This is a genomic window from Novosphingobium sp. PhB57 (genome assembly GCF_004342985.1).
Lineage (GTDB): Bacteria > Pseudomonadota > Alphaproteobacteria > Sphingomonadales > Sphingomonadaceae > Novosphingobium.
On the sequence record NZ_SMBO01000004.1, the window covers coordinates 288,358 to 346,028 of the forward strand.

Here is a 57,671-nt window from a genome sequence, read left to right on the forward strand (position 1 = left end):
AGGCCCACGCCGACGTCCTTGCCGCCCATGACCATGTGATGCCGGAAATAGTCCGCCGCGCCTTCGACGACGCCGAAGAACTCGTCGTAGCCATGCTGGAGCGGGCCGTGTTCGGGCGGCTCGCCCAAGTGCCACTTGCCGATCAGCTTGGTGTGATAGCCCCGGTCGCGCAGGACCGAGGCGATCGTCGGACGGTCCAGCGGCACACCGATACGCGGCGGCGCGCCGGGGCCCAGCGGTTCCTCGATACCGATGGCGAAGCGCTGGGCGTAGCAGCCGGTCAGCAGCGCCGTGCGCGTGGGCGAGCAGATCGGCGTGCTGGCATAGCCCTGCGTCAAACGCACCCCGTCACGGCCGAGACTGTCGATGGCCGGTGTGCGGATCGCATGCGATCCGGTGGCGGAAAGGTCCGCATAGCCGAGGTCGTCAGCCATGATGTAGACGATGTTCGGCAGGCGTCCCGAAGGAGCGGCCGGGCGGGCAAGCGCCCTTCCCGGCCCGGCAAGCGCGACGAGTGCGGTCGTCGCGCCCAGCCATCCCAGCACCCGGCGGCGATCGGCAGGCATCCTCGTTTCCTCGGCCATATTCTCAGAAGCTCGCCGAGAGACGCAGGCCATAAGTGCGCGGCGCGGTATAGCGCGCCACGGCGAAGCCGATGGGCGAAGACTGCGGCGTGGCGATCCGGCGCTTGTTCTCGATATTCTGGACATAGGCCCCGATCGAGAAGCCGCCGTCCGCCATGCGCAGGGTCAGGTTGGCGTCGGTCAGCCAGTAGGGCCGGATCTTCTCGAAATCGAGGTACTCGAAGGCGCCGTACTGCGAGGAACGCCAGGACGTGTTGACGCTGCCGACCAGTTCGTACTTGTCACCCAGCGGCACGATCTGTTCCGCGCCCAGGTTGATCGTCCACTTGGGCGAATAGAGCAGCGGACGGCCCGAACAGTCGAACGCCAGGATCGGGGTGCTTCCGTCGCTGAGGAAGTTGCCCGTGGCGGTATAGGGGCAGTTGATATTGTTGCGCGGCGATGCGGTCGTCAGCGTCAGCTCCTTGTACTCGGTGTCGAGGTACTGGACCTTGGCGGAAAGCGTGGTGCTGCGCATCGGCTTGACCATGAGATCGACGTCGAAGCCCTTGATGTCGGCACGGCCGGCATTGTCGATGGTGTTTATCAGCACGGAGTCCGGCGAAACCGTGAAGTAGTTGATCTGCTGGTCCTTGTACTTCCAGTAGAAGGCTTCGAGGTTGAGCTGGACACGGTCGTTCAGGAAGCGGTTCTTCGATCCGATCGTATAGGCCGTGATGAATTCGGGATCGTAGCTCGGATTGCCTTCGGAGAGCTGGAAGCCGCCGGCACGGTAGCCGCTTTCCACCGAAGCATAGAGCAGCGATTCCGGCGCAATGTCGAATTCGGCACCCGCCTTCCAGGTCACGCGGCTGAACTTGCCGGAATCGACCACAGGATAATAAGTCTTCTGGATGATCCCGGCCCCGTTCAGCAGCGGATAGAACTGCCCGTTCGCATCGTCGGTGCTGCCGGGCGCGATATAGCCGTTTTCGATCAGCCAGTTCACCGTCTCGCCCGTCGTGGTGAAATTGGGGAAGTGAGGGAGATTGCCCGGCACCGCGCAGCCCTGCGCGAACGATCCCGGCGGCGTGACGGGCGGCAGCCCGCCGCAATAGGCGATGAAGTTGTTGATGATGCCGTTGATCGACTTCTTGTCGTGCGTATAGCGCAGGCCGCCGATCAGCCGGAACTGGTCGGTGAGATGGGCGGTGAGCTGGCCGAAGGTGGCCCAGCTGGTCGTCTTGTGGGTATAGCGCTGGATAGGCAGCACGAATTCCTGGTTGTATTCGCCGACGTTGCGGATCTTCTCGTCGAAATAGAAGCCGCCCACGACGTAGTCGAACATCCCCACTTTGCCCGCAAGGCGCGCTTCGAGACTGGCCTGGCGGTCCTGCTCGTCGTTATAGGCAGTGTTGAAGGCGGGTCCGTAGAAGTAGGTCGTGAAGTCCGTCTTGCGATAGGCTGGCAGCACCGTCAGCGTGCCGATCCCGGTTTCCAGCGTGACTTCGGCATTGAGCCCCCAATAGGTGGCGTCGATCATCTGCTGGCGGTTAAGCGCGTTCAGGAAGCCGAAGCCGGGCGCGCCGAGCTGGGTCTGGCGATAGGCATTGGCCGCATCCGTGTTGAAGCCCTCGGACGATCCCAGCCCCGTCGCGGGCGCGAAAGTGAAGCCGTTGGGGCCGGGCGTGAAGGCGCCGATATAACTCGATCCCGCGCCCACGCCGCCGACATGGGTATAATCGCCGCCGAAGCGGATGCTGAGCTTGTCGGTAGGCTCGAACAGCAATTGCGCGCGGATGCCGCTGCGGTTGGCATCGTCGCTGCCGTCGCGATTGTAGCCGTCGTGGTACTGGTGGGTGGCGGCGACGCGCAAGGCGGCGTTGTCGCCCAGGCCAAGGTTGAAGAACCCTTCCGCGCCCACGGCATCGTAATTGCCCACCGAAAGCGTGAAGCCGCCGGAATTGCGGCCGAGTTCGGGACGGTTGGGAATGATGTTGACCGCGCCGCCGGTGGCGTTGCGCCCATAGAGAATGCCCTGCGGCCCTTTCAGCACTTCGACGCGCGCCAGGTCGTAGAAGGCCGAGCCGAAGGCACCGGCCGCCCGGCCCAGCACCACGCCATCGTAGCTGGGGGTAACGGCGGGATCGTTGTAGCTGTTGTTGGTGATATTGCCGACGCCGCGCAGGAAGATCGAGGTGTTGGAGCCGCCGCCATTGGTCACGGTCAGCGCGGGAACCGCCTTGTTCAGGGCGTCGGCCTGGGTGATGCCCTGCCGGATCAGGTTCTCGCCGCCCACGGCATCGATGGCGATGCCCGCGCTCTGGAGCGTTTCCGAGCGGCGCTGCGCAGTGACGATGATGTCCCCGATCCCCGCGTTGTCCTGCGCCGGCGGGCTCGCGGCGGGTGCCGCCTCCTGCGCCGCGGCCGGCGCGGCGGCTGCGGAAACGGCGAGCGCCAGGACGGCCAGACTCGATGAATGGATAAGTCGATTGCGCATGGCGCTCCTCCCGTTGTGTTTGTTCTTGGCCACAGGGCTAGCCAAGCCATCGCTCCCGGTCACACCGATTGTATCGATGGTCAGGCATCCACAGTTCGGATTTGTCTGGCGGAGCGGGCGCGCTACCTCTCGTCTTCATGATACGGGAGAGCATCAGCAGCATCGCCACGGCACTGGTCGTGGGCGGAGGGATCGGCGGCATGGCCACGGCCATCAGCCTTGCGGAACGCGGCGTCAGGGTGGACCTGATCGACCTCGATCCGGAATGGCGGGTCTATGGCGCGGGCATAACCATAACCGGGCCGACCTTGCGGGCCTATCGGCGGCTCGGCCTGCTGGAGGAGATCAAGAAAGCCGGCGCCATCACGAACAAGACCCGCCTGTTCCGCCATGACGGCACGCATCTCCACGATCTCGACGAACCCGTGATCGAGGAAGGTCTGCCCGCAACCGGCGGCATCATGCGCCCGGTGCTGCACCGGATCATGCAGCGCCGGGTGCAGGACGTTGCCATCCCCGTCCGCCTGGGGCTGACCGTTACCACGCTCGAAACCGACGAAACCGGCGTGGACGTAACCTTCTCGGACGATAGCACGGGCCGCTACGACCTCGTTGTCGGGGCCGACAGCGTCTATTCCACCGTGCGCGAGATCGCTTTTCCCCACATGGCCCCGGCGCAGCCGACCGGCCAGGGCTGCTGGCGCATCTCGATCCGCAAGCCCCCCGGTCTGGAAGCGGGGGAATTCTTCCTGGGCCACGACAACCCCTGCGGCATCACCGCCTGCAGCCCGGACAGTGTCTATATGTGGATGCTCACGCCTCACGAACCGCGCGAAACCTTCATGGACGAAGAGGAACTCTATACGACCCTGAAGGGGCTGCTCGCGGACTTCGGCGGCAATGCCGGATGGATCCGCGACAACATGACGCGGGGGGACTGGATCAACTACCGCCCGCTCTCCGCCGCACTCCAGCCCCGGTCCTGGAGCAACGGGCGGATCGTGCTGGTGGGCGATGCGGTTCACGCCACCACCCCCCATCTGGCCTCCGGCGCCGGGATGGCGGTGGAAAGCGGCGTCGTCCTGGCCGAGGAGCTGGCCCGGGCAGACACGGTCGCAGAAGGTCTGGCTGCCTACGAGGAGCGCCGCTTCGAGCGGTGCCGCGATGTGATCGAAAGCAGCGTGGGCATCGGCAGGTTGCAACTGGAGCACGGCTCGCCGGACCGGCACAAGGCCTTGCTGGAAGGCGCTCTGGCCCGGCTCAACGAGCCGTTTTGACCGCGCGCGCGAGGGATGGGGGCGCTTCGGCGCCACCCTTTCGCACAGGCACGCCCAGCCAAGCCCGGTCGCCGTGGGTCAGGCCGGGATCGGCGGCAACTTCATGGTTGCCAGCATCGCGTCCTCCAGCAGGGCGGGAAATTCGTCGCTTTCGAGGACGAAAGGGCCGGGCCGGTTGATCAGGGTATTGTTGAGCACCCCGTACATCACCTGAAAGGCGAAGCGCACCCGTTCCAGGCTCACGTGCTCCGCGTCGATCGCCGGCAGCGCCAGCAGGCGCTCGATATAGGCGCTCGCCAGGTTCTGGGCATTTCGGCGAAACGGCTCCCACGCCTGTTCGGCGTCGAGGCTGACCTTGAAGGCAGACCTGAAGAAGGTCGACTGGCGCAGATAGCGGTCGACTTGCGCCTTCACCAGCCTGGGCAGGATCTCTTCGAAAGGCGCCTCGCGCACGATGCCTTCCAGAAGCGGGCCGGATTCCGCGGCGGCGAAGACCATGACCGCCTTGAACAGCGTGATCTTGTCCGGGAACCGCGAATAGAAAGCCCCCGTCGAGCAGCTTGCCGCCGCGCAGATATCGATGATGCTGACATCATCGAAGGGCTGGTTGCGCGCGATGGCAAGCGCCTCGCGAATGAGGCGATCGCGCAAGGCGCGGCTGCGCGATTGCACGGCGGGCGTCACCCCTACTTTCGCCAGGTCATCCTCGATCTCGATCGCCACCGCCGCCTCCGTCATGGACAGAGGCATTGCCGATAGCGCGCCGCTTGTCCACGTTTCGATAAACAGAATGAGATTCGCATTCTGGTTGACTCGCTCTGCAGGGCGATGTTAGGCGAAGGCCAACAAGCCCGATCAGGGCTGGATCCCAGAGTGGAGAGGAGTTTCATGAATTTCGCGTCGCGCATCCCCATGCTCAACCGCCGCGGCCTGCTGCAGGCGGCCATGACCACCGCTGCCGGCGGCCTGCTGGCCGGTTCCGCCTCTTCGCTGCTTGCCCAGCCGGCCAGCACCGCCAAGGCCTCGGCAAAGGGTGCGAAGCTGGTGCTGCTCGGCACCAAGGGCGGTCCCCGCGTGGGCGGCACCCGCTCCAACCCGGCCAATGCCCTGGTGGTGGACGGCAAGGTCTACGTCATCGACACCGGCATGGGCGTGACCGCGCAAATCGTGAAAGCCGGGCTCGGCCTTGCCGATATCCGCGCGATCTTCATCTCGCACATGCATTCGGACCACCAGCTCGAATTCGGCAATCTCGTCTACAACATGTGGGCCGCAGGCGCGCTGCGCAGCCCGGTCGACGCCTATGGCCCGGTGGGCATAGAGGCGATGGCGGCGGACTTCTGGCGCCTCAATCACATGGACATCGCCACCCGCATGTCGGACGAGGGCCGCGTCGATCCCGCCACGCTGCTGCGCGCGCATGATTTCGCGCCGAAGCAGGGGCCGGTCATGTCGGACGGCGGCGTGAAGGTCTCCGCCTTCACCACCCCCCATCCCCCGCTCGACAACCTGGCCTATCGCTTCGAAACGCCTTACGGCAGTGTCGTCTATTCGGGCGACACCGCCTACAATCCCGCCCTTGCCGATTTCGCCAAGGGCGCCGACGTGCTGGTTCACGAAGTGCTCTACGTCCCCGGCGTGGACGAACTGGTGAAGCGGGCCAACGGCACTCCCACTTTCCGCAACCACCTGATCGAGAGCCACACCACCGCCGAACAGGTCGGCCGGATCGCCGCCCGCGCCGGAGTCGGGAAGCTGGTGCTCAGCCACTTCGTGCCCGGCGACATGGAGTGGATCACGGACGACATGTGGCGCAGCGAAGTGGCCAGGCACTTCAAGGGCGAGATCGTGGTCGGCCGCGATCTCATGGAAATCCCCCTCGGATAAGCCGCGAGAGGACGATCATGCGCAACCGGACTTTTCCGCTGCGCGATCGGGGCCTCACCGGATGCGTGACGATCGGACTGCTCTTGCCGGGCTGCGCTTTCGCAGCCACGGGCGATGACGTGCAGCCGGTTCCCGCGCAGACGGTGGTCGCCGCGTCGCCGCAGCCCGTCATTCCCGCCGGCACCCCGGCACGCGATCCGCTGAAGTCGCCCTATCCGGCCGAAGCGGACGGACAGGGGCCGCGTACCGGACCCAACTACATGATGCTGCGCGGGGCGGAAGACTGGCGCTTTCTGCGAAGCCAGAAGGCGAAGCGGGAATGGGCCTCTCCGCTCAAGTTCATTCCGCTGGCGGCGGACGGCGACGTCTCGCTGACCCTGAACGGCGACCAGCGCGCCAGCGTCAGCCTTTCCACCCGGCCCCTGCTTTCCGACACGACCAACCGCGTGGAAGTGCTCTCGCGCACGACCCTGGGCGCCGATCTCAGGATCGGCCCCGCGGTACGCTTCTACGGCGAACTGGCGTCGGGCCGGATCTTCGGGAAGAACGAGAACCGGCACATAGCGATCCAGCAGAACGACCTGATCGTCCAGCAGCTCTTCGCCGAAGTGCGCGCGCCGGTCGGCGCGGGCACGGCACGGGTGACGGTGGGCCGGCAGGAGTTCTTCGACGGCCCCCGCTTCATCATCAGCCCGCGCGAGAATCCCAACATCCGCGTCTCGATGAACGGCGCCCGCCTGTCGATGGACTGGCGGCGGTTCCGCTTCAGCGCCTTCCACTTCGTGCCGACCGAGCAGGGCACCGGCCTGCTGGACGACAAGATCGGCAACGGCGAGACCCTGAGCGGTATCTACTCCAGCTTCGTGGTTGCCGGCGGCGCGCCCAAGGGCCGCACGGCGGTCTACCTCGATCCCTTCTACTATCACTTCGAGGACGACGACCGCACCCTAGGCCGCCTTTCAGGCAAGGACCGGCGCGAGACCTACGGCGCGCGGCTCTGGGGCCACCTCGGCCTGGTCGCCTTCGACTGGACGGCGATGAAGCAGGACGGCCGTTTCGGCGCCCGCGCGGTCGATGCCTGGGCCGTGAGCACCAACCAGTCGGTCGCGCTGGCCAAGGGCGCTTCGTCGCCCCGGCTCGGTTTCCATGCCGATTATGCCTCGGGCGGCGGCACTTTCGACAGTTCGGGCAAAGTCGGCTCGTTCAACTTCCTCTATAACGCCACGATCATTTTCAGCGACGACAACTACCTGGGCGCGGTCAACCTGATGGGCGTGGCGCCGACGCTGGTAGTGCCGGTGACGAAGACATTCTCGCTGACCGGCGAAACCGGGTTCTACTGGCGCCCGGACCAGAACGACGCCGTCTATCGCGGCAACTCGCAAGTCTACGCCGGCACGCAGAACGTGGCGGGCAAGCATGTCGCCAATGTGGCCCGCCTCAAGGCGAACTGGGCGCTGAACCCGCATGTCGCACTCACCGGCTTCGTAAATTACGTAGACGCCGGAAAGGTCTTACGCCGCGCGGGTTATGGCGATAACCTGTTCGTCCAGACAATGATGACCCTGCGGTTCTGACGCGGTGGCCGGTTCCGCTTTCCCGATGGTCGCATCTGCCGGGACGGGGGCCTGCCCCCCGTGGCGCGGCCGGGCGGCGGGAGACGGTGTGCGGGTGGTGCGGTCCAAGGGACGCGAACGGCAAGTGGTCCTCTACTGCGCCATGGCCCTGTTCGTCAGCGGCTATGCGTTTCAGGCCCTGAGCTTCTCGATGCCCGGACTGGTGCATGACTGGCAGCTCGAAAGCGCGCTGATCGGCCCGCTGCTGTCCTCCGCGATCTTCGGACTGCTCCTGGGCTACATCTTCGTGGCGCCGCTGGCCGATCGCGTGGGCGAAAGGCCGGTGCTCTGCGGGGCCATGCTGGGCCTGGCACTGGCAACGATGGTCTGCGTGGTCGCGCCGGGGTTCGAAGTGCTGTTCCTCGGCCGGGTATTGACCGGCATCGCCATCGGCGCCGCCCTGCCCAGCGCGGTTTCCATCGCCAGCCAGCATGGGCGCATGCGCTGGCGCGGCGCGCAAGTGGTGGGCATCTACGTCGCCTTCTCGCTCGGCTTCCTGGCGGCGGGGCTGGTGAGCGGCTGGGTCGTCCCCCGCTCCGGCTGGCGCGCGCCCTGGGGAGCGACCGTGCCCCTGGCCCTGCTCATCGCCGCGATGCTCAGCGCAGCGCTGCCCGTCGAGGAGGTCAAGCCTCGGAGCGCCAGCCCCCTCGCCGCCCTCTTCGCGCCGCGCCTGCGCGCCGGAACGGTGCTGTTCTGGATCATGTTCTCGATCGGGCTGGGCCTGTTCTACGCGCTCCAGTCCTGGCTTCCGCTGCTGACCGCGCGCGAGGGGCTGTCCTATTCCAGCGCCGTCGCGGCAACCAGCATGTTCACGCTGGGCACCGCGCTGGGCGCCTTGCCGATGATCTGGTGGGCGGACCGCATGGGCCCGTTCCGCGCCCTCGTGGCGATGAGCGCGGTGGGGCTGACCGGCATCGTCTTCCTCGGCACTTTCGCGGCCAGGGGCGGCGCGCCGTTCCATGCCGCCGCCATGCTGGCCGGGGTCGGCATCGGCGGCGGGCAGAAGGGGATGATCGCAGCCGCCTCGCTGTTCTATCCCCCCGCCGCGCGCGCAACCGGCCTGGGCTGGGCACTGGGCCTGGGACGGATCGGCGCGGCCTGCGGGCCGCTGCTGATCGGCTACCTGACGATGCGCGATGTCGAAAGCGGCACCGCGCTGCTGTGCCTCGCGCTGCCGGTGCCCCTGGTCATGATGGCCGCGGGGTGCCTGGAACGAACCTACGGCCGGATCGACCGCGCCGTTCACCATCCGCCGTCGCTTTAGGGCGTAAACGCGCAAGACCGGACATGACGATGACCAGAGATCCCCAATCCATCCTGTCGCCCCAGACTATCCTGTCCAAGGGAACGATGCGACCCCTGCAAATCGCGGCAGTGACGCTCTGCGTGCTGCTCAACGCGCTTGACGGGTTCGACGTGCTGGCCATCAGCTTCGCCTCGCCGGGCATCGCCTCGGAATGGGGGATCGACCGGGCCGCCCTCGGCCTGGTGCTGTCGATGGAACTGATCGGCATGGCGGTGGGCTCCGTGGCGCTGGGCAACCTGGCCGACCGGATCGGACGGCGGCCGACGGTGCTGGCCTGCCTCGTCATCATGGCGGGCGGCATGGCCATGGCGACGACGGCCAGTTCGGTGGTGAACCTCTCGATCATCCGGCTCGTCACCGGGCTGGGGATCGGCGGCATGCTGGCCTGCACCAATGCCCTGGTGGCAGAGTTCTCCAACGACCGCCATCGCAACCTGGCCGTGGCGATCATGGCGGCAGGCTATCCGATGGGCGCCATCGTCGGCGGCTCGATCGCCACCGGCCTGCTGGCAACCGGCCACTGGCGCGACGTTTTCATGTTCGGCGCGGTGGTAACGGCAGTGTTCCTGCCGATCGCCTGGTTCCTCCTGCCGGAATCGATCGGCTTCCTGCTGCAGAAGCGCGGCCCCGGCGCGCTGGAGCGGATCAACGCCACCTTGCGCCGCCTCGGCCACGAAACCGTCGACGCGCTTCCGCCTGCGCCCCTCACCGCCGCCAGAGCGTCCATCGCAGAGCTTTTCGCGCCCGGCCTCGCGCGCAGCACCGTCCTGCTGACGCTCGGCTACTTCTGCCACATCATGACCTTCTACTTCATCCTGAAGTGGATCCCCAAGATCGTCGTGGACATGGGCTATGCCGCATCCAAGGCGGGCGACGTATTGGTCTGGGCGAATGTCGGCGGCCTGGCCGGAGCCACGCTGCTGAGCCTGCTGACTTACCGGATCGCGGTGCGCAAGCTGGTGATCGTGGCCATGCTGGCCTCCACCGTACTGGTTTCGCTGTTCGGCCAGGGACAGGAGACCCTCGCCGGACTGGCGCTGATCGCCGGAGCGGCGGGCTTCTGCACCAATGCCGGCGTGGTCGGCCTCTACGCCCTCTTCGCCAAGGTCTTCCCCACACAAGTGCGCGCGGGCGGCACCGGCTTCGTCATCGGCATCGGCCGGGGCGGTGCCGCGCTCGGCCCGATCGTCGCGGGCTTCCTGTTCAATGCCGGGTTCGGCCTGTCGATCGTCGCCGTGCTGATGGGCATGGGCTCGCTCGTCGCGGCAGGAGCATTGCTCATGCTGCGCGAGCGGGACGACCAGCCCTCGGGCGAGCCGTCCGCTCAGGCCTGAGAGGCCTCCAAGCCCTCACCGAACCGATGCGAGGTCCGCCGTGCAGTCCGCCAGGTCCTGACCGGCGAGCCGCACCGCATTGCACCGAACCGGCACGCCGCCCGGCAGCGACACGCGGTATCCCGGCAGGCGTGGGTCTTCCCAGAGATAGTCGGTCGAGATGTACTGCGCGCCGCTCGCCAGGGCCGCGCGCAGACGCGCCAGCGTTCCCGCGCGCGCTTCCCATGTATCGGCATCGGCGCGGGTCCGCACCATGAACCCCGCCTTCACGTCGCGCGCGATGCGGTCGGCCTCGGCGATGGGATCGTTGAGGGTGAGATAGGCGGCGGCCGGGGAGTTCTCATCGGTGTTCACGAAGAAGACCCGCCCTTCCAGCGACTTGCGCTTGCCGCGGTAGATCGCGACTTTGGCCTCGTGCTCGTCGAGCGCGAAGAAGATCTTGCCCCGCGCCGCGGCAAGGCTGGGCCAGTTTCCGGCCAGCACGCCCTCGCGCAGGGTCGGATAGCGGCCCTGTACGTCGTCAGGCAGGATCAGTTTCCCGCGCGGGATGACCGAGAGAATCTCGCGGTCCAGCGCGTCGAAGGCCTTCTCGTCGAAGCGCAGCGCCGCCTTGCCGTGCTCGGGATCGGCGTCTTCCTTGGCGTTGAACATCAGCATGATCGGCGCATGATCGGGATGGGCGTCGGACCAGTCGCGGATCTCCGCCAGGCAGGTGACGAGCCGTTCGCAGCTGCTGGCCGCATCGCTGAAGGCCATGTGCAGCACCTTGAAGCCCGGCTTCAGCAGTTCCGCGTCGGCAGCGCCCTTGGCGTAGTAGCCGCCCGCGGGATCGTAGTTGACGTCGATCTCCAACTGGCGCGCGCCATGGTCGAGCTGCTCGGACAAGGGGCGGTGGGAATAGTCGAGCGCCATTTCCAGTTTCTCGCTTTGCGCCGCGATCCGGGCGCGGACGGCATCGCTCATCGCCTGCTTGTAGCTATTGTGCGTGCCAACGGCCTGGATATCGTTCATCTTCGGCGCATGTGCAGGAACCGGGGCAGGCTGGGCGGCAATCGCGGCGGCGGCAAGGACGAGGACGGACAGGGTCATGAAGGCTCCGAAAAAATGCCGGTCTGGCGCAAGGCCCCTTCCCGCCTTCGGTTACAGGCATTTGACGAAGCGCGCAGATCGGCGCGACAAGGCACTGAAATTGCTAATTGCGACAAGGGTGCATCCGCGCACCGGCCCGCTGCGTATATCATGCGAATTCGCCCGGAAGCCCGGGCAGCCAATTGCGCCGTCGGCCGTTGATCGGGGAAGGCTTGAGGTCAGGACGGACGGATGAGAGAAACAGCCGTGGCAGACGAGCGGGCAAGACTGGTTTCGGCCATGGACCTGGCCGCCGCCGGCGATCCTGCGGGTTTGCGCCGGGTCTACGACATGACGTGCGCGAAGCTTTTCGGCATTTGCCTGCGCATCTGCGGAGACCGGGAGGCGGCGGAAGACGTGCTTCAGGACGTCTACGTCAAGGTCTGGCGCCGCGCCTCGGCCTTCGATCCGGCGAAAGCCAGCCCGATCACCTGGCTCGCCGCCATTGCGCGCAATGCCGCGATCGACTGGCGCCGCTCCGACCGGCGCTTCGACACGGCGCCCGAGGGTGTCGTGGAAGCCATTGCCGATGAAAGCCCGCTGGCGGATGCGGTGATCGAGGGAGACGACGAGCACCGGCGCTTGCGGCTCTGCCTGGAAGGGCTGCAACCGCAGCAGGCGCAGGCGATCCGCCGCGCGTTCCTGGAAGGGCTGACGTATCAGGAACTGGCGGAATGCACGGATACGCCGCTGGGGACGATCAAGAGCTGGATCAGACGGGGAATGCAGAAATTGAAGGATTGCCTGGGCGATGGTTGAGATGCCCGAAGATCAGGATCGCGACGGCCTGGCGGCCGAACTTGCGCTCGGCCTGCTTGACGGCGCTGATCGCGCCGCCGCCTTGCGCCTCTGCCTGAGCGACCCGGCCTTCGCGCGGCGGGTGGAACAGTGGCAGCTCCGGCTTTCGCCCATGCTGACCGCAGTTCCCGCCGCCGAGCCTTCATCCAGGGTGTGGAACGCCATTGCGGCGCGGATCGGCGCGCCGGTCGCCGCGGCTCCGCGCGGGCTGCGTGCCTGGCGGGCCGCCGCGCTGGGCGCGGGCGCCCTCGCCGCCAGCCTGGCGCTGTTCGTGGCGATGCGACCGGCGCCCACCGTTCCCGACGGCAGCATGGCGGTGTCGCAGATGTCCGGCGCGGAAGGCGGCGCGATCATGGCCGTCGCGTTCGATCCCCGCCGCGGGGTCCTGCGCTTCGACGCCGGTTCTCCCACCGGCACCGGCAAGAGTCCGGAACTATGGGTTATCCCGAAGGACGGCGTACCGCGCTCGCTGGGGCTCATTCAGGCCGGAAGCGCCGAAATGCCGGTCGCCGATCCCATGCGGCCCTTCCTGAAATCCGGGGCTACGCTGGCCATCACCATGGAGGATCCGGCCACCGCACCGCATCAGGCGCCCAGCGCCGCGCCGGTCATGACCGGAAAAATCTCGGAAATCTGATCGCCTCTGCATCCGGGCCGTGCGCCGTACCGTATCTGGAGCGCATCCCAGGAAACGGAATGCGAAACGGAAGAGAGGATGTCAGACATGCACGCCCTACCCCGCACGCTTGCAACCGCATTCACCGCCGCCCTGTTGCTTTCCGGCGCCGCTTCGGTCGGCGCCAAGGCACCCGCCGACAAGGCGATGGCCGGCAAGTCGATGGCCGGCAAGTCGATGGCCAGCAATCCGATGGTCGGCGGCGCTGCCATGTATTCGACCAAGGACATCGTCGACAATGCGATGAATTCCAAGGATCACACCACGCTCGTCTCCGCCGTCAAGGCAGCCGGGCTGGTGGACACTCTCAAGGGACCGGGGCCCTTCACCGTCTTCGCACCCACCAATGCCGCCTTCGCCAAGCTGCCCGCGGGAACCGTGGACATGCTGATGAAGCCCGAGAACAAGGCGATGCTCACCAAGGTCCTGACCTATCACGTCGTGGCCGGACGGATGACCGCCGCCGACATCGCCGCCAATGCGATGGCGCACGGCGGCAAGGCCATGCTGACCACGGTTGAGGGCGAGAAGCTCACCGCCTGGAAGGACAAGGCCGGCGCCTGGTGGCTCACCGATGCCAAGGGCGGCAAGTCCAGGATCACCATCGCCAATGTCATGCAGTCCAACGGCGTGATCCATGTCGTCGACACCGTCCTGATGCCCTGACACCGGTTTTCCCGCATGGGGCCGACTGACAAGAGTCGCTGCCTCATGACCCTCTCCCGGTCCCATGGCCGGGAGAACCACACCGCCGCAGTCCTTCGGGTCGCACGATCGACATAGCGGCGCAGTTTCAGGCCCGTGACCGAGGTTATTCCCCATAACTTCCGGTCGCGGGCCTGAGCTGTAAGCGGGCCCTGCAAAAGAGACCGGTGGCCGCGACGGCAACAAGGGCCACCTCCAATATTTAAGTGATGTTGCAACATATCATTGACGCGCGGAAGCCGCACTGACAGAAGCCCCTCCGTCAGGAGCGTTTGCGCGCTTCCGCCGCAACGTCACTACCGGGGGTCATCATGTTTCGTTTCGCCAAGGACGGCCGCCTGCTGGCCGGAACCCTGCCGCTCGCCTTCGCGATGGCGCCCTTCCCCGTCTCTGCGGAAGCGGCCGAGGAGGAGCAGCGCCGGGAAGAAGAGGTTTCGGGCGAAGAGCGCAGCGGCGCCATTACCGTCACCGGCGTGCGCCAGGCCTATCGCGGCGATTTCGCCTTGTCCGAAATCCCGCAGTCGATTGCCGAAATCGATGCCGAGACCCTGCAACGCAACACCATCCAGCGGCTCAGCGACGCGCTGGACCTCAACGCATCGGTCGCCCGCCAGAACACGCTCGGCGGGCTGTGGGACGCTTTCGCCATTCGCGGCTTCACCGGCGACGAGAACATGCCCAGCGGTTATCTCGTCAACGGCTTCAACGGCGGGCGCGGCTTCGGCGGCCCGCGCGACGTGGCCGGGATCGAACGCGTGGAAGTGCTCAAGGGCCCGGCGGCTGCCCTCATCGGGCGCGGAGAGCCGGGCGGCACCATCAACCTGGTGACCAAGCAGGCCGAACTGGGCCGCTCTTACGGCACTGCCTCGGTGCAATACGGCAGCTTCGACCGGCTGCGCGGCGAGGCGGACGTCAATCTGGCGCTGACCGGCGGCCTCACCGCGCGGCTGATCGGCTATGCCGAGGACGGCGACACCTTCCGCGACCATGTCCACCAGAAACGCTGGGGCTTCCTGCCGTCCATCGGCCTCTCGCTGGGCGAGCGCACCCGCCTGACCTATGATTTCGAGAAGAGCCGGGTGGAAGTGCCCTTCGATCGCGGTATCGTGGTTCTGGACGGCAATTTCCACACCGTTCCACGCTCCCGTTTTCTGGGCGAGCCTGGAGACGGAGACACGATCGCACGCGCCACCGGTCATCAACTGCGCCTTCAGCACGAGCTTGGCGGCGGCTGGAGCCTGCTTGTCGGCGGCAGCATCCGCAAGACCCTGCTGACCGGCTTTTCCTCCGATGCGGAAACGGTGGCTTCGCGCCAGGCGGTCTACAGCGATGGTCGCTCGCTGTCGCGCCAACGACGCTCGCGTTACTACGATGCGGACCATTCCGTCGTCCGCGCCGAACTCGCCGGCCTGTTCGATACGGGCAGCCTGCGCCACCGCGTCCTCATCGGGGCCGACTACGACTCCTTCACGTACGACCAGGTGTTCCGCCGCTTTCGCCCGCCGCTCCTGGCGTCGAACCCCGGCGCAGCGGCAGGCTATGTGATCGACATTCTCGATCCCGTCTACGGACAGTATCCCCTGCCCGCCACCGCCGTCATCACTGACAGGGTCGACCGGCAACGCGCTGGTGGCGCTTATGTCCAGGACCAGATCGAACTGACCGATCGCCTGCAGGTTCGTCTGGGCGGGCGCTACGACAGCGTGACGCTGGAAACCGACAACCGCCTGACCGCCACCCGGAGCAAACGGACCAAGGGTCGGTTCAGCCCCCAGGCCGGACTTGTCTACAAGCTGAGCGCGCCGGTCACGTTCTATGCCGCTTACGGCCAGGGTTTCCGCGCCAATGTCGGGACCGACGCGGCCGGGCTGATCTTCGATCCCGAGACCAGCGAGTCCCTGGAAGCGGGCGTGAAGCTCTCGCTGCTGGGCGGCAAGCTGAATGGAACCCTGGCCGTGTTCCAGCTCGAAAAGTCCAACGTGCTCGCCAGCGACGCCAACAACCCCGGCTTCTCGGTCGCGATCGGCAAGGCCCGCAGCCGCGGCGTGGAACTGGACCTTGCCGGACGGCTCCCCGGCGGTTTCGACCTTCTGCTGAGCTATGCCTATATCGATGCGGAGGCCCGTTCGAGCGTTCTCGACCCCGCCTATTCCTTCCAGGTCAATCCCGGCGATCCGCTGGCGAACATCCCGGACCACAACGTCAACATGCAGATCGCGCGCACATTCGCCATCGGTTCGCGCGAAGCGACACTGGGCGGCGGCGTGCAGCATGTCAGCCGGCGGCGCGGCGAAACCGGCACCGATTTCACGCTGCCCGCGCATACGCTGGCCCGCGTGTTCGGCGAACTGGAATTGACGGAAACAGTCGCGCTGTTCGGCAGCGTGACCAATCTCTTCGACGCGGACTGGTACGCCAACAGCTATACCCCGCTCTGGGTGCAGCCGGGCGCCCCTCGCACCGCCACCGTCGGCCTGCGCGCCCGCTTCTGAAATCCTCCGGGAGACCCTCCTCATGCTGAAGACTTCCCTCGCCTTCGCAGCGCTCTCCATGCTTGCCTCGCCCGCATTCGCGCAGCCTTCCGCGCAGGCGAGCCACGCGCCGCCCCATGTCCTGCCCCCGGCACTCGCCTGGTCGGGCGCCAGCGAGAAACTGGTCGCCCGCGAAGACGACCCCTGGATCACCCCGGCCGAAGTGTCCGACTTCGCAGCCACGCCGCGCTACGCGGAAGTGCGCGCCTGGCTCGAACGCCTTGCCCAGGCGTCGCCGCTCATTGCACTGGAGACATTCGGCAAGACCGGCGAAGGGCGCGACATGCTGCTGGTCCGCGCGAGCAAGGGCCCTGCAGCCGATGGCAAGTCCAAACCCGTCGTCCTGGTCCAGGCCGGGATCCACGCGGGCGAGATCGACGGCAAGGACGCCGGCCTGATGCTGCTGCGCGATATCGCCCTGCGCGGCAAGGACCGCCTGCTGGACGAGGTGGACCTGATCTTCGTTCCGATCCTCAACATCGACGGCCACGAGCGCATGAGCGCCTGGAACTTCCTCCATGTGCGCGGGCCGGACGAAAAGGGCACCGAGGGCAATGCGCGCGGCATCAATCTCAACCGCGACTATGCCAAGGCCGATGCGCCTGAAACCCGCGCGATGATCGCCCTGCTGCGGCGGCTCGATCCGATCCTTTACATCGACTGCCACGTCAGCGGCGGCTTCGACATGCAGTACGACATCACGTTCACTTATGCCGGGTGGGGCCGCTATGCGCGCCACCGCGCGACCGCGGACTGGCTGGAGCAGCGCTTCGGCCCCGGCGTCACCGCAGCGCTTGCCAAGGCGGGCCACACCCCCACGATCTACCCCAGCCCGATCGACACGCGCCGCCCGGAGAGCGGCATCCGCCAGAGCCCGGAAGGGCCGCGCTACTCGACGGGTTATGGAGACTTCATCGGCGTGCCCACGGTGCTGGTCGAGAACCACATGCTCAAGCCCTATCGCCAGCGGGTGCTCGGCACTTACGTCCTGCTGGAAAGGGCGATGATGCTGGCGGCGCAGGATGCCCCCGCCATTGCCGCGGCGAAAGCGGCGGACCGTGCCGCCCGCCCGGAAACCCTGCTGACCCGCTGGCAACCGGCGAAGGAGCCGGTGGGCTGGGTCGAGGGGTTCAAGGGCATCGCCTTCGAAAGCTATGCCTCGCCCGCTTCGGGACGAATGGAGCAGCGCTGGACCGCCCGGCCGAAGAGCCTGCGCATGCCGATCGTCGGCCAGGAACCGGTGGAAACCGTAACCCTGCCCAAGGCCTGGCTGGTGCCGGCCGCGCAAGCCGAAGTGATCGACCGCCTACGCCTTCACGGGATCCGCATGGAAATTCTCGAACAGGCCCGCGCGCTGGAACTGGACCGGGTGCGCCTGAAAGATCCCGCCCTCCAGGCCCCGCACGACGGCCGGGTGCCGCTGCAGGCGAGGTTCGAGCATGCCCGGGCAACAGAGACCGTGCCCGCCGGCACCATCCGCGTACCGTCCGACCAGCCGCTCGGGCTTCTGGCCGCGGCCCTGCTGGAGCCGGAGAGCCAGGACTCGTTCCTGGCCTGGGGCTTCTTCCCCGAGGTGCTTTCCCCGCCGGCGGGAAGCGAGGACTTCGTGCTGGCGCCGATCGCCGATGCGCTGCTGGCCCGCGATGCGCAAATCCGCACCGCTTTCGAAGCGCGGGTGGCAAGCGATGCTCACTTCGCGCAGGACCCCGAAGCGCGGCTGGAATGGCTGATGGAGCGAACGTCGGCGCCCAACCGGGAAACCGGGGTCTATCCGATCCGCCGGGAGACCTGATGCAGCGCCGGGGCCGACGGGTTTGGAGCGCGGACGCGCCCGCCCTTCGGCCCTGCTCACTGATAGCGCAGGGTTTTCTCGAAGCCTTCGTTGGCCTTGGTCATCTTCGCCAGCTTCCTCAGGTGACCGCGCACGTTCCGTTCGAACCGCGTGTCGTCGTAGATGCCCGTCACCTTGTACTCGTCCTGAGCGATCAGTTCCTTGATTCGCTGGGCGAAGGCGGCCTGCTCGTTCGTGCAGTCGGCAGACTTCAACGCGCGGCAGACCCATTCCTCGGCCGCCGCCTTGTCGTAATCGTCCTGCGCTTCATACCCGCGCCGATCCGCCGCGGCCTGATCCAGCCGGGAAGCCTCGAACCGGCGCTCCAGCCATTTGCGGACCTGTTCCCCATCCCATGCCTTCGACGGATCGCTCATCTCTATCTCCAATTCCCGCCGCCCTAGCCAGGTTCGGGGCGAAAGGACAGAACCCAAGGTCGGTCCTGACGGGATCGCAGCCGGTCGGGCACGGAACCATCGGCGGCCCCGCTCGCTATTTTCTCAGAAGGAGACTGTTGAATGCTAGGCAAGATCATCGGAGGAATCGCGGGCAAACGGATCGCCCGCAATGTGGTGGGTGTCGATGAAACCGGCGGCGCGATTGCCGGGGTCGTGGCCGCAACCGTGCTGCGCCGCTTCGGCCTCGCCGGGATCGCCGCCGCGGCCGTGGGCGCCTATGCGGATCGGAAACTCAGCGAAAAGCGGCGGGACAGCAATCTGCCCTGACATCCTCGCGCCCGCGTTTTCATCGGTGGCGCGCCGGCAGTCCCAGCGCGCCGAACGATGAGAAAAGGGCAAGTCCCGAAACTCCAATTGCACGGCCCATCCGGCCTTGCGCCGGTTGCGGCCATGGCCTCGGCTTCCGATATGGTCGGTCCGGCCGAGCGCGGTTTCTTCCGGCGCCGGCCCCGCCTAAAGGAGTGCAGCAATGGCCTATCCCGATACCCAGCTTTTCATCGACGGGGCGTGGCGCGATGCCGCCGGTGGCCGGACGCTGGCGGTGCAGAACCCCGCAACCGGACAGGAAATTGGCCGCGTTGCCCATGCCGACCGCGCCGACCTGGACCTCGCGCTCGCCTCGGCTGAGCGCGGGTTCGAAGTCTGGCGCGATTTCACGCCTGCCAGGCGCAGCACGATCATGCGCAAGGCCGCCGCGCTCCTGCGCGAGCGTGCCTCCGACATTGCCGGGGTGATGACGCTGGAGCAGGGCAAGCCGCTGGCGGAAGCCAAGGGCGAGACCATGGCAGCGGCCGACATCATCGAATGGTTCGCCGAAGAAGGCTTCCGCGTCTACGGCCGCCTCGTGCCGCACCGCAGCGACCTGTCGGTCCGCCAGATGGTGATCAAGGACCCGGTCGGCCCCGTCGCCGCGTTCACGCCCTGGAATTTCCCGATCAACCAGGTCGTCAGGAAAATCGGCGCGGGCCTTGCCGCCGGATGCTCGATGATCGTCAAGGCGCCGGAGGAAACTCCCGCGAGCCCGGCCGCGCTCATTCGCGCGTTCCAGGATGCCGGTCTTCCCGAAGGCGTGCTCAACCTGGTCTATGGCGACCCTGCCGAGATCTCGGAATACCTGATCGCCAGCCCGGTGATCCGCAAGATCACCTTCACCGGATCCACGCCCGTCGGCAAGCTGCTCGCCAGCCTTGCCGGCAAGCACATGAAACGGGTGTCGATGGAACTCGGCGGCCATGCGCCCGTGATCGTCTGCGAGGATGCGGACGTCGACCTCGCCGTGCGCAGCGCCGGGCGCGCCAAGTTCCGTAATGCCGGGCAGGTCTGCATCTCGCCGACACGCTTCCTGGTCCACAACAGCGTGAAGGAGCAGTTCGCGCAGGCCATGGCCGAGCTGGCCAAGGGCATCTCCGTAGGTGACGGCCTGGACGCGGAAACCCAGATGGGCCCGCTCGCCAACGACCGCCGCCTGACGGCCATGGCCGAGTTCCAGCAGGACGCCGTGGCACGCGGCGCGCGCCTGCTTGCCGGCGGCGAGCGGATCGGCGAAGTCGGCAACTTCTGGCAGCCCACTGTGCTGGCCGATGTCCCGCTCGATGCCCGCCTGTTCAACGACGAGCCCTTTGGTCCGGTCGCCGGGATTCACGGCTTCGACAAGCTGGAAGAAGCGATCGCCGAAGCGAACCGCCTCTCCTTCGGGCTGGCCGGCTATGCCTTCACGCGGTCGCTCGCCAATGCCGACCTGCTGACGCGGCGGGTCGAAGTCGGGATGCTCTGGGTGAACACGCCCGCGGCGTCCTCGGCGGAACTGCCCTTCGGCGGCATCAAGGATTCAGGCTACGGCACCGAAGGCGGCCCCGAAGCACTGGACAACTACCTCAACACGCGCGCCGTCGTGGTGGCGAACGTCTAAGCACCGGCTTCGCGCCCGGCATGACCGACAGAAAATCGCGAGAGCGCCCGCCGGCGCTTTCGCGATTGTCGCGTCAGGCCCATTTCGCCGTCACCGGGCAAGCGCAGCCACTACCGCGCGGGAGCACCGTCAGCCGACAGCGCGGCAAGTTCGCGCCGATAGGTTTCGAGCATTCCCCTATAGCGAATGCACTCTCGTGCGCCGAAATACACAGCGTATAATAAGATATTGAACGCCGCTTAATTCTGCGATAGCTATCGGGACAAGCAGCAGATCGAGGAATGCCGCATGTCCCGTTTTCCCGTTCGGACGGGCCGCAAAGCGCTTTGCGGTCTTGCGGCCTCCGCAAGGTCGCTGGCCGTCTCTGCCTCGGCCGGCCAGGCGCAACGAGCGGGCGAGGGCCTGGAAGGCTTTCCCGAGCACCGTCAATTGACCTTCGCGAGAGGACAGCGATGAACAGCCCCCAAGATTCCGCGATCCCGCAACATGCGCTCGCCTCTCCCGAAGCCGAGGCGGGCGAATGGCCGCTGCGATCCTGGGGCCTTGCCCTGCTGGGGGCAGTGGTGGGCCTGGCGATCTACTGGATCGTCCGCCCGGACAAGCATCACGGCGATTTCGACCTGATGCAGACCCGCATGGCCTTGGCCACGTTCCTGGGCATCGGGTCGTTGATCTTCGGTTTCCTCGTGGAGCGCACGCGTATCCACTGGAGCGCCGCCTGTGCCGCGATCGGCGGAGCGGTGGTCGCGCTGACGATCTATTGGAACGGCCCTTTCGGCAGTCAACATGGCGAAGAGCCCTGGCGGATCGTCTGCGCCGTGCTGGCCGTGGTGATCGCGGCGCCCCTCTTCCAGGCCTGGCGGGACGCGCGCCTGATGCCGGGCTCGTCAGCGGATGGGCAGCGGGGACGCCCCCGGTCGATCACCATTCCCTATCCGGAAGCGCATGGCCACGCCTGGACCAATGTGGTGCTGTGGTGCGCGGCATGGGTCTTCGTCGGCGTGGTCTGGGCGATGGTGCTGCTGCTGTCCGAACTGTTCCGCCTGATCGGCATCAGCCTGCTCAAGGACCTGCTGGCAAAGGATTGGGCAGCGCTCCTGCTCACGGGCGCCGCGCTCGGCGCCGGGATCGGCCTCCTGCGCGAGCGTGACGGCATCCTGCGCCTGCTGCAGCGCGTGGTGACGACGATCCTGTCCGTGCTGGCGCCGGTGCTCGCGCTTGGCCTGGTCGTTTTCCTGGCGGCGATCCCCTTCACCGGCCTCGCGCCGCTGTGGGACGCGACCCGTTCGACCAGCCCGATCCTGCTCGGCTGCGTGATCGGCGCACTCTCCCTGGCCAATGCCGTGATCGGGGACGAGGCACCACACGAGGCGCGCAGTCCCCTGCTGCGCGGCAGCGTGGCCGCGCTCGGCATTGCCATGCTGCCGCTCGGCGCGATTGCCGCGATCTCCACCGGCCTGCGCATCCAGCAATATGGCCTGACGCCGGACCGGCTCTGGGCCGTGGTCTTCACGGCCATCGCCTGCGCTTATGGCCTGGCCTATCTCGTCGTCCTCGTGCGCTGGCGCATCCGCGCGGCACCCCACTTGCGCACGGCCAACTTGCGCCTGGCGGCCGGGCTCTGCCTTGTGGCGCTGGTACTCTCCACGCCGCTGATCAATTTCGGCGCCCTGTCCACGCGCGACCAACTCGCCCGGCTGCAGAGCGGACGGACACCGCTGGCCAGGTTCGACTGGCGCGCCATGCGCTTCGACTTCGGCCGCGCCGGTGAAGCTGCCACCCGCCGCCTCGCCGAAACCGGCCGCACGCCGGAAATCCGCGCCGCCGCGAAGAAGGCGCGGGATGCCAAGAACCGCTGGTCGCTCGACCCGGTCTCGATCGAACCTCGGCAGACGCCCATCGACCCCGCGCGCCTGCTGGTGCTGCCACGCGGCACGGTGCTGCCCAAGGCGCTTGACGACCAGCTCCAGGGCTACAATGCCTGCGGATTCTCCGGCGCCTGTACCGTTCTCTTCGAGAAGGACAGCGACGAGGCCGTGATCGTCACCAACGACCGGAGCTTCCTCTGGAAGGGCGAGAACGGCACATGGAACCCCGCACCGGGGCGGCCCAACATCACCGGCCAGGAGGCCGTCGAGCGCCTCGAAACCGCGCTCAGGGCCGGACGCGTCGAGATCCGCAAAGTCACGCGCCGCCAGGTCTTCGTGGATGGCCAGCCGGTCGGCAGCGAGTTCGAGTGACGCCCTGAACCCGGATCAGCTGCCGGTCTTGCGCAGCCCCCGCCAGGCCTCGCGCACTTTTGCGATGCCGAAGCGCACGACCTGGGCGGGTTCTATGTGCGGCATCGTCGGCAGCTCGTCGGGATCGACGATGGCGTGGAGGATGGCCGGCCCCGGCGCCGCCAGGAACTGCGCCATCGTGGCGTCGAGCCGCGCCGGGTCGCTGACGGTGAAGCCCTGCGCGCCGCAGGCCCGCGCGAACAGGGCGAAATCGACGTTGGGGAAAGTGGTTCCTTTCGCGGCCGGGAGCGCGGCCGCCTCCATTTCGAGATGGACGAGGCCCCACTGGGCATTGTCGTAGACCACGATCTTCACCGGCAAGTCGTGCTCTACGCTGGTCATGAACTCCCCGAGCAGCATGGTCATGCCGCCGTCGCCGACATGGGCGATCACCTGCCGCCCGCGATCGAGCAATTGCGCCCCGTTGGCGAGGCCCAGCCCGGTGCCGACCGCTGCATTGTTGAACGAGCCGGTGCCGCGCTGCCGCCCGCTCTGGCGCCACCAGTTCGCGGCCCATAGCGTAACCTCCCCGGTATCGGTGACGATGATCGCATCGTCCGCGGCGTGGTCGCTCACGGCGCGTGCCACCGCCGGGGGATGCAACTTGCCCGGCGTCCGGGCCGTGTCAGCACGCTTGTCGAGCATGGCGTTCCAGTCCGCCCGCGCGGCCTGCGCCTTGGCCAGGAACGCCGTGTCCGTTCGCGCGGGAAGCTGCTCCAGCAGCATCGTCAGCGCGGGGCGAACCGATCCGACGATGCCGAGCGCCACCGGAGCCCGGCGCCCCAGCGCAAGCGCGCGTTCGTCGATCTGGATCACATGGCCGTGGCCGGGCAGGAACTCGGAATAAGGATAGTCCGTGCCCAGCATGATCAGCAGGTCGGCCGCGTTGATGGCGTCCACACCGGCGCGGGAGCCGATCAGCCCCACGCCGCCGATCCAGTGCGGGTGATCGAACGGCAGGATGTCCTTGCCGCGGAAGGTGTGCATGAGCGGCGCCTTCAGCCGTTCCGAGAGCTGCTCCAGCTCGGCCGCAGCGCCGTGACAGCCGTTGCCGCAGAACACCGCGACGGTCTTCGCCTCGCCGATCAGGCGCGCGGCTTCGGCAATGTCGGCAGGTGCCGGCGCGATCTGGGGGAGGGGGCGCAGGGTGGCCAGGCTCTGCACCGGTCCCGGCACGGCCGCGGAGAAGACATCCGGCGGCACGTTGATATGCGCCACGCCGCGCTCGGCATAAGCCGCCGCGATCGCCTCGCGGATCACCGCCGGCGCCTGTTCCGCGGCGGATATGACCTGGCTGTAGACCGACACGTCCCGGAACAGCAGCGCCGGATCGTCTTCCTGCAGATAATCCGTGCCGCGCTTCTCCGCCGGCACGCCGCCGGTGATCGCCAGCACCGGCGCATGGTCCTTGCGCGCCTCGTACAGTCCGGCGACGAGGTGATTGCCGCCGGGACCGGTGGTGCCGCAGCACACGCCGAGCCGCCCGGTCAGCTTGGCCTGCCCGGCGGCCGAAAGCGCACCGCCTTCCTCATGCCGCACGCCGATCCATTCCACCCGGTCATCGGCATCGAGTGCGTGAGTGAACGGATTGAGGGCATCGCCGACCACCCCGAACACATGTTCCACGCCAAGCTGTGCAAGCGTATCGACCAGAAGTTCGGCAACGGTTTTCGACATGATGGCTCCTCGAATGACCAAACCTTCCCAACGCATCGCCGCCCCATGCGCTCCTCGAAAAGTGCCCACCCGGCCGGATAGGGCGCACCGGCCCGAACCGATGGGACAATGGAAATCTTCGGCATGGCTTCAATTGCATTGGTGCGGGCAAGTGGCGTAGGCTTCCGCCGCAACAAAGCGGGAGCCGCCATGATCGACCGTCGCCATTTCCTTGCCACCGCGTCCGCGGGGGCCGCACTCGCCGCCGCCGGTCCGGCATTTGCCCGCATATCCGAGCCCAAGGGTGCCGCGGCCGGTTCGGCCGATCCCGCCCTGGCCGCCTTCATGGACAAGTATTTCGAAGCCCAGGTCGATGCCTCGCCGGAAACCGCGACGCAGCTGGGGCTGGACACCGGGGCCCGCGCCGCGCTGAAGTCCCGCCTCACCGTGCCTACGCTGGAGCAGGAAGAGAAGGACCGCGCCCGCGTCCGCGCGGCACGCGCCGAACTGGGCACTCTGAACCGCGCCTCGATGACGGCGCAGGACGCCATCTATTACGACACCGTCGCGGCGAACCTCGATGCCATCATCAAGACTTACGCCATTCCCTATGGGCAGGGCGGATGGCCGCAGGTCTACCGCGTCAGCCAGGGCGGCGGCGCTTATCTCAACACCGGCGACTTCCTCGACAACCAGCACACCATCAAGACTGCGGCCGATGCCGAAGCCTATGTGTCCCGCGTCGGAGACTTCGCGGACGTCCTTGCCGCCGAAACCGACCGGATGAGCGAAGACTTCGGCCGGGGCGTGATCCCGCCCGACTTCATCCTGAAGAAGACCATCGGATTGCAGGCGGGCATGCTGGGCACGAAGCCCGGAGAATCCACGCTCGTCCAGTCGATCGTGCGGCGCACGCACGAACAGTCGATCCCCGGCGAATGGGGCGCGCGAGTGGAGAAGCTGGTTGCCGAGCGGGTCTATCCCGCCCTTCAGCGCCAGAATGACGCCCTGAAGGCCGCCCTACCCAAGGCCGGCCACGAGGCTTCGGTATCGCGCCTGCCCCAAGGCGCGCAGTATTACGCCAATAGCCTGAACTACATCACCACCACCCGCATGACTGCCGACGAAATCCATCGCATCGGCCTGGAGCAGGTGGCGGACCTGACCGCGCGTTCGGACGAGATGCTGAAGAAGCAGGGCATGTCGCAAGGCACGGTGGGCGAACGCATGGCCTCGCTGATCGCCAACCCGGCCAATGTCTATCCCAACACCGACGCCGCCAAAGTCGAACTCGTCGCCCATCTCAACGAGCAGATGGCGGCGATGCAGGCCCTGCTGCCCAAGGCTTTCGGCCGCCTGCCCAAGTCCGGCGTGCAGATCAAGCGCGTGCCGCCGGAGATCCAGGAAGGCGCCTCGCAGGGGTACTACAATTCGCCCAGTCTCGACGGCACGCGGCCGGGGATCTACTGGATCAACCTGACCGACACGGCCAACTGGCCCAAGTTCGGCCTGCCCACCCTCACTTATCACGAAGCCATTCCGGGCCATCACCTGCAGATCGCCCTGCAGCAGGAAAGCCCCGCCGCGCCCAAGCTGATGAACCTCATGTTCTTCTCCAGCTACGCCGAAGGCTGGGGCCTCTATGCCGAACAACTGGCGGACGAACTGGGCGCCTACGACAACGACGCCCTCGGCCGCGTCGGCTTCTACCAGAGCCTGCTGTTCCGCGCGGTGCGACTGGTGGTCGATACCGGCATCCATTCCAAGGGCTGGAGCCGTGAACAGGCCATCCGTTACTTCATCGACAATACCGGCCGCGCCGAAGGCGGGGCGACCTCGGAAGTGGAGCGCTATTGCTCGTGGCCGGGACAGGCCTGTGCCTACAAGGTCGGGCACAACGAATGGGTCCGCCTGCGGGAAAAGGCGCGCACGGCGCTCGGCAGCCGCTTCGACATTCGCGGCTTCCACGACACCGCCCTGGCCGGCGGCGGCATGCCGCTGACGGTCCTGGAACGCGTGGTCGATAACTGGGTATCGGCGCAGAAGGCCGCCGGCTGAACCCCGGGACCAGAGCGGGCGGCGTAAGCTGCCTTCGCTGCCTGCCCGCAAGCAAATTGGAAAAGCGGCCTGGATGCACATCCAGGCCGCTTTTTCATGGACGGGGCCGGCTGGCTGGGATCAGTCCTTCCAGGTCCGGCCCTTGAGGCGCGCCGTCGTTACCGGGCCGAGATGCTCGGCATCCTCACCCAGCGCGAAGCCGTAATCGCCGGGAGCGAGCACCCAGCTGCCCTCGCGCCAGTCGGCGAGCAGACGCGGGTCGATGGTCATGGCCACTGCCTTGCTCTGCCCCGCAGCCAGTTCCACGCGCTGGAAGCCGACCAGACGCTGCACCGGCTTGCCCGCGCGGGATACCAGGTAGAGCTGCGCCACCGTGGCGCCGGCGCGCTTGCCGGTGTTCGTGACACGGGCCGTCGCCTTCGCGCCGTCAGTCTTCAGCGCGTCAGCCGCAAACCGGGTGTAGCTGAGGCCGTAGCCGAAGGGGAACAGCGCCTTCTGGCCCTTGCCCGCGTTCCAGCGATAGCCGAGGTTCGCGCCTTCGATATTGTAGTCCGCCACCAGCCTCTGCCCGTGCACGTCGGGCGCTCCGGCAAAGTCCGGCTCGACCGTATCGAAGCCCTCGATCGTGGCGCGCGGCAACTGGTCGATGCCGGTGGGGAACGTGATCGGCAGCTTGCCCGAAGGATTGGCCTGGCCGAACAGCACCGCGGCAATCGCTTCCGCGCCCCTGGCCCCGGGGTACCAGGCTTCCAGCACCGCGGCCGTCTTGTCCAGCCAGGGCATCAGCACCGGCCCGCCGGTTTCCAGCACGACGATGGTGTTGGGATTGGCCGCGGCGACAGCGGCGATCAGGGCATCCTGGCCGTTGGGCAGCGACAGGTCGGGCTGGTCGAAGCCCTCGCTGGACCACTGCGTGGCGAACACGATGGCGATGTCCGCCGCCTTGGCCTGAGTCACGGCTTCGGAGATGTAACGGCCGCTGCGATAGTTCACCTGGGCCTGAGGCGCGGCGGCGCGGATGGCCTTGATCGGCACCGACCGATGATAGGCTTCGAACAGGAAGGGCGAGAAATCGTCCTCGCCCCCTTGCGGCACGTTCACGGCGGCGCCGCCTTCGCCCTGCACCTGGCTGGAGCCCGCGCCGGACAGAACGCCGCTGTTCGCATAACCGCCGATCACGGCGATGCGCTTGGCCGAAGCCGCCAGCGGCAGCACGCCGCGCGCATTGCGCAGCAGCACGATACCCTGCCGCGCCACCGCCTCGGCAACGTCGCCGTGCGCCTTGAAATCGATCGCACCGCCCGGCTTCACGGGATTTTCGACCAGGCCGTTGTCGTAGACGGCCCAGAGGATCCGCCGGTTCATGTCATCCAGCCGCCGGGCATAGGCCGGGTCCGCCTTCGCCGCAGCGCCCAGCTTCGCGGCGAAGAACACGTCCTTGTCCAGCTCCGAACCGGACTGCTGGTCCAGTCCGTTCAGCGCCGTGCCGAGCGAAGGCACCGCGCCCCAGTCCGACATGACGAAGCCCTTGTAGCCCCAGGCCTGCTTGAGAACCTTGTTGAGCAGCCAGTCGTTGTCGCAGGCCGAATGGCCGTTGACCTTGTTGTAAGCGCACATCACCGCGCCGGGATTGCCGATCTCGATGCCGATCTTGAACGCCAGAAGGTCGCTTTCGTGGGCATTCGCCGGAGAGATGACGCTGTCGACTTCCTTGCGCGCGGTTTCCTGCCCGTTGAGCGCGAAGTGCTTGATGGTCGCGATGATGTGGTTCGATTGCACGCCGCGAATGGCATGGCCGGCCAAAGTGCCGGCCAGGAGAGGATCCTCGCCGAAATATTCGAAATTGCGGCCGTTGCGCGGATCGCGCATCAGGTTCACGCCGCCCGCCAGCAGCACGTTGAAGCCCTTGGCGCGGGCCTCCGCGCCGATCATCCAGCCGCCCTGCTCGGTCAGTTCGGGGTTCCAGGTGGCCGCCTGCGCCAGGCCCGAAGGCAGCGCCGTGGCGCCGTCCTTGCGAAGGCCGAACACATAGGACACACCCAGGCTGGCGTCGGTTTCCAGAAGCGCCGGGACGCCGAGCCGGGGGATGCCGGTGATATAGCCCGCGCCGGGAACGGCTTCGGCCGGCGGCTCGGGCGAAGTCGGCGTCAGCTTGATGGGCATGATGCCCACCGTGAGCACGGTCTTCTCTTCCGGCGTCATCGCCTCAAGCGTCCGTTCCGCGCGCGCGGAAGCCGCCGCGCCGCGATCCTGCGCGGCAGCCGGCATGGCCGTGGACGCGGCAACCGCGCCGGCGAGAAGAAACGAATGGCGAAGGGTCATGTCGGCGATCCTGATTTCAAGCGGCGGTGGTCGGCCCGGATGGCAGGACGAACGCCGCCATGGCGTGTCTCGAAACCATCGGTGAAGGCGGACAAGCGCGCCGAAAGACCAGCCGATCGCGACATCACGAACCCCCTCCCCTGTTTTCGTCCATCTGGACGAAAAGTGATGCGGGCGAACGCCAGCCGCGTCAAGCGCCTTGTTGCGCCGCGCCGCCGGTCAAAGGATCAGCTCGGAGATTTCCTTGTCGCGGGACCGTGAACCGAGCCCGTCAGAAGCCTGACCACGGCCTCGGCATGAGCTTCCACGGCCTCGTCCGTCATGAAGTCGTAACCCATCGCGAGCTGCGCCTCCTTCTGCAGCATGAAAGGCAGCTGGATCATGCCGACCATCGCGTAGAGCAGCGAGGGCAGCGGCATGTCCGGCACCAGGCCGCGGTCCACCAGTTGCGTCAGATTTCCGGTCGTGGCGGCCTGGTTGGCGCTGACGAACTCCCGCACCATCCACTCCAGCCTTTCGCCGCCCGCAATCGTTTCGGAAACGGTGATGCGGGCATGCTCCGGATGCTCGGCACTGTAGCGGGTGTAGAGGTGGACCAGCTTGCGGAACCGCTGTTCGAAATCGAGTTCTGCCTCGGCCTCCACCGGGTCGATGACCTGACGCTGGAGCAGGGCGAACATGTCGCGCACGGCCTCGCGCCAGAGTTCGTCCTTGCTGCCGAAGTGGTAGGTGATCATCGAATGGGTCGTGCCGGCGGCCCGCGCGATGTCGCGCACATTGGCCGCGGCAAACCCGTGCGCGGCGAAAACCTGGCGCGCGCAATGCAGGATGCGCGACCGCGTGGCCTCGGCCCGCGCCTGCGACAGCCGCCGGCGCCCGCCCGAAGCTTCGCCCTGTTTCGCCGCCCGTTCCGAAGCGGTGGGCGCGTCCGATGGCTGCTTGTGAATGATGCTCTCCATGCCTTGCCCGATCAGCCGGGGCCCGTGATCGCCCGGGAGGATGCACGAGAGGCCCGACATGCGAAACCCCGCCGCGATGGGCGGCGGGGTCAATCCGGCCGTGACGATGGCAATCCCGATTGCTCGGCGGTCCCTGCGAATGCGCGGGAAGGACAGCCAGCCCCGGACGGATCCTGCCTTACATGGCCTCGCCGATAGCTTCCAGCGATCTGCGCTTCGTTTCCGGGAAGAAGGCCAGCACGACCACGAACTGCAGCGCCATCATCGCGCCGAACAGCCAGAACGGCAGGGCGCGGGCATGCGCGGCAGCGAGCGGGAAGCCGAAGGCGATCACCGCATCCATGAACCAGTGGACCGAGGAGCCGAGGCTCTGACCGCGTGCGCGCACGTCGGTAGGGAAGATCTCGCTGATATAGACCCAGATCACCGCGCCCTGAGAGAAAGCGAAGAAGGCGATGAAGCCGATCAGCAAATAGAGCAGCCAGCCCTGATGGGTGTCACTGCCGAAAATCGTCGCCACCCCTGCCAGCGCGGCTGTCAATCCCACGGAACCGATCAACAGCAGGGTCTTGCGGCCGATCCGGTCGATCACGGTGAGCGCCAGCCCGGTGAAGAGCAGGTTGCAGGCGCCGATGACGATGGCCTGCCGGTCCGCCGAAACACCCGTGAAGCCGGCGGCAGCGAAGATGTCGTTGAGGTAATAGAGGATCGCGTTGATGCCGGAGAGCTGGTTGAACGCGGCAATGGCGATCGCCAGCAGCATCGGCCGGTGGTGTCGCTTCCAGCTGAGCCGCGGGGCGTGGCTTTGCTCCTCCGCCCGGCGCCAGACGGCCATCTCGCCCGCCACATCCGCATTGCCCAGCTTGCCGAGCACGGCGGCGGCCTCCGCCTCGCGGCCCTTGGCGAAGAGCCAGCGCGGGCTGTCGGGGATGGTTCGCATCATCACCAGCAACAGCACGGCCGGAAGCGCGGTGACGCCGAACTTGACGTGCCAGTCGAGCGCGCCGAGATGAAGGCCCGATACGAAATAGTTGCTGAGATAAGCCACCAGAATGCCCAGCACGACATTGAGCTGGAACGCGCCCACCATCATACCGCGCCGCTCGGCCGGGGCGATCTCGGCAATGTAGACCGGCGCCAGTACCGACGACGCGCCCACCGCAAAGCCCGCCAGCACCCGCATGATGAGCAGCATCGGCCAGTTCACCGCCAGCAGGCAACCGATCCCGGACACCAGGTAAAGCAGCGCGATCACCGACAACGACGCGCGCGCACCGTAGCGGTCCCCCGGAATGCCTGCGAGCAGCGCGCCCGCAAGCGTGCCCCAGAGCGCGCTGGAGACGGTTACCCCGACGCCGGTGGCGTCGAGGCCGAAGGCGACGCGAATGCCTTCGGTGGTGCCCGCGATCACCGCCGTGTCGAACCCGAACAGGAGCCCGGCCAGCGCGCCGACCAGCACACCTCGGAAAAGCGTCGCATTCATCAGGATGTGTCCTTTCCAACCAAACTCACGATTTGGAGCCGAATTTTCCCGCTGAAGTCGAACGCACGTCAATACGCCCCAGCTTCAGCCCATCAGCCACCTCGGGAAAAATCCACGACACCTAAGGAGATGGCAAATGCTGCGGGGATAGCCCGGTGATCGCGGATCTGGCGCTGCCCTGGTTCTCGCTCACGATGCTCTCTCCCGGCCAAAGACCAACCGCTTCCGCCTCGTCAGGAATTGCTACGAAGAGGCAGCGCCTAAGTCCATCGTGAATGATGCAGCGATCCGCGATGCGTGCAAAATTCGATTGGCATGGACAAGTTCCTGCGGATCCGGCTTGCCCTCCGCAATCCCGGGCAAAGGCTTCCCACGCTTGAGCGTTTCAGGCGCAGCGCGGCCGAACAAGGCAGAATGCGAAGGACACAAGATCATCTGTGCAAACAAGAAACCCGTCCGATCATTGAACCGGACGGGTTAGTGGCTGCAGGCGCGGAAGGTTGAATGGCGCCTGCAAGTCCTCAGAAGCGGAAGCGCGTGCCCAATCCGAAATAGCGGCCCTCGTATCGGATATCCCGCGGGTAGGTCTGGGTCTGGTTGAAGTACCGGTAGTTGTTGAAAGGCTTGCCCAGGATGTTGCTGACGTCCGCCGTGATGGTGATGGCCGGAATGACGGTGTAGGAAAGGGAGTAATCCAACCGTGCGATCGGCTTGGTGCCTTCGCCTACGTAGAGATTTCCATTGGCATCCGGCGAATAGAAATTGGTGAATTTCGAGCGATAGTTGTAAGAAAGGCGGGTCGAGAGCTTACCCCGCTCGTAGAACAATACGGCGTTGTAGCTCCACTTCGACACGCCGGGGATGGCCACCATCTTGGTGTCTTGCCCAAGAGCGTTGGGAAGCTGGTTCTTGCCGTCCAGATAAGTTGCGTTCGCTTGAACGCCAAACCCGGAAAGCCAGCCCGGCAGGAAGTCGAAGAAGCTGTGGAACCCGGCCTCGATGCCCTTGATACGTCCGGAACCCGCGTTTTCAGGGCGCACGACCTGGATCAGACCATAGACCGGATCCTGTACATCGCGGGTATAGTCGCTGATGAAGCCGTCGAGATCGCGATAGAATACCGAGATCCCTGCCGCCGCCCGGGGTGAGAAGTAGTATTCGATCGTACCGTCGTAATTGCGCGAGGTCAGCGGCGCGAGATCGCGGTTGCCGGCGCGCCCGAAAGCGTCATAGCGCCCCGGCGTGCCCCCGGTGTTCTGCGCGCGCGTGATGTTCACCGCCGGATTGAGCTGGCCGAAAGTCGGCCGGGTCCGCGTTTCGGTATAGGCCAGTCGAACCTGAAGCTTGTCCGTGGGACGAATGCGCATGCTGACGTTGGGCAGGACGTCGACGTAGTTCTGCCGGTTCTGTTCCGGGGTCTGAACTCCGTCCACCAGTGACGTGCCCGAATAGACGCCGTCGGTGTTGACGATGCGCACGCCGACAAGGCCGCCGACATCCACTCCGCCGATGTCGAAAGCATATTTGCCCTGGGCATAGGCGGCATATGTCTTTTCGCTGGCCTCCCACGATGCCAATGGGTCGATCGGCACGTCGGTGCTGGACCAACGCGCGACGTTGTCGGCAAGCCCGGCATCGTTCGGATTGAGAGCCGAGAGTTGCTGCAACCCGGCAAGGGCGATCGCTCGCAGGCCATCGATGTTGCTGCGGATGGCCGACCGTTCAGGGGCAAGCCATTGCGTGAAGCCCTGCACGCCGCCCCGGAAGCTGTCGTCCACCAGCGACATGGCGCCCAGGCCGAGTTCGTTCATGCCGATGCCTAGGTCCATGAGGTAGGCATAGCGCGAACCTGAGCGGACCGAGGAATTGCGCGTGGTCACGCGGCTGCCGACCTGCAACTGCGGAAGAAACGGAATGTCGGTTTCGAGCGAAATGTCGCCCCGCCACTGGATGCCGTTTCCTTTGCCGACATATGTGCGGTCGAAGAACCCGCGGAACTGGTAATGGCTGGGGTCGGTCGCATCGAAGCCAGGCAGCGAGAAGGCAGCCGATCCCTTCACGTCGAACGCCGCATCCACCGTCGGGGCCGATGTCAGGGCGGAATCGAGGCTCCATTCGGTCTGCTTGAAGGTACTGTCGGTATAAGCGAAGTCGGTCGAGATCGTCGCCTTGCCGGTCGTCCAGATCGCGCCGATCGCGCCCTGGTAGGTGTTGGTGTCGCCATTGACGGTCGAACGATAGATGTCCGGGCGCCAGCCTCCGGTCTTGGTCAGACTTGCGACCTTGTTCGGTTCGTCGGGATCGAGCACGACATTGCTGAGCTGCGCGCCGGCAAAGCGGAGCGATGTCGCGAAGAAGTCGTTGGCGTCGCGGCCGCGATAGGCCTGCCACAGGCCATCGACGTAGATTTCGAGATTGGGCGCCGGCTTCCACTGAAGCGAGGCATTGATCGACGGACGCTTGCGGATGCCGCTGTTGTAGAAGACGCCGACGGCCTCGGGAAACACGAAGTCGCGGCCGACCGATTCCGGTTCGACCGTGTTGGCGACATCTGGCGCCAATACGTCGGCACTGTTCCACCGGGCAGCATTACGGAACTGTTGCTGCGTATAGGCGAAGTTGATGAGCGCACCGATCTCGCCGATACCGGTCTGCCAGCGGTCGGTGATCTGGAGATTGGCATTGGCCGGATCGTACTTCTTCGACTGGTCGTTGTAAGTACCGCGAACGGCGCCTGCGATTTCGAACCCCTTGAAGTCGAACGGGCGCCAGGTGCGGACGTTGATGAGACCGGCCAGCCCGGGCTCGACCAGATCGGCCGTGCCGGATTTGAAGACTTCAAGCGCGCGCAACGCGCCCGGAGGGAAATCCCAGAGCGCCACCCCGCGAGATTCCGCCGTGAATATGTCGCGTCCATTGAAAGTCGTGGCGACATCGGGCAGGCCGCGGACAAGAACCTGATTGGCTTCATCGCCGGACCGGCTGACCTGGACGCCCGATATCCGCGCAAGCGATTCCGCTGCGTTGTTATCCGGCAGCTTGCCGATGTCTTCCGCAACGATGGCATCGACGATCGCATCGGATTCCCGCTTGATCTGCGCGGCATTGTACAGGCTGGCCCGGAAGCCTGTGACGATGATGTCCTCAGCCGAGACAGGATCCGAAGCCGCAGTATCGGCCCTATCCTGCTGCGAAGACATCTGATCCGTTTGATTGGGCTCATCGCGTGCGATGTCCTGACCGTACGCAGGCGCCGCGAAGGCGGCACAGGCGCACGATAGATACAGTCCGACTTTAAGCATCTGGCATCTCCCCCGTTTCCCCAATTCCGCTGACCCGACGACCCACTAAAGGTCCGTATGATCGGGAATATCTGTTTATTTGAGTTTCATTTATCGCTCTCAAATCGATTCGACAATCAAAAATTAGTCTGAGTATATCGCCTGCGTCAGATAATGTCGCAAAGCCGTGCGCTGACAGGCCATCGAAGTGGCGAGAAAGGCGGCGGCTCCGGCCCGGCGGCTGTTGGATTAAATCTTTGAAGGGTAGCGGCCCGGTGCTGATGACCGGAATGTCGCCACCCTCTGGAATGTCCCGCCGCCGGACGCACCAACCGTGACAGGCTGCGGACTGCCTGATGAACTTGCTGCTGCGGGGAGATCAGGCGCTTGGCGATTGATCGGGACCAGCGAGCCAGCCTGACCGTGAAACAACGCCGGGGCGGAGTCCCATCGCGCGCTCCAGCGTGGATTGACCTGCGAGGTTTCGAATTTTACGTTACTCTGAATAATGTAAAAGGACTCGATATGAGACGAGTGACAATCGTGACGGGCGCTGCTTCCGGCATCGGCCTGGGTGTTTCGCAGTGGTTTGCCGCCAAGGGGCACCGGGTGGCGATGATGGACCGCAATGGGGATGAGGTGCGGGCAGCCTCGGACACGCTCAATGCGCGGGGCTTCGACACGCGTCCCTTCACCGTCGATGTGGCGGATCGCGATCAGGTGAAAGCGGCTGTCGCCGAAACGCGCCAGGTGTTCGGCCCGATCGAACTGCTGATCGCCAATGCCGGCATCTCGGAATACAAGCCCTTCGTCGAAATGACCGTGGCAGAATGGCAGCGCATGCTGGACGTCAACCTCACCGGCATGTTCCACTGCATCCAGCTGGCCATCCCCGACATGATCGCGGCCAAGTGGGGGCGGATCGTCACGATCTCGTCCATGAGCGCGCAAGTCGGCGCGCCCAGCATGGCGCATTACTCGGCATCGAAAGGCGGCGTCACGTCGCTGACCAAGGCGGTGGCACGCGAATTCGCGGAACTGGGCATTACGGCCAACACGATCCCGCCGGCGATCGTCTATACCGGGCTGAGCCGCCGTACCGAGGTCGACGGCAGCAACCCGCGCATCGATGCGATGGTGCAGGGCGTCCCCCTGAAGCGGATCGGCATGCCCGAAGACATTGCCTCTGCCTGCGACTGGCTATGTTCGGACCATGCCGGATACGTGACCGGGCAGGAGATCAACGTGAACGGCGGCATGTACTCCTGAGCCGGCCGATGACGGGCAGCCTAGTCCAGATGGATAGCGATCGGCCGCGTGAACGCGCGCACGACCAGCGTGTCCAGCAACTTGACCACGTTGCCAACGGGATAGTCCTCGTCCTGGCGCAGCCACCAGCGCAATATGTCGAATATGGCGTTGGTGACGAGTTCGGTAACGAGATCGGCCGGCAAAGCCGGGTTGGCGCGGGGCCTGCTCTCCGCGATCTCGTTGGCGATGCGCGAGAATTCCGCGCGCATCTTCTCGTTCGCGCCGGCTGTCAGCAGGGTCGACCAGAGTTTGCGATGATCGTTCACGTAGCGGCACAAGTCATCGAGCGAGCTGGTGGCCTTGCGCTCGAACGCGGGCTGCGAATGGCGCAGCAGATGGCGCACCTGTTCGGTCGCGACATCGGCCAGCAGGTCTTCCTTGCTGGCGAATTGCCGGAAGAACACCGGGTAGCTGACTTTCGCCTGCGCCGTGATCTCCTTGATGGTGATGAGATCGAGGGGCTTGGTGTCTATGAGTTCGAGCAGCGCTGTCTTCAGCGCTTCGCGAGAGCGCGTCACGCGGGCGTCGTGCGGTCTGCTGATGCGTTCGCGGGCGCGGTCTGGAATCGACACTCGAACAATCCTCTGTTGCACGCTGACGGTAATACGCGGCGCGCCGAAACGGCAAGGCGGCCTGCTCATTCATCGACGCGGTGGTATCGGCGTCATCATCGAATGGCCCGCCGCGTCAAGGCATTTGCCGGCCTTCATGTGCCTAAAATCATTCGAAGCGGCGCCGATGGGCGGCGGTCCTGCCCCCTGCGGACCGAGACCCTGGCCCTATCTGACGGGAGAGCATCATGAACACGACGGAGCGCGACTACTACACCGACCGCACGGTCCTGCTGGATCCTTACGACTGGTTCGAGGAAATGCGCGCCAAGGGGCCGGTATGCCGCATGGCCAACCGCGACCTTGTCCTCGTCACCGGCTTTGCGGAAGCGGTCGAGCTGCTCAACAACGCGGCCGACTGGTCGAACGCGATCAGCGTCAGCGGCCCGCTTCTGCCGCTGCCGTTCGAACCCGACGCCGAGGACATCTCCGGGCAGATCGAGGAGCACCGCGGCGACATCCCGCTTGCCGATCTCCTCGTGGCCAAGGACGGCACGCCGCATGCCCAATCGCGGGCCTTGATCTCCGCCCTCTTCACGCCTTCGCGCCTCAAGGCCAACCAGGCCTACGTCACCGCGCTCGCCGAACGCATGGTTCGCGGCGTCGTCGCGCAGGGCGGATGCGAGTTGATCGGCGAGATCGCCAGCCCCTTCGTCACTTTCGTGGTATCGGATATCCTCGGCGTGCCGGAAGCCGACCGGGACGATTTTCGCCGCATCATCGACCTTGCCCCGCCGCCCGGAAACATGGAGGCCGCGCCGCCTCCGGGCAAGGAAGCGGAATGGGCTGCAAGGCCGCGCGAGACCGAAGAAGTCAATCCGCTCGAATATATGGCCGCCTATTTCTACCGCTACATTTCCGAGCGCCGGGCCCAGCCGCCCCGGGACGACGTCCTTTCCGAGTTCGCCCACTCCCGCTATCCGGACGGCACCCAGCCCGACATCCCCGAACTGATCCGTCTCGCCACCTTCCTGTTCGGAGCGGGGCAGGACACCAGCGCCAAGCTGATCGGCAATGCCATGCGCTATCTCGTCGACGTGCCGGGCCTGCAGCAGCAACTCCGCGACGATCATAGCCTGATCCCGGCGTTTCTCGAGGAGGTGCTGAGGCTCGAAGGCTCGACGAAAGTGGTCAAGCGCCTTGCCAGGCGTGCCATGCGGGTCGGCGACATGGAGATCGAACCGGGGACCAAGGTGGTGATCGCCATTTCCGCCGCCAATCGCGATCCACGCCGGTGGGAGGAACCTCACGCGTTCAGGCTCGGGCGGCCGGGCATCAAACAGCACCTCGCCTTCGGCCGCGGCGCCCATACTTGCGCCGGGGCGCCGCTGGCGCGCTATGAGGTCCGCATCATCTTCGAGAAGTTCCTCGAACACACGCGCTGGATATCGCTGTCGGAAGATCGCCACGGCACCGCCGAGAACCGCATCCTGGATTTCGAGCCCACTTATAGCATGCGAGGCCTCGCGAACCTCCATGTCGAACTGGAACCCACGGTTTGAGTTCGTCCGGTTGAATCATGGGAATCAACCGGCCCGCTCATCCTTCCAGCTGATAAGTCATGGGCACAAGGAACTGCCGTCCGGCGCGCGGGAGGCCTTTGGGGGGACGCGGATAGGGGACTGCGTCGCGCACTTGTTTCAGTGCGAGGCCGTCCAGGGGCGGATGGCCGCTGGAGCCAACAAGCTCGGCCGTTTCGAGGCGGCCGTTCTCGTCGATCAGCAGGCGCACCAAGGCCGTGCCCTCCCAGCCCTTGCGGGCCAGACTCCCCGGATAACCCTTGTGGCGGCCGATCCATGCAAAGACCCGGCGCGCATAGGAATCCTCGCCCCGGCTACCCGCAGACGGCGGCGCGGCACGGTTCTGCGCGGCTGCCTTGCCCTCGCCGGATGACGACCCCGCCGTCAATCCACTCCCAGGGTTCGAAGACGGCGGCCGAGATGCCGCGAGAAGCGGAACGGCAGGCGCCGGAGCCATGTCGACCGACAGGCGCAGTGGGGAAACCGGGGCGACCACCTGTACCAGAGGCCTGACCGTCGGCGCGGGCACATCGGTCGCATTCGCCACGGCAAGGGACTTGCGAGGCGGATCCGGCGCGGGCTCGGCCTGCGGCGTCTCGTCCGGCCGGGACAGGTCCACGGAGCGGAACGACACGACGCCCCTGTGCCCGGCTTCGCCCACTTGTCTGGAGGGACCGAAAGCCATCCACGCCAGTCCGAGAACCGTCACATGGACGGCGCAAGTCAGAGCAAGCGACGAGATTCGAAACGAATTCATTGCGCGTCGCTTATGTTTATTGCTATCGTGTCGCAATAGCATATCGGGAAACTGCGATGAAATTGCGCTGGCTGGATACCTTGGCCCTTTCCGTGAATGGCGCTTACGCGCTGCTTTGCCTCGGGTTCGTCGGCAAGTTGCTGTCGCTGCATGCGCGCGGCAATTCTCCAGAGCATGCTCTGGTGGCGGGTTTCGCGCTGCTGGCGCTGCTCTGGCTCGGCAATGTTGCTCGCATCTTGTGCCCGCTTCGCCGCCGCATCGTGTTTCAGGCCCTCGTGAACGGCGCCGCGCTGGTTTTCGGCCTGTTCGGCCTGCTGCTCGGCTTTGCCGATCCATTCGCGTGGACCGCGCCGGTTGCGATCCTGCCGCCCGCGCTCACTTATCTCGTAGCCAGACGCGCTCACGCTAAAGCGTCCTGAGAAAGGCAGCGAGCGCGGCCTGCTCGTCTCGCGTCAGACCGAGCTTCGAAACCAGCGGGTCTGGTATCGGCGCGGGTGCCTCGCCCATTCGCCTCGCCCGATCCCGTCCGCCCCCGCCGTCATAGAGCTCAACGACATTCTCGAGCGTGGGGAACAGACCATTGTGCATATAAGGCGCGCTGCGGCTTACGCCCAGCAGGGAGGGTGTGCGGAACCGACCGACATCCGCCGGATCGCGCGTAACCTCGTAGCGCCCCAGATCCTCGCGAGACCGCCCGTAGAAACTGATGCCGAGATTGTGGAACTGCCCGTCACTCAGCAGCGGTCCGTTGTGGCAGGCAGCACACCCCGCCCTCGTTCGAAACAGATGCAGGCCCGCGAGTTCCTGATCGGTCAGCACCGAGACGCCCCGCTCCATTACCCGGCTCCAACGCGAACGCGGGGGCCGCAAGGCCCGCTCGAACGCCGCGATCGCGGCAGCGGCGTCCTGCAAGGTCACGCGGCGATGGCCATTCAATTCACGAAACGCGGCGCGGTAGTCCTTGTCGCGGTTGATGCGCGGTTCGATCAGGCGCGCACTGCCCGCCATCTCCTTGCCGTCGAGCAGAGGGTGGAGCGCCTGCTCTTCCAGCGTTGCCGCGCGGCCGTCCCAGAACAAGGGCGTCATCCAGGCCGCGGCATAGAGCGACTGGGCATTGCGCCGCCCCCGCTGCCGGTCATGCCCGAACGCGGTGCGCAGCCCGTCCGCCAGGCCCAGTTCCGGGCTGTGACACGAGGCGCAGGCGATCTGGCCGGAACGCGACAGCGCCGGATCGTCGAACATGCGCCTGCCGATCTCCGCCAGCGCCTGTTCGCGCAGAGAGGCTTCGGGGAGCCGGGGAAGCGGGCCGAACTCGGTGAAGCGAGCCCCCTCCCCCAGGCGCGGGCGCGGCCATGTTGCCGGACCGCCCGCATAGAGCGCCCGCAGTGCCCCCACTGCCGGAACTCCCTCCCCGCCCGCCTGCTGCGCGCGGCCCACGACACTCCCCCCGACCGCGAGGATCGCGAGCGTCAGAACGAAACGCGGCAGCAGGCGGAAACCGGACATCGAGACGATCAGAACCGGTAGTTGAGGCCGACCCAGAACGAGCGTCCATATTGGTAGGGCTGCGCGGTCGCCGTGCTGTTCGGCGAGGGAATCCGGTCGAACAGGTTCGCCACGCGCACGTCCGCAGTCAGTACGCCATAGCTGGAGCGGACGAGTTCGGCCTGCGCATTGAGGTTCACGTCGATCGAGCGCGGATACTTCACATAGTCGTAGACATCGTAACTGGCGCCATCGATGGTCTCGTTCCTGCCGGTATCCTCGATACGCTTGAACTTGTCCGTATAACGCAGATTGACGTTGGTGGTGATCCGGTCGTCCAGCCAGAGCGCGGTCCAGGTCATGTTGGCCATGAACGGCACCGCCATGTCGGGCCGCTGGTTGAGGGCGATGACCTCGGAATAGCTCAGGACCTGCCCCTGGAACGATACCATCAGGTTCGCCAGGTCGTCGTCCACCTCCACCATGTAGTCGTCGTTGGTGGATGTGGTCTTCGAGAAGTTGGTATTGAAGGCGACCGAGTGCTTGCCGAAGCTGCGCGTCCATTCGAAGGACGCGCCCCGGTACTTGCTGTAGCCGTCGTTAGTGAGGACGTACTGGGTATAGGTCGAGATTTTACCGTTATCGAGAGTCTTGCTCACCTTCTCGCCCGCCGAGCGGGTGAACTCGTCATGCCCCTCGCGGTAGATGCCCTTGATCCTCAGGCTGCCGCCCAGCAGGCGTGCCGACAGTGCGGCCGAAAGTTCATCCGAATAGGGCGTCTTCTTCTTGCCGTCCGAATAGCTGGCCGTATGGCTGGTGCTGGACAGATACCAGTCCTCGTCGGAATAGGTGGTGATCCCACTGCTCGTGACGCCGGTGCGCGTATAGATGTAGTTGTCCGGGTACTTCTCGCGCAGCGCATAACCCAGCATGGAGCGTCCGTAATAGCGGTTGGCGCCCAGCGTCACGCTCCAGCCGTCCCACGGCAGCGCATACGTCGCGGAAAGGCGCGGGGAAAAGTTGCTATTGCCGAGGAAGCTCTCGTAATCGTAGCGCAGCCCGCCGCGCAGCGTGAAATCGCCGATCTCGGCCGTGTATTCCGCCCATCCCGACACGCTGTCCAGGTTCACGCGGGCGCGATAGGCCTGATAGAGCGAAGCGGTCGTCAGCGCATATTCACCGGTGGTGCAAGTCAGGCTGTCAGGCTGTGCGCAGGCGATGGTCGCCGCGTCCGATTGGTCCGTCGTGCCCCGATAGGAATAATTGTCCTCCAGGCGGCTGCGCATCGCCTCGATCCGCTGGTAGTCGAAGCCGGCGGCAAGACGGCCCGGCCCCAGCGGCATCGACCAGCGCCCGGTCAACGCATAGTTGTTCTGCCATTGCCGGATATCGCCGAAGCTGCCGATCGCGCAGTTGGTGGAGGTGGAACATCCGCTGCCCACTTCGGTCCACGAAGAAATGCTGTAGAGCGTGCCGGGCGCGTCGCGGCTCGTATCGCTGTGCGAGAAGCTGGCGGAAAGCGACCAGTTGGTCTCGCCCGATTTGGCCAGTTCAAGCCGGCTGGTCACGCCGCCCCCGTGTGACACCATCTGCGAATCGATGGAGTTGTTCACCTCCGCCTCGCTCTCGTAAGGCGTGTAGGAGAACTGCCCGGTCAGCTTCAGGTCGCCGGCAAGATCCGCATCCGCCTTGGCGAGGAAGTTGTCGCTGGTGCTCGACTGGCCGTAAGGCTTGCTGCCGTAGGCTTCCGCCTTGGTATACGTGACCCGCGACTGCGATCGGTTGTAGCCCAGGAGCAGGCCGATGGCGCTGCTGACCGGAAGGTCGACGGTCGCACCATAGCGCCACTTCTCGAACGAGGGCTTTGCGGGAAGCTCTCCGTCCAGGCTTTCGCGCGATCCCTCGGAGACCTTGAAATGGGTCATCGCGTCCGAACTGTAGGACACTGTGCTGGTAAAGCCGAATTCGCGCTTCGGTGCGCGGGTCTTGATGTCTAGCGCGCCGCCGGTGAAACGGCCGTACTCTGCCGAGACGTTGGAATCACGAAGCGTGATCTCGCCGATCAGATTGGTGTCGACCCAGAGCGCCTGCGCGGACGCGCCCACGGGTTCGGCAAAGTTCGCGGCCTTGCTCTCCGTGATATCCACCCGCGCATTGGCATCGATGCCGTCGAGCGTAATGAGGTTCTCGTAGTAGCGCCCGCCAGAGATCGAGATGTCGGACGGACGGATATCCTGGATATCCTCGCGGGTTGCCATGTACTCGTCGCGCCGGAACTGCACGGTGGGCAACGCTTTCAGAAGCTGGTTGGCATCGCCGGAGCCCGGCGCGCGGGCGCGAATTTCCTTCTCGGTGATCCGCGTCGTCCCGGCCTCCGCGCCGGTGCCCATGACATAGCTTTCATCGGCCCGCTCTCCGTCCGCGACGACTGCCGGCAACTGCTGCTCGACCGTGCCGGAGGCGGACTGGTCCTGCGCCTGCACCGGAATGGCAGGCACGACCATAGCCGTCGCGAGCAACGCTCGCGCGAGTGTAATATGCATTGGGCGACCCCTGTTGTTTTGTTGGGGCGGCCTCTAGCCAGACAGGTCAGCTATTGCAACCGATTCTCATTAGCATATTTTGCTGCATGTCTGGAGAGCGTGGGGACCGCGCGGTGACGGGGCGACAATCTCGCGCCCCTGGTCTCGGTGAGCATCCATACGGGGAAAGCTGCAGGCCCTGCCCTAAACTGACGCCAGCTTCTCGCGCAGGATTCGGGCAATGGCGGCATCGATCATCGCGCGCTTGCTGCCGAAGATCTGGCTATCCTTGCGCGTGCAGAGCGAAATCCTCAGCGTGAACAGGGGATCGTCGATCCGTTGCACGCGCATATTCCCGTCCTGCGCGCCGATGTAGGCCAGCGGCAGCAGGGCGTGGCCCATTCCGGAGAGTGCCAGATCCTTGATAAGCCGGGTGCAGTCCGCCTCGAACGCGATCCGGGGCTGCACGCGCGTTCGCATCGCGGCATCGTCTATGGCCGGGCGCATGCCCATATGGTGGGAAGGCACGATCAGGGGGAACGCGAAGGCCGCATCCGGGCTCAGAAGCGTGTCCGGCGCCTGCGACCCGAGTTCGGAGGCCGCGCTTGCGCCGAACAGGCAGAACGGCAGATCGGCCAGCGGATCGACCACCAATTGCTCGCTCTGGGAGGGCTGCTCCAGCACGGCCAGGTCGATCATCCCGCGCCGAAGCCAATCCTCCAGGCTGCCCGTCGGCCCTTCGCTCAGTCGGAAACGGACTCTCGGGAAAGTCGCGTGAAGTTCCTCGGCCAGCGGCCGCGCAATCAGATCGGCGATGCCCGGCGTCAGGCCGAGCGCCACGTTGCCGTCGATCGGCGAAGGGAGCGCGCGCATGTTCTGGATGGCCAGCTCCAGTTCGCGCAGCGGCCCGGCAACGGCGGTTCGCAGCTGCGCGCCCTCGCTCGTCAGGCGCATGCCGCGCGGCGTTCTGGCGAACAGCGCGACGCCCAGTTCCTCCTCAAGCAAGCGCATCTGCCTGCTCAGGGCCGATTGCGCGATATTGAGAACCCCTGCCGCGCGGGTCAGCGAGGCATCTTCGGCGACCCGCACGAAGTAGCTCAGGCGGCGCATTTCCATATGACGACCTATCTCATTCTGCGATGACAGGAGCACGTAAATTGAAATGGATGCATGGGTACAGCCATTTTATGTCCCCATGAAACAACACGAGGGGGAGCGGCCTGCCATGGCATTTACCGAGAAGTACGGCCCTTGGGCGCTGATCGCCGGTGCATCCGAAGGAACCGGCGCGGCTTTCGCCCGCGAACTGGCGGCGCGCGGTCTCAACCTGGTGCTGATCGCCCGAAGGCGCGCCCCGCTTGAGGCGCTTGCCCATGAATTGGCGGCGACGCACGGCATCGAATGCACCGCCGAAACGATCGATCTGGCTTCCGACAGTGCCGCCGAACAGCTCAAGACTGTCAGCGCAGGACGGGAAATCGGCCTGTTCGTCAGCAATGCCGGTGCCGATCCCAACAGTTCCAGCTTTCTCTCGAACGATCCGCAGGCCTGGCTCGATCTCGTGAAGCGCAATGTCGTGACGACGATGCTGGCCTGCCATCATTTCGCGGGGGCGATGAAGACCCGAAAGCGCGGAGGGATCATCCTGGTCGGCTCCGGGGCCTGCTACGGCGGCGCACGGGGGCTTGGCGTCTATTCCGGCACGAAAGCGTTCGACTTGTGCTTCGGGGAGGGCCTCTGGGCCGAATTGCGCGGGCACGGCGTCGATGTGCTGAACCTCTTGCTCGGCCGCACCGATACGCCGGAACTGCGGCGCCTGCTGGAGAGCCGCGGCGCGCCCATCCCCGCCGACCTCGCCTCGCCCGAAGAGGTCGCGCGGGTGGGGCTTGAGCGCTTGCCCTATGGACCCGTCCATAACTGGGGGCTGGCCGATGACGAGCAGGGCTACGCGCCCCAATCGGCGGCAGCGCGGCGCGAGCGCATCCTTATGATCGAGAAGGCCATGGCGGACATGGCCGGGAGCACACGAAATTGAGGTATTCGGCATGACGGGGCGAGATGATATCCAGGCCCGCGACATTCAGGCCCTTCTGGACAAGCAGGCGATCACCGAACAGATCCATCGCTATTGCCGGGCCGTCGACCGGCTCGACATTCCGCTCGGGCATTCGGTCTGGCACGAGGATGCGACGGCCGAATACGGCGGCGGCTATTACAGCGGGCGCGGGCGGGATGTGATCGACAGGATCTGCGCCGATCATCGCAAACTGCTACGCCATTCGCACCAGATCGCGAACATCCTGATCGAACTGCGCGGCGACACCGCCGGCAGCGAGTCCTACGTCACCGCCACGCTTCAGGGCCTGCGCGGAGAGACGCCGTTCCAGATCACGACCTGCTCCCGTTACGTCGACCGCTGGTCGCGCCGCGATGGTCGCTGGGCGCTGGATCACCGCATGGCCATTCGCGATTTCGACGAGATGCGCGACATAAGCGGCCTCTCCGCCGACCCGCTGTCCCGGCGCGATGCAAAGGATCCTTCCTACGCGGTGCTCCGCGCGCAACCCTGATCCGAAAGGCCCCGTCCCATGCGAGCCGCTTACATTCAGAACGGCCTGGTCCGCCTTGGCGACATGCCCGACCCCGTCCCCGGCAAAGGCCAGGCCCTGGTGCGAACGCATAGCTGCGGAATGTGTGCGTCCGACGCGCACTTCCTCCACGCCGGCGAGACGATCATCGCCCTGTCCCGGTCGCATGGCGGGCCTTACGCCGGTCTCGATTTCGCGCGGCCCTTCGTGCCCGGGCACGAATATGTCGGCGAAGTCATCGATTACGGTCCCGGCAGTGCGTGCAAGGTGAAGCCCGGGCGCAAGGCCACCTCCATCCCGATCATGCGGCAGTCGGGCGCCCATGCCATCGTCGGCTTCAGCCACGACTGCCCGGGCGGTTTTGGAGAATACATGCTCCTTGATGAGGACATGATGCTGGAAGTGCCGTCGGATCTGGACGACGATCTTGCGGCCCTCACCGAACCGCTCGCGGTGGGGTTGGAGCATGCGCGGCGCGGGCGGCCGACGAAGGACGATGTCGTCCTGGTGCTGGGCTGCGGGGCGATCGGCCTGGGCGTCATCGCCGGGCTGGAGCTTCTGGCCATCGCGCCGGTCGTTGCCGCCGACTTCCATCAGGATCGCCGCGACCTTGCCATCGCCATGGGCGCGGAAATCGCCGTCGATCCGCGCGAGATCTCTCCCTATGCGCCGCTGCCGGATCTTGGCGGCCGGCGCGTGAACCTGGTCTACGAGAACGTGGGCATGCCGGGCATGCTGCAGCAGATCATCTCTTCGGTCGGGTTCGATGCGCGCATCGTCATGGGCGGCTACTGCATGGAGCCGGAACAGCTGCTGGTCTTCGCGGCCCAGAACAAGCGGCTCAACATCCAGTTCGCAGGGGGTGAGGAGCCGCAGGACATGCAGCTTGCCCTGCGCGCGATCGCCGATGGACGCATCGATGTGCGTCCCTGGCTTGGAGAACGGATCGGCATCGCCGGAGTGGCGCAGGCCATGGCGGACATGTCCGGCCCATCGGCACCGATCCGCACCATCGTCGATCCGCGCCTTACGCAGGGTTGACGGGCCACAGTCGCAGCCGCCCCGCGTGGGCCCGCGGCACCCCCGCCAGATCATCCAATGAACAGATTTTCGTCATTATTAATGATGGAACTGGATCGGTGCAAAATTACAGCCGGTCTGACATCCAATATATTCGGGATCTCTATGGCACTGAACGAATTTATTGAGTTAGATAGGTGGTCTTCAACGACCGCAATCGAAGTCATATTGGATCATATCCATCTTCGGTGGTCCTGATAGGATTGAAGGCCATGAATGTGATTAACAACAATCGCTTGCGCCGTTCCTTAATGATCTTTGCCATGATGGGCTCTATTCTTCCTGTCGCCTCTGCCCATGCGGCAACACAGGGCGCGCTGGGAACGACATCCACCGGCACCGTCACCATCAACGCCACCATCGCCGGGCTGGTGCAGATCTCGAACCTGACCGACATCACATTCAGCGCGCTGACGGGTGCCGCCGACGCGCAGCAGACCGAAAACGTCTGCGTGTGGAGCAATACTTCCAGCAAGAGCTATACGATCAGGGCCACCGGCAATGGCACGACTGGCGCCTTCACACTCGCCAGCGGCACTAACGCGCCCGTGCCCTACTCCGTCGCCTGGGCCAATTCAGCAAGCGCGACTTCGGGCACCGGGCTGACGACCAATGTCACGTCCGCCGCCTTCACCAGCACGGCGGTCACCCCGCTCTGCGCCGCCGGCGCCAGCCCGACCGCGAAACTCTTCGTGACCATCCTTGCCACCGACCAGAACTCCATGATCGCGAATGCGGCTTACACCGGCGTACTGACCCTGCTGGTGACGCCGCAGTAAGGCGCGCTCACCAGGGCCTGCCGCTTCGGCACATCGGGTCCCGCCCGATGCGGAAGCGGCAGCGGCCTCTCCAAGGGAAGGACCGTTCATGGCTTCGTCGATGGGGCGGGCGGCAGGCTGCGCTCTTGCGCTGACCGGCCTGCTCCTGCCTGTCTCCCAGGTGCAGGCGCAGCAATTCCAGATCAATGCGCTGAGCGATGTCTCCTTCGGCACGCTTTCGTCCCTGACGGCGAGCCCGGCGATTTCGCAGACGGTGTGCGTCTATGCCAGCCTGTCGCGATATACGATCAGGGCCACCGGATCGGGCGCGAGCAATGCCTTCACGCTGGCGAATACCGCCAATGGCGCGGCCCTGCTGGCCTATACCGTGCAATGGTCTTTTTCCGGCGGGCAGACGAGCGGCATGGCCATGACATCCGGCCAGCCCCTCACCTCGCCCAACGGGATCAACATTCTCTGTTCGCTGGGCGGCCTGCTGGCGAGCAGCGCCAGTCTCATCGTCTCCCTGCCCGCCGCCAGTCTGAGTGCCGCCCAGGCCGGAACCTATACCGGAACGCTGACGCTCATGGTGTCGCCGAACTGACCGGCGGGGCATGGCGCGGGCACGCTTCCTCGTCGCTCTGGGCGGCATGGCCATCACCGGCGCGGGAGCGATCGCAAGCCCGGCCGCGGCCGCCCCCGCCCTCAAGGTGGACGCGCCGCCCGGCTTCGAGGACCTGACAGGTCCGCAGCAGGTGGTGCTCGATGTCTACATGGGCGGCGTGCGGATAGGCGAGGCCGTGGCGGTGGTGCAGCCCGGCCATTTCCGCTTCGTGGACGCGCAGAAGCTGGTGGAGAGCCTGCCCGACATCAGCGACCGCCCCCGGCTGACGGCCGCCCTTGGCGCGCCCGACCTTGATCCCCATCCCGAGGCGATCTGCCCGGTGGAGAGTTCCAGCCCCTGTCCCCGGCCCAAGCCGGACGTCGTTGCCATCGTCTTCGATCCCGCGCGCTACCGGGTGGATATCATCGTCGCCCCGCGCTTCCTCTCGGTTCAGGCGGCGGTGCGGATGCAGAACCTGCCGCCTCCCGCCGACACGCCCGCGCTGGTCAACTTCATATCGGGAACGATCACCGGCGCGCGCGGGCAAGCGGCCGAGTATTACCTTCAGGACACCGCCGTCATCGGGATCGGCACGGGCCGCATCCGCGCCAGCTTCCAGCAGGCGAGCTATTCCGGGTTCCAGACCGACACGCTGGCCGGCGAACTCGACCGTCCCGGACTGCGCTATACCGCGGGCGCCTTCTGGATTCCGGGAGACACCCTGCTGGACCGCGTCAAGATGGTCGGCCTCGGCCTCGCCACGCAGTTCAACACCAGGCTGGATCGCGACCAATTGATGGGCAGCCCGCTGATCCTGTTCCTCGATCAGCGCGCGCGGGTGGATATTCTGGTGAACGGGCGCATCATGGCATCGCAGATGTACGATGCGGGGAACCAGGCCCTCGATACGTCCGCACTTCCGGAAGGCTCTTACACGGTGATCCTGCGGATTACCTCGGCTTCGGGTGCGACGCGCGACGAGCAGCGCTTCTTCTCGCGCAGCAGCACCTTGCCGATGACGGGGCATGACGCGTTCTTCCTTTATGCGGGCGCGCTGGTGCGCAACAACCGGGGCCTGATCGGAGACATCACCCATACGCCGCTGTTCCAGGGAGGCTGGGCGCGGCGCATCTCGCCCGCTCTGGCCGTCAACCTGGGCGTGATTGGCACTGACAAGCGCCAATGGGGCGCCGCGGGCGCCACGGTGCTCCAGGGCGACTGGCAACTGGACGCTTCGGTCCATGTCTCGAACAGCGGCGGCCTGGGGCTCTACGGCCACATTTCGCGCACAAGCGCGGGGCGGCTCAGTCTCGACCTCGACGCCCGCCATATCGCGAACCCGGGCGGAGGGCCGCTGCTGGCGACCACTGACCTGGTCCTGCCGGCACCGGGCGGCCTTGAATATGCCCCTTATTCGGGCGCCTACACCCAGTTCAGCGGCGCGGTGGGCTATCGCATCGGGCAGGGGCGACTGTCCCTTGTCGGCACCTACCGCCGGCAGGAGGCCAGCCGCGACTATTCGCTGGGCCCGGCCCTCTATCTCCCGCTGAAGCGCTGGCGCTCGGCATCGCTCGATTTCAACGGGAACTACACCTTCACGAGCCTGGGGCGGCAGGCCTACGTCGGGTTGAACCTGATCGTCACCCGCCCCCGCACCAGCTACACGGTGACCGGCGCCGGCCAGGTCGGTCCGGGCAACGAGGGGCTGCGCGACGGGCTACAGGGCGGCATCAACGTCTCGCGCCGGTTCGACGACGTGGCGGGTGCGGAAGTCCAGGCCGACGGCGGCGTGCAGCACGCCAACGGCCTTACTTATGCCCAGGCGCAAGTCCAGGCGCGCAGCGATGTGGGCGGGGGCAACGTCAATCTGGTCCAGCCTTTCTCCGGCGGCGCAACCCAGTACGCCGCATCGCTGAACACGGCGCTGGTCGTGGGCCAGGGCGGCGTCCGCTTCAACGAAGGCAGGAACGGCGATGCCATGGTGGTCGTCCACATCGACGACGGCGATGCCGACGCCTTCTTCGAGGTGCTGGTGGACAACCGGGTGATGGGAACCGCGCGCGGCGGCAAGGACCTCACCGTGACCCTGCCCTCCTACCGTGCCTATGCCGTGCGCGTTCGTGCCAAGGGCCAGGTTCTCAGCGATTACGACGCGAAGGCGCGGCAAGTGAGCCTCTACCCCGGCAATGTCGTTCAACTCGTCTGGCGCGCAAGGCCGGTCGCGGCGGTGTTCGGGCGACTGGTGCGCGCCGACGGCCAGCCGATCGTCCAGGCCGAGATCGCCGCCGGCGGCGACCTGGCCCAAAGCGACGAGCGGGGCCATTTCCTTATCCAGACCAGCCGGGGCGCGACCCTGATCGTCCGCAGCCGCGACGGCTCGGTTTGCAAGGTCGCCCTGGACGCCCTCGATCCCGTCGACGGCTATGCCGCCGTGGGCGACCTCATCTGCCAGCCGGTCGCGCGGCTGGCCGCCGATTCCGATTCTCCGCCCAGCCAAACCAAGGTCGAACCATGATGATGCCTGCTCCCAGCCTTTCGCAATCGCAGTTGCTGCGCCGCATCGCGATCCGGGCCGCCCTGCCCCTCGCCGCCATGGCCGGCGCGGTTCCCGCAGAGGCGGGCATCGCCTTGAGCAAGGTGATCGTGGACCTGCCCGCCGACACCCCGCCGCGCGACGACATAGAAGTGAGCAACGACAGCAACGAGCGCCAATATGTCCTGGCCGAGCCTGCCGTGATCCAGGCTCCGGGCACGCCCCAGGAAAAGCGCGTGGATTCCGCCGACCCCGCCGTGACGGGCCTGCTGGTCACGCCGCAGAAACTGGTGCTGGAACCCGGCGAGCGCAAGCTGGTGCGGGTAGCGCTGGTGGCGCCGCGCGGCAGCGACGAGCGGGTCTATCGCCTGGCGATCAAGCCGGTGGCGGGATCGATATCGGCAGAACAGAGCGCCCTGAAGGTCTTCATCGGCTACGACGTGCTGATTATCGTCCGCCCGGCAGTGGCCACCGGCAAAGTCACGGCCACGCGAACGGCCAGGGCGATCACGTTCCACAATGGCTCGAATGCCAGCGTGGAAATGTCCGAAGGCAGGCAATGCGACGCGGCGGGCAGGAACTGCGCATCCCTGCCAGCCATGCGCCTCTACGCGAACGCCGACTGGACCGTCCCCAGAGAGCGCGACACCCCGGTGGAATACCGGCTCCAGACCGGCAAATCGCCGACGACCGACAAGTTCTGAACCACCGCTGCCGTTCTGCCCGCGGCGGCGGCTGTCGGCCTTTGCGGATACGGAAATGGCGGCCCCGAGGGACCGCCATTCCTTGCGCTTCGTCCGGTTGGCTCAGAAGCGAACCTTGGCGCCCATCGTGAAGTAGCGGCCGATGGTGTCGTAGTGGATCGCGCCGTACGTGGTCAGCGGCGGATCGCGGTCGAACAGGTTGTTGACGTTGGCGAAGATCGTGAACTTGTCGACGTTCACTTGCGCGCCAAGATCCACGTAGACGCGGGCCGAGATGTCGTTGTTGGCGATGTCCAGCGCATGGTTGAACTTGCCGCCGCCGACATAGCGCACGCGGGTGTCGAGCGAGAAGGTATCGCTCGTATACGTGACGATGCCGCTGGCGCGCCAGTGCGGCGTGCCGAAGCTGACGTTGTCGCCCACGTCACCCGCGCGGTCCACGGTGGTGGTGCCATCGTTGATCAGCACCTTGGGCACGTAAGTCGCCAGGCCGCGCAGGCGCAGGTTGCCGCCCAGGTTGGAGGCGATCGTGCTCATCGGGAACTGGTACGTGGCCTCGATGTCCACGCCCTTGGTCTTGTACTCCGCCAGATTGATGTAGGTCGTGTAGATCGTGGTCGGCGCACCGGAGCTGTCGCGCACGATCTGGCCGCAGAGCGAGGTGTTGCCGTTGTTGCATCCCGTGACGATGTCCTGCGCGCCCAGCGAGGTGATCGCATCGCGCAGCTTGATGTCGTAGTAATCGACCGAGAGGTTGAAGCCGCGCAGGAAGGTGGGCGTGAACACCGCGCCCAGGGTCAGCGTGCTGCCGATCTCGGGCTTCAGGTTCGCATTGCCGCCGCCGAAGCGAGTGACCGAATAGGTGTTGCCGTTCTCCGCCACGGTCGAGAAGCTGGTCGTGGTGGTGGTGAACAGTTCGCTGAGGCTGCCCGAACGGATGTCGCGCGAACGCGAGACGCGCAGCAGCAGGTTGTCGAAGATCCGGTCGGTCAGGCCCAGCTTCCACGACCAGATGCCGCCGCTGGTGCTGTAGTGGCTGTAGCGGGCGGCGCCGTTGACGTCGATCTTGCTGAAGGGCTTGTCGAGCAGCGGCACGGCCACTTCGCCGAAGGCTTCCTGCACATTGAACCCGCCATTGAGCGGCGAGAAGTTGAAGCGGCTGAAGCCCTTGGCGGCCGAGACGGCGTCAAGGCCGCTGGTCACCTGTTCCTCCCAGCGTGCCTCGGCGCCGACCGCGATCGAGACCGGGCCTGCCCAGGTCGAGAACGGATCGCCGCGCAGGCTGGCGCCGGTCGTGTCCAGCTTGGTGGTGTAGACGGCGCGCGCATCGTTGCCGAACACATAGTCGACCGCCGCCTGGCTGGCAGTGCCGGTGCCCAGGATGTTGAGCGGGGCGCAGGCGGTGGTGGGATCGGTCAGCGCCACGCGGCAGACGATGTTGCCGCTGGAATCGGTCACCGCGTCCAGCGCATTGGTCAGGTTCGCGCCGGTGATCTGGTTGTGGTAGCTCTGCATGTTGCGCATTTCGCCGTGGCTGTAATAGGCGCTGTAACGCCACTTGCCGTCGGCGAAGCTGCCGTCCACGCCGATCGCGCCTTCCACGTTCTGGCGGTAGTAGTCGAAGGTGCGGTAGCCATAATCCTCGAACACGCGGCCGACCTTCAGGCTGGTTTCGCCCGCGGCGGCAAGCTGGCTGCGGATCGTGTCCGACACGTAGGGATTGCTGGCCGAGATCGTGTACGTACCGCTTTCCGCGTAGAACGGATAGCTGGCCCAGATGCGGCTGTAGCTGCCGTCTGCCCAGAACGTCGCGTCGCCCACTTCGAAGCTGGCGCGGGCGTAGGAATTCACGCGCTGGTAGGGGTTGGTGAGGGCGTATTCGTCATTGGTGGCAACGCCTTCGCCGCCGACCATGGTGGTGCCGCTGATCTGGCTGCCATACTGGAAGGCGCGCAAGCTGCCGTCCGCATTGAAGGTCTGGCCCTTGAGCGTGCCCGAAGTGATCAGGCCGCCAAGGCTGGTGTTGGAGGCGTTGACGTCGCGCACCAGGACATAGTCGTGATCGCCGCCCACGGGCGAAAACAGGTTCGAGCTGCCGACGTTCTTGCGCGAATTGCGGTCGAGGATGCCTTCGTCGTTCTGGTATTCGGCGCCGAACATGAAGTGGCCGCGGCCGTCCGCGAACTTGGTGCCGAAGGTGCCGTCGAAGCTGTAGCGATAGCCGTCGCCGCGCGTGGAAATGCCGTTCTGCGCGCCGATGGTCAGGCCCTCAAGCTCGTCGTCGAGGATGATGTTGACCACGCCGCCGATGGCGCCCGAACCCCATGCCGCCGACGCGCCGCCGGTGACGACGTCCACGCGCTTCACCAGGCCCTGCGGGATGGTGTTGAGGTCGGCCGCGCCGGTGAAGCGGCGGTTGTTGAGCAAGGTCAGCGTGCGGGTCACGCCCAGGCCGCGAAGGTCCATGGCAGAAGCGCTGGAATTGGTGTTGGCCACCGTGCTGGCAGGCGTCTGCGTGGCGCGAAACTGCGGAAGGTCGTTCAGCACTTGCGCCAGGCTGGGCCGGGCGCCCAGGCGCAGCTCGGTTTCGCCGACGACCGTGGTCGGCGTCGGCGCGTCGAAGCCCTTGCGGTCGATGCGCGATCCCGAGACGACGATGTCGGGGCCGCTCTCTTCGGCGGCGCCGACGGGCGCGGTATCCTGCGCCATCGCCGGCTGGGCAAAGGCCATGGTCAGGCCGAGGGCGGCGGTGCCGCCGCTCAGCAACTGGCGAAACTTCCGGTTGGTATCACGCATTTTCTTGGACCCCTTTTTGAGATTATCCGGCCGCCCCTGAGCGGCTTCTTTTTTGGTGAGTTTTCTGGGAACGGGCTCAGCCGTCGGTGCGGCGGAACTCGACATCGTAGGCACGGCTTTCGCCGAAGCGCAGGCTGGTGACCTTGCCGCCGGCATCGCGCCTGAACTTGACGGTCATGGATGAGGACTGCGGCAGCGCGTCGCCGGTGAAGACATCGGCATAAGCCGCGGTCAGCGGACGGCCCGACCAGCGCGGGCCGTCATAGACCAGCGTATCGCCCTGCTGGCGAAAAGTCAGGCAGCCGCCGGTATCGACGCCGCAGAAACGGCCTGCGTAGTCCTTGGGATCGAAGGCGGAGACCTGCTCGACCTTGCGGTAGGCGATGCGCTCGCCCTCCCGGTTTTCGCGCACGAGGCCGCTCTTCGAGAAAGCAAACACATCCTCGCGCAGGGCCCAGCGGCCCGGGCCTACCGGCTCCAGCGCGCGGCCGTCGGCCGTGAGCTGGCCTTGCGCATCGGCGGCGAAGCGAACCGGGAAGCCGGTCATGCCGTCGGCATAGAGCCCGGTCGGCAGCGCACCCTTCGGCGTGTAGGGCCTGGACTTGAAAGCGGGCAGGAAGACGTCCGCGACATCGCGGCCCAGCGTCGGCGTATCGGCATTGCCGCCGTTGCACAGCAGCGAGACAGCCAGCTTCTGCCTGGGATAACGGGCCATCCACGCGCGGTAGCCGCCGGTCGAGCCGGAGTGGCTGACTTCCTGCTCGCCGTGATGGTCGAGGTTCACGACGGCCAGGGCATAGGCGATGCGGGTTCCATCGTTCAGCCGGGTCGGCTGCTGCATGGCCTCGGTGAAGCCCGGACCGAAGCGGTCGTCATCCAGCGCGGCCTGCCACTTGACCAGATCGTCCACCGTGGTGAGCAAGCCGCCGTTGCCGTAGGCGTCCTCGATCACCTGGTCGTTGCGATAGACGCCGTTCTCGAATTCGTAGGCGCCGGTGCGGCCGGGGACCACTTCGCCGTGGTCGTCGCGCCAGCGGGTGTGGCTCATGCCCAGCGGCACGAAAATGCGGTCGTGCGTGAAGTCCGCGAGCGACTGGCCGCTGACGCGCTGGACGATGATGGCCAGCAGGTTGAAATTGCTGTTGCTGTAGAGGTAGTGCGCGCCGGGGGCGAAGTTCAGCTGCTTCTGGCGGACCAGAATGTCCAGCATGTCCTTGTTGTCCGCCGTGCGGCTGTTGCGCGGCCAGCCTTCGATCGCGGCGACGGAACCCCAGTCACGCAGGCCGCTGGTGTGGTGCAGCAAGTGGCGGATGGTGATCGGCGCGCCGTAGTCCGGCATTTCGGGAACGTACTTGCGGATGTCGTCGTCAAGCGAGAGCTTGCCCTCGCGCGCCAGCATCAGCGTGGCAGCGGCGGTGAACTGCTTGGAATCCGATCCCGCCTCATAGATGGAATCCTGCTTTGCCGGCACGCCGAGTTCCAGGCTGGCCATGCCGTAGACGCGCTGGGCAAGGATCTCGCTGCCGCGCGATACGGCAACCGCGCAGCCCGGCGTATCCTGATGCGCCCAGCGTGCGAAGATCGCGTCGACTTGCGCGATCTGGGCTTCGGTGGCCGCAGCGGGCGTGACCGGCGCAGACGCCGCGTAAGCCGCACCGGCCATTCCAATCGCAGTCATCGCGCCGGCAATCGGCGTCAGGCTCAACTTCATGTCGCAAGATCCCTTTTCGATCCCGCAACCCGCGCTCCAGGGCCGATCGACCTCCGGCGCAGGCGGTGTTGCGTTCGATAGGGGCGCTAGACGGTCTCGCTGTCACGAACCTGACATGTGCGCCCAGCGTCAAGCTTTTGTGCAATCATTTGCAAGAACATGTCGCAAAGGCTTGGCATTTGTTATGCGTAGAGCCATGCATGGCGAAATTTCACATCCTTGGGGGAGGGAAACGGGTCGCTGTTCGGGGATTTTTTGATGCGTTTGCTGCTGGTTGAAGATGATGAGAGGCTGGCGCGCGGCGTCGCAGCCTCGCTGGAGGCTGCGGGCTTTTCGGTGGACCGCCTCGAAAACGGCGAGGATGCGCTGCAGATGGCCGGCGCAGAGCCCTATGCGGCGATCATCCTCGACCTCGGCCTGCCCGACCTCGACGGGCTGGACGTGCTCTCGCGCCTGCGCGCGCGGGGCGAGGTGACGCCGATCATCATCCTCACCGCCCGCGACATGGTGGACGATCGCATCAACGGTCTGGACCGCGGCGCGGACGACTACATGGCCAAGCCCTTCGACCCGCGCGAACTCGAATCGCGGATCCGTGCGCTGGTCCGGCGCAGTCAGGGCACGCCCGATCCGGTGCTCCGCATCGGTACGCTGGTGTTCGACCGGTCCAGCCGCACCGTCTCCCTCGATGACAGCGTGATAGACTTGCGCCGCCGCGAACTGGCCGTGCTGGAAACGCTGATGGGCCGCCCCGGGAAGGTCATCCCCAAGGAACGCCTTTCCGCCCAGGTCTTCGCCTTCGACGATGCGGTGACGCCCAATGCGCTGGAGGTCTACGTCGGCCGCCTTCGCCGCAAGCTCCAGCCCTCCGGCCCGGCGATCCGGACGGTGCGCGGACTGGGCTACATGATCGAAGCGGCCTGAACCGCCGCCAGACGCACCGACGCCAGACCCCATGCTTCACGTTCGTTCCCCCCGCGCGCCGTCCCTTCGGGTGCGCCTGACCGGCGCGGTCATGCTGCCGCTCGCCGCGCTCGTGCTGTTCTTCGGCGTGGTGACGGTGCTGGTCACGCACAATACCGAGGCCGATACGGTCGACCGTGTGCTGGTCGGCTCGGTCCGCACGCTCAGCCTGGCTTACGACAGTCCGCCGCAGGACCGCGTGCGGCTGGTCCCCCTGGCGATCCACCTGCTCAAGCGCCGCGCCCGGCCGGTGGTGCATTACAGCGTCTATCGCGGCGCCAGGGCGATCGCGGGTGACGCCGCCCTGCTGCCGCCCGCGGACTATGCGCGCCAGTGGAACGGCGTGACCGATGCGCATGCCCCCGCCACCTTCTACAATGCCTACCGCGAGCACCGGCTGGTGCGGGGCTACCTGGAGCCGGCCGACGCGCTGGCCGTCACGCAGGCGGCCTATCTGCGCGACGGGACGCTGCGCGGAAAGCCGGTGCGGATCGCCACCGAGATCCGCCGCGCCGCGGGCGACGACGGCCTGATCGCCATCCAGATCGCGGACTATGTGGACGATCGCGCCGCCTTCGAGAAGAACTTCACCTTGCGCGTCTTCCTCGTGGGCCTTGCCGCGCTCGCCGTGACAGGGTTGCTGTTCTGGTGGGCGATCCATTGGGGCCTGCGCCCCCTGCTGGATATGACGCGGCAGGTCGAGCAGGCCCGGCAGGACGCATCGCCCTCCTTCCGGCTGCAGGCCTCGCAGACCGCGCCGGTGGAGATGCGGCCTTTCGTTGCCGCGTTCAACGGCTTGATGGCGCGGCTGGACCGGGCGGCGGATTCGCTGCGCCAGTTCACGTCGAACGCCTCGCACCAGATGCGCACCCCGCTTGCCGTCGCGCGCGTGCAGCTGGACGTGCTCGACCGCTACGGCCCGGAATCGCCGCAAGGGCAAGCCGCGCTTCAGGACATCCCCTATGCGATAGATTCACTGGAGCAATTGCTGCGCCAACTCATCGCGCTTGCCCGCAGCGAGGATCAGGAAGGCACGCTGCTCGAACCCTTCGACTTGTCGGAGGTGACGTCGTCGGTCACCGCGGATCGAGCCGCGCTGGCGCCGGCCAATATCGACATCAGCTATGAGGACGAGAGCGACGGCGCCGTCACCGCCATCGGCGAACCGCGC

Annotated in this window: 43 protein-coding genes (2 of these 43 only partly in view); 26 read left to right on the forward strand and 17 right to left on the reverse strand. The window is 66.1% G+C overall.

The window, feature by feature from the left end:
* Positions 1-566, reverse strand: the beginning of a protein-coding gene (locus EDF58_RS14530; protein WP_132266854.1) for a sulfatase-like hydrolase/transferase. The gene continues 838 nt to the left of window position 1, outside the view; only the first 566 of its 1,404 coding nucleotides appear in the window; its start codon is at positions 564-566; its stop codon lies off the left edge, out of view.
* Positions 567-588: 22 nt separating this feature from the next.
* Positions 589-3,063 (reverse strand): TonB-dependent receptor, encoded by a 2,475-nt coding sequence (locus EDF58_RS14535; RefSeq protein ID WP_132266855.1) that lies wholly within the window; start codon positions 3,061-3,063, stop codon positions 589-591.
* Positions 3,064-3,200: 137 nt separating this feature from the next.
* Between EDF58_RS14535 and EDF58_RS14540 the strand changes: the two genes are divergently transcribed.
* Complete coding sequence (locus EDF58_RS14540) at positions 3,201-4,340, forward strand: FAD-dependent monooxygenase (RefSeq protein ID WP_132266857.1); 1,140 nt, start codon at positions 3,201-3,203, stop codon at positions 4,338-4,340.
* Positions 4,341-4,418: 78 nt separating this feature from the next.
* Here EDF58_RS14540 and EDF58_RS14545 read toward each other — a convergent pair whose 3' ends face one another.
* A complete protein-coding gene (locus tag EDF58_RS14545; protein WP_132266859.1) occupies positions 4,419-5,078 on the reverse strand; it encodes a TetR/AcrR family transcriptional regulator in 660 nt (219 codons plus the stop codon).
* Positions 5,079-5,228: 150 nt separating this feature from the next.
* Here EDF58_RS14545 and EDF58_RS14550 point away from each other — a divergent pair, with 150 nt between their 5' ends.
* From EDF58_RS14550 to EDF58_RS14565, 4 genes are all read left to right on the forward strand, one after another.
* Entirely contained in the window at positions 5,229-6,227 is a 999-nt protein-coding gene (locus EDF58_RS14550; RefSeq protein WP_207912993.1) for an MBL fold metallo-hydrolase, read from the forward strand.
* A 17-nt stretch (positions 6,228-6,244) separates the two neighbouring features.
* Positions 6,245-7,804 (forward strand): alginate export family protein, encoded by a 1,560-nt coding sequence (locus EDF58_RS14555; protein WP_132266861.1) that lies wholly within the window; start codon positions 6,245-6,247, stop codon positions 7,802-7,804.
* A 94-nt stretch (positions 7,805-7,898) separates the two neighbouring features.
* Positions 7,899-9,107, forward strand: a complete 1,209-nt coding sequence (locus tag EDF58_RS14560) for an MFS transporter (protein WP_243654268.1) — start codon at positions 7,899-7,901, stop codon at positions 9,105-9,107.
* Positions 9,108-9,136: 29 nt separating this feature from the next.
* Positions 9,137-10,483 carry an MFS transporter gene (locus EDF58_RS14565; protein WP_279388327.1) on the forward strand — a complete coding sequence of 449 codons (1,347 nt, stop codon included), beginning with the start codon at positions 9,137-9,139 and terminating at the stop codon, positions 10,481-10,483.
* A gap of 15 nt (positions 10,484-10,498) precedes the next feature.
* Here the strand turns inward: EDF58_RS14565 and EDF58_RS14570 are convergent, their stop codons facing one another.
* Positions 10,499-11,572 carry a Ca2+-dependent phosphoinositide-specific phospholipase C gene (locus EDF58_RS14570; RefSeq protein ID WP_132266866.1) on the reverse strand — a complete coding sequence of 358 codons (1,074 nt, stop codon included), beginning with the start codon at positions 11,570-11,572 and terminating at the stop codon, positions 10,499-10,501.
* A 231-nt stretch (positions 11,573-11,803) separates the two neighbouring features.
* Here EDF58_RS14570 and EDF58_RS14575 point away from each other — a divergent pair, with 231 nt between their 5' ends.
* The 5 genes from EDF58_RS14575 to EDF58_RS14595 all read left to right on the forward strand — a co-directional run bounded on the left by EDF58_RS14575 (position 11,804) and on the right by EDF58_RS14595 (position 18,113).
* Positions 11,804-12,370 carry a sigma-70 family RNA polymerase sigma factor gene (locus EDF58_RS14575; RefSeq protein ID WP_132266868.1) on the forward strand — a complete coding sequence of 189 codons (567 nt, stop codon included), beginning with the start codon at positions 11,804-11,806 and terminating at the stop codon, positions 12,368-12,370.
* Positions 12,363-13,046, forward strand: coding sequence for an anti-sigma factor (locus EDF58_RS14580; protein ID WP_132266870.1), 684 nt, complete (start codon positions 12,363-12,365; stop codon positions 13,044-13,046). Before EDF58_RS14575 ends, EDF58_RS14580 begins: the two co-directional genes overlap by 8 nt.
* A 186-nt stretch (positions 13,047-13,232) precedes the next feature.
* Complete coding sequence (locus EDF58_RS14585; RefSeq protein ID WP_243654285.1) at positions 13,233-13,751, forward strand: fasciclin domain-containing protein; 519 nt, start codon at positions 13,233-13,235, stop codon at positions 13,749-13,751.
* A gap of 350 nt (positions 13,752-14,101) precedes the next feature.
* Positions 14,102-16,282, forward strand: a complete 2,181-nt coding sequence (locus EDF58_RS14590; protein WP_132266873.1) for a TonB-dependent siderophore receptor — start codon at positions 14,102-14,104, stop codon at positions 16,280-16,282.
* A 58-nt stretch (positions 16,283-16,340) separates the two neighbouring features.
* A complete protein-coding gene (locus tag EDF58_RS14595; protein ID WP_243654286.1) occupies positions 16,341-18,113 on the forward strand; it encodes a M14 family metallopeptidase in 1,773 nt (590 codons plus the stop codon).
* Between the two features lie 56 nt (positions 18,114-18,169).
* Here EDF58_RS14595 and EDF58_RS14600 read toward each other — a convergent pair whose 3' ends face one another.
* Complete coding sequence (locus EDF58_RS14600) at positions 18,170-18,529, reverse strand: hypothetical protein (RefSeq protein ID WP_132266877.1); 360 nt, start codon at positions 18,527-18,529, stop codon at positions 18,170-18,172.
* 141 nt (positions 18,530-18,670) lie between these two features.
* On the opposite strand from EDF58_RS14600, the gene EDF58_RS14605 reads away from it, so the two are divergent.
* The 3 genes from EDF58_RS14605 to EDF58_RS14615 all read left to right on the forward strand — a co-directional run bounded on the left by EDF58_RS14605 (position 18,671) and on the right by EDF58_RS14615 (position 22,759).
* A complete protein-coding gene (locus EDF58_RS14605) occupies positions 18,671-18,877 on the forward strand; it encodes a hypothetical protein (protein WP_132266878.1) in 207 nt (68 codons plus the stop codon).
* 202 nt (positions 18,878-19,079) lie between these two features.
* The gene (locus EDF58_RS14610) at positions 19,080-20,519 is read left to right on the forward strand and encodes an NAD-dependent succinate-semialdehyde dehydrogenase (protein ID WP_132266880.1); all 1,440 of its coding nucleotides are present in this window, start codon (positions 19,080-19,082) and stop codon (positions 20,517-20,519) included.
* A gap of 452 nt (positions 20,520-20,971) precedes the next feature.
* Positions 20,972-22,759 carry a DUF4153 domain-containing protein gene (locus EDF58_RS14615; RefSeq protein ID WP_132266882.1) on the forward strand — a complete coding sequence of 596 codons (1,788 nt, stop codon included), beginning with the start codon at positions 20,972-20,974 and terminating at the stop codon, positions 22,757-22,759.
* 15 nt (positions 22,760-22,774) lie between these two features.
* Here the strand turns inward: EDF58_RS14615 and EDF58_RS14620 are convergent, their stop codons facing one another.
* A complete protein-coding gene (locus EDF58_RS14620; RefSeq protein ID WP_132266884.1) occupies positions 22,775-24,475 on the reverse strand; it encodes a thiamine pyrophosphate-binding protein in 1,701 nt (566 codons plus the stop codon).
* 189 nt (positions 24,476-24,664) lie between these two features.
* Between EDF58_RS14620 and EDF58_RS14625 the strand changes: the two genes are divergently transcribed.
* A complete protein-coding gene (locus tag EDF58_RS14625) occupies positions 24,665-26,512 on the forward strand; it encodes a DUF885 family protein (RefSeq protein ID WP_132266885.1) in 1,848 nt (615 codons plus the stop codon).
* 120 nt (positions 26,513-26,632) lie between these two features.
* On the opposite strand, the gene EDF58_RS14630 is transcribed toward EDF58_RS14625, so the two are convergent.
* The 4 genes from EDF58_RS14630 to EDF58_RS14650 all read right to left on the reverse strand — a co-directional run bounded on the left by EDF58_RS14630 (position 26,633) and on the right by EDF58_RS14650 (position 34,476).
* The gene (locus EDF58_RS14630) at positions 26,633-28,780 is read right to left on the reverse strand and encodes a glycoside hydrolase family 3 C-terminal domain-containing protein (RefSeq protein ID WP_243654287.1); all 2,148 of its coding nucleotides are present in this window, start codon (positions 28,778-28,780) and stop codon (positions 26,633-26,635) included.
* Between the two features lie 281 nt (positions 28,781-29,061).
* Positions 29,062-29,853 carry a TetR/AcrR family transcriptional regulator gene (locus EDF58_RS14635; RefSeq protein WP_165921423.1) on the reverse strand — a complete coding sequence of 264 codons (792 nt, stop codon included), beginning with the start codon at positions 29,851-29,853 and terminating at the stop codon, positions 29,062-29,064.
* A gap of 118 nt (positions 29,854-29,971) precedes the next feature.
* Positions 29,972-31,276: a sugar porter family MFS transporter gene (locus tag EDF58_RS14640; protein WP_132266890.1), complete on the reverse strand. Its 1,305-nt coding sequence runs from the start codon at positions 31,274-31,276 to the stop codon at positions 29,972-29,974.
* A 521-nt stretch (positions 31,277-31,797) separates the two neighbouring features.
* On the reverse strand, positions 31,798-34,476 hold the full coding sequence (locus EDF58_RS14650) for a TonB-dependent receptor (protein WP_165921424.1): 2,679 nt from the start codon (positions 34,474-34,476) through the stop codon (positions 31,798-31,800).
* A 606-nt stretch (positions 34,477-35,082) separates the two neighbouring features.
* Between EDF58_RS14650 and EDF58_RS14655 the strand changes: the two genes are divergently transcribed.
* The gene (locus tag EDF58_RS14655; RefSeq protein WP_132266895.1) at positions 35,083-35,826 is read left to right on the forward strand and encodes an SDR family NAD(P)-dependent oxidoreductase; all 744 of its coding nucleotides are present in this window, start codon (positions 35,083-35,085) and stop codon (positions 35,824-35,826) included.
* Positions 35,827-35,846: 20 nt separating this feature from the next.
* Here EDF58_RS14655 and EDF58_RS14660 read toward each other — a convergent pair whose 3' ends face one another.
* A complete protein-coding gene (locus EDF58_RS14660; RefSeq protein WP_165921425.1) occupies positions 35,847-36,440 on the reverse strand; it encodes a TetR/AcrR family transcriptional regulator in 594 nt (197 codons plus the stop codon).
* A 227-nt stretch (positions 36,441-36,667) separates the two neighbouring features.
* Between EDF58_RS14660 and EDF58_RS14665 the strand changes: the two genes are divergently transcribed.
* The gene (locus EDF58_RS14665) at positions 36,668-37,981 is read left to right on the forward strand and encodes a cytochrome P450 (RefSeq protein ID WP_132266899.1); all 1,314 of its coding nucleotides are present in this window, start codon (positions 36,668-36,670) and stop codon (positions 37,979-37,981) included.
* 37 nt (positions 37,982-38,018) lie between these two features.
* Here EDF58_RS14665 and EDF58_RS14670 read toward each other — a convergent pair whose 3' ends face one another.
* Complete coding sequence (locus EDF58_RS14670; RefSeq protein WP_165921426.1) at positions 38,019-38,756, reverse strand: energy transducer TonB; 738 nt, start codon at positions 38,754-38,756, stop codon at positions 38,019-38,021.
* Positions 38,757-38,818: 62 nt separating this feature from the next.
* Here EDF58_RS14670 and EDF58_RS25910 point away from each other — a divergent pair, with 62 nt between their 5' ends.
* Positions 38,819-39,175 carry a hypothetical protein gene (locus tag EDF58_RS25910; protein ID WP_165921427.1) on the forward strand — a complete coding sequence of 119 codons (357 nt, stop codon included), beginning with the start codon at positions 38,819-38,821 and terminating at the stop codon, positions 39,173-39,175.
* Here the strand turns inward: EDF58_RS25910 and EDF58_RS14675 are convergent.
* The 3 genes from EDF58_RS14675 to EDF58_RS14685 all read right to left on the reverse strand — a co-directional run bounded on the left by EDF58_RS14675 (position 39,162) and on the right by EDF58_RS14685 (position 43,879).
* On the reverse strand, positions 39,162-40,262 hold the full coding sequence (locus tag EDF58_RS14675) for a cytochrome c peroxidase (RefSeq protein WP_132266903.1): 1,101 nt from the start codon (positions 40,260-40,262) through the stop codon (positions 39,162-39,164). The genes EDF58_RS25910 and EDF58_RS14675 overlap by 14 nt on opposite strands.
* An 8-nt stretch (positions 40,263-40,270) precedes the next feature.
* Positions 40,271-42,784, reverse strand: a complete 2,514-nt coding sequence (locus EDF58_RS14680) for a TonB-dependent receptor plug domain-containing protein (RefSeq protein ID WP_132266904.1) — start codon at positions 42,782-42,784, stop codon at positions 40,271-40,273.
* Positions 42,785-42,967: 183 nt separating this feature from the next.
* Positions 42,968-43,879 (reverse strand): LysR family transcriptional regulator, encoded by a 912-nt coding sequence (locus tag EDF58_RS14685; protein ID WP_132266906.1) that lies wholly within the window; start codon positions 43,877-43,879, stop codon positions 42,968-42,970.
* A gap of 109 nt (positions 43,880-43,988) precedes the next feature.
* Here EDF58_RS14685 and EDF58_RS14690 point away from each other — a divergent pair, with 109 nt between their 5' ends.
* The 7 genes from EDF58_RS14690 (at position 43,989) to EDF58_RS14720 (ending at position 51,030) form a co-directional block, all read left to right on the forward strand.
* Positions 43,989-44,798 carry an SDR family NAD(P)-dependent oxidoreductase gene (locus tag EDF58_RS14690; RefSeq protein WP_132267217.1) on the forward strand — a complete coding sequence of 270 codons (810 nt, stop codon included), beginning with the start codon at positions 43,989-43,991 and terminating at the stop codon, positions 44,796-44,798.
* Positions 44,799-44,808: 10 nt separating this feature from the next.
* Positions 44,809-45,333, forward strand: a complete 525-nt coding sequence (locus EDF58_RS14695; protein WP_132266908.1) for a nuclear transport factor 2 family protein — start codon at positions 44,809-44,811, stop codon at positions 45,331-45,333.
* 18 nt (positions 45,334-45,351) lie between these two features.
* The gene (locus EDF58_RS14700) at positions 45,352-46,392 is read left to right on the forward strand and encodes a zinc-binding dehydrogenase (RefSeq protein WP_132266910.1); all 1,041 of its coding nucleotides are present in this window, start codon (positions 45,352-45,354) and stop codon (positions 46,390-46,392) included.
* 302 nt (positions 46,393-46,694) lie between these two features.
* Complete coding sequence (locus tag EDF58_RS14705; RefSeq protein ID WP_132266911.1) at positions 46,695-47,210, forward strand: hypothetical protein; 516 nt, start codon at positions 46,695-46,697, stop codon at positions 47,208-47,210.
* A gap of 88 nt (positions 47,211-47,298) precedes the next feature.
* Entirely contained in the window at positions 47,299-47,793 is a 495-nt protein-coding gene (locus tag EDF58_RS14710) for a hypothetical protein (protein ID WP_132266913.1), read from the forward strand.
* A 10-nt stretch (positions 47,794-47,803) separates the two neighbouring features.
* Entirely contained in the window at positions 47,804-50,308 is a 2,505-nt protein-coding gene (locus tag EDF58_RS14715) for a TcfC E-set like domain-containing protein (protein WP_132266914.1), read from the forward strand.
* Complete coding sequence (locus EDF58_RS14720) at positions 50,305-51,030, forward strand: fimbria/pilus periplasmic chaperone (protein ID WP_132266916.1); 726 nt, start codon at positions 50,305-50,307, stop codon at positions 51,028-51,030. The genes EDF58_RS14715 and EDF58_RS14720 overlap by 4 nt, the downstream gene beginning before the upstream one ends.
* 102 nt (positions 51,031-51,132) lie before the next feature.
* Here EDF58_RS14720 and EDF58_RS14725 read toward each other — a convergent pair whose 3' ends face one another.
* Both EDF58_RS14725 and EDF58_RS14730 read right to left on the reverse strand, forming a co-directional pair.
* Positions 51,133-53,826 carry a TonB-dependent receptor gene (locus tag EDF58_RS14725; protein WP_132266918.1) on the reverse strand — a complete coding sequence of 898 codons (2,694 nt, stop codon included), beginning with the start codon at positions 53,824-53,826 and terminating at the stop codon, positions 51,133-51,135.
* 76 nt (positions 53,827-53,902) lie between these two features.
* Positions 53,903-55,537, reverse strand: a complete 1,635-nt coding sequence (locus EDF58_RS14730) for a serine hydrolase domain-containing protein (protein WP_132266920.1) — start codon at positions 55,535-55,537, stop codon at positions 53,903-53,905.
* A gap of 258 nt (positions 55,538-55,795) precedes the next feature.
* Between EDF58_RS14730 and EDF58_RS14735 the strand changes: the two genes are divergently transcribed.
* Positions 55,796-56,461, forward strand: coding sequence for a response regulator transcription factor (locus EDF58_RS14735; protein WP_132266921.1), 666 nt, complete (start codon positions 55,796-55,798; stop codon positions 56,459-56,461).
* A gap of 31 nt (positions 56,462-56,492) precedes the next feature.
* A protein-coding gene (locus tag EDF58_RS14740) for an ATP-binding protein (protein WP_132266923.1) crosses the window boundary here: on the forward strand, positions 56,493-57,671 show its 5' portion. It continues 330 nt past the right edge of the window; the window shows 1,179 of its 1,509 coding nt (coding positions 1-1,179); it begins with the start codon at positions 56,493-56,495; its stop codon lies off the right edge, out of view.

Bases quoted from the DNA above. Each gene is read 5' to 3' on its own strand.
- EDF58_RS14535 (WP_132266855.1), bottom strand. From the start codon at position 3,063: ATGCGCAATCGACTTATCCATTCATCGAGTCTGGCCGTCCTGGCGCTC.
- EDF58_RS14540 (WP_132266857.1), top strand. From the start codon at position 3,201: ATGATACGGGAGAGCATCAGCAGCATCGCCACGGCACTGGTCGTGGGC.
- EDF58_RS14545 (WP_132266859.1), bottom strand. From the start codon at position 5,078: ATGACGGAGGCGGCGGTGGCGATCGAGATCGAGGATGACCTGGCGAAA.
- EDF58_RS14550 (WP_207912993.1), top strand. From the start codon at position 5,229: ATGAATTTCGCGTCGCGCATCCCCATGCTCAACCGCCGCGGCCTGCTG.
- EDF58_RS14555 (WP_132266861.1), top strand. From the start codon at position 6,245: ATGCGCAACCGGACTTTTCCGCTGCGCGATCGGGGCCTCACCGGATGC.
- EDF58_RS14565 (WP_279388327.1), top strand. From the start codon at position 9,137: ATGACCAGAGATCCCCAATCCATCCTGTCGCCCCAGACTATCCTGTCC.
- EDF58_RS14570 (WP_132266866.1), bottom strand. From the start codon at position 11,572: ATGACCCTGTCCGTCCTCGTCCTTGCCGCCGCCGCGATTGCCGCCCAG.
- EDF58_RS14575 (WP_132266868.1), top strand. From the start codon at position 11,804: ATGAGAGAAACAGCCGTGGCAGACGAGCGGGCAAGACTGGTTTCGGCC.
- EDF58_RS14580 (WP_132266870.1), top strand. From the start codon at position 12,363: ATGGTTGAGATGCCCGAAGATCAGGATCGCGACGGCCTGGCGGCCGAA.
- EDF58_RS14585 (WP_243654285.1), top strand. From the start codon at position 13,233: ATGGCCGGCAAGTCGATGGCCGGCAAGTCGATGGCCAGCAATCCGATG.
- EDF58_RS14590 (WP_132266873.1), top strand. From the start codon at position 14,102: ATGTTTCGTTTCGCCAAGGACGGCCGCCTGCTGGCCGGAACCCTGCCG.
- EDF58_RS14595 (WP_243654286.1), top strand. From the start codon at position 16,341: ATGCTTGCCTCGCCCGCATTCGCGCAGCCTTCCGCGCAGGCGAGCCAC.
- EDF58_RS14600 (WP_132266877.1), bottom strand. From the start codon at position 18,529: ATGAGCGATCCGTCGAAGGCATGGGATGGGGAACAGGTCCGCAAATGG.
- EDF58_RS14605 (WP_132266878.1), top strand. From the start codon at position 18,671: ATGCTAGGCAAGATCATCGGAGGAATCGCGGGCAAACGGATCGCCCGC.
- EDF58_RS14610 (WP_132266880.1), top strand. From the start codon at position 19,080: ATGGCCTATCCCGATACCCAGCTTTTCATCGACGGGGCGTGGCGCGAT.
- EDF58_RS14615 (WP_132266882.1), top strand. From the start codon at position 20,972: ATGAACAGCCCCCAAGATTCCGCGATCCCGCAACATGCGCTCGCCTCT.
- EDF58_RS14620 (WP_132266884.1), bottom strand. From the start codon at position 24,475: ATGTCGAAAACCGTTGCCGAACTTCTGGTCGATACGCTTGCACAGCTT.
- EDF58_RS14625 (WP_132266885.1), top strand. From the start codon at position 24,665: ATGATCGACCGTCGCCATTTCCTTGCCACCGCGTCCGCGGGGGCCGCA.
- EDF58_RS14630 (WP_243654287.1), bottom strand. From the start codon at position 28,780: ATGCCGGCTGCCGCGCAGGATCGCGGCGCGGCGGCTTCCGCGCGCGCG.
- EDF58_RS14635 (WP_165921423.1), bottom strand. From the start codon at position 29,853: ATGTCGGGCCTCTCGTGCATCCTCCCGGGCGATCACGGGCCCCGGCTG.
- EDF58_RS14640 (WP_132266890.1), bottom strand. From the start codon at position 31,276: ATGAATGCGACGCTTTTCCGAGGTGTGCTGGTCGGCGCGCTGGCCGGG.
- EDF58_RS14650 (WP_165921424.1), bottom strand. From the start codon at position 34,476: ATGTCTTCGCAGCAGGATAGGGCCGATACTGCGGCTTCGGATCCTGTC.
- EDF58_RS14655 (WP_132266895.1), top strand. From the start codon at position 35,083: ATGAGACGAGTGACAATCGTGACGGGCGCTGCTTCCGGCATCGGCCTG.
- EDF58_RS14665 (WP_132266899.1), top strand. From the start codon at position 36,668: ATGAACACGACGGAGCGCGACTACTACACCGACCGCACGGTCCTGCTG.
- EDF58_RS14670 (WP_165921426.1), bottom strand. From the start codon at position 38,756: ATGAATTCGTTTCGAATCTCGTCGCTTGCTCTGACTTGCGCCGTCCAT.
- EDF58_RS14675 (WP_132266903.1), bottom strand. From the start codon at position 40,262: ATGTCCGGTTTCCGCCTGCTGCCGCGTTTCGTTCTGACGCTCGCGATC.
- EDF58_RS14680 (WP_132266904.1), bottom strand. From the start codon at position 42,784: ATGCATATTACACTCGCGCGAGCGTTGCTCGCGACGGCTATGGTCGTG.
- EDF58_RS14685 (WP_132266906.1), bottom strand. From the start codon at position 43,879: ATGGAAATGCGCCGCCTGAGCTACTTCGTGCGGGTCGCCGAAGATGCC.
- EDF58_RS14690 (WP_132267217.1), top strand. From the start codon at position 43,989: ATGGCATTTACCGAGAAGTACGGCCCTTGGGCGCTGATCGCCGGTGCA.
- EDF58_RS14695 (WP_132266908.1), top strand. From the start codon at position 44,809: ATGACGGGGCGAGATGATATCCAGGCCCGCGACATTCAGGCCCTTCTG.
- EDF58_RS14700 (WP_132266910.1), top strand. From the start codon at position 45,352: ATGCGAGCCGCTTACATTCAGAACGGCCTGGTCCGCCTTGGCGACATG.
- EDF58_RS14705 (WP_132266911.1), top strand. From the start codon at position 46,695: ATGATGGGCTCTATTCTTCCTGTCGCCTCTGCCCATGCGGCAACACAG.
- EDF58_RS14710 (WP_132266913.1), top strand. From the start codon at position 47,299: ATGGCTTCGTCGATGGGGCGGGCGGCAGGCTGCGCTCTTGCGCTGACC.
- EDF58_RS14715 (WP_132266914.1), top strand. From the start codon at position 47,804: ATGGCGCGGGCACGCTTCCTCGTCGCTCTGGGCGGCATGGCCATCACC.
- EDF58_RS14720 (WP_132266916.1), top strand. From the start codon at position 50,305: ATGATGATGCCTGCTCCCAGCCTTTCGCAATCGCAGTTGCTGCGCCGC.
- EDF58_RS14725 (WP_132266918.1), bottom strand. From the start codon at position 53,826: ATGCGTGATACCAACCGGAAGTTTCGCCAGTTGCTGAGCGGCGGCACC.
- EDF58_RS14730 (WP_132266920.1), bottom strand. From the start codon at position 55,537: ATGAAGTTGAGCCTGACGCCGATTGCCGGCGCGATGACTGCGATTGGA.
- EDF58_RS14735 (WP_132266921.1), top strand. From the start codon at position 55,796: ATGCGTTTGCTGCTGGTTGAAGATGATGAGAGGCTGGCGCGCGGCGTC.